The following is a 57,671-nucleotide window of genomic DNA, read 5'->3' as shown; positions in this document are numbered from 1 at the left end:
TTAAAGTTCAAAGAGTAGCCAACTCCTGGTTGATTGACGAGTATCTGTTTTTTTGAATCACCGATTGCTTGTCGAGTGCGAATGATCAATTGCGGCAAACTTTCCGGCGAAGTAAATGTACTACTCCAAACCTCTTCAACAATCTCTTCTTTCTTTAGTACATTTGGGCAAGCGTCGTATAGACACTTTAACAATTGATACTGCTTTGGTGTCAAAATGACAGAGGCATCACTAGCCGTGTCATCTGCTTTTTTAAGCTCTTTGGACTCCACTTCCCATATAAAATCACCAAGAATTATAGTGTTATCTTTACTTACCATCGGATAATTACTCTATGGAATACTGTATATAGAAAGGCAAATATTATACACAAATGCAGACTAGTGTGAAGCACATCACAATTTATGGCGATTTATATGGAGCACGTTGAAACTAAATTTGCGGCTTAAAAAGCTTGTTTTGTGTATTGGATACGATTAACTGGTGTTGCTGAAATTTGACCATTTGAAATAATTCAATAGCAATTGATTGTGCTGCTCTTTAGTGAAGCTTTAGGGCAAAGGTGTGTTTGTCTAAATCAGCTTGAGCAAACGCTATAACAAAAATGAGTTTAATGGGGTCATGCATGAGCACTTTTGAATTACTTCAGGTATGGATAACTCAGACAGGCAAAAGGCAAGACTTGACCCCATTTGTTCTATTAGTTCGGAGCATCATTCACCAACGCGAACGGGCGACGCATGTACCCGTAACGTTTACATCAAATCGTTTAATCAATCATACATAGGATGATCGATATTATTCAGCCCTGTCAGCTTCAAAACTGTTGAGCCTAAGGGGTAAATTATTGGCTGCGTATTCACAATCCATATATAGGTCAAGGCTTCTGGTTTATTGATTTTGTCATAAGTATGGATATCCTTCACCGCTCGCATTGGTTGTTCATTTAAGCTGAAACCAAAGAGTGGGATAAATAATAGAGCCAACAAGGTGACAAACCCAACTGTCACTCGCTGACCTACCGTACTAGACGATCTTGAGTTACAAATCCTATATAGATCAAACATCCTTATACAAATACGAGAAATCGAAAGCACACTAAATATAATGCTGAGCGCGATTGCGATCGGAGGGACAACTACTGATTTAACATAGTTCTTGCCGTCTTCAACACGTGCTCCTTTGGTAAAATCATGCTTAGCGTCAGCAATCAACGACATTTGGGTTCGCACTTCTTGCTGATAAGTTGGTTTAATATAACGAGCAAAAAATTGCTCTTTGCTTAGACCAAGTGGCACACCCTTTTTGTACGATTCCCCCATAACAGATTTGAATACTTTCTGAATCATTGAGAGCTGGATGAACTCACTTTTTGGCATGCCTTGGCGCAACTTTTGGATATCACCACCCGTCATAGCTTGAGAGTAAGCTCTCGTAAAATTGGCACGACTCATGTACTCAATTGAATCGAGATTAATACCCTCAGCTTTGAATTTTTTCTTTATTCTTTTCGCAACGCTGACTTCAGCAAGAAAGTCTTCCGCGCTATGGTGATAACCGTAGTTCATCTCGGTTAGTACAAAGAAACGAAACTCTTGCTCTAATGCAATTTTTGCAACGATATCACTTCGACTAGCAGGACAAGTATTGCCTGAGCACCAGTCTCGCCAAGTTTGATTTTCATCGGTCGAAACCTTAGCCATCATCTTCGTAATCGCGTTGAGGTTAGCTTGTTTACACCTTTGAGTTTTACATCGATCACTTCTAAATGCACCTTCAAAGTAATCATCTAACTTGCGAAAAACCTTTTTCTCATTGAGAAGACGGTAAATTCCATTTTCGAATTTATTGACTGCCTGTACATACTGTTCAAACTCTGGTTGAGTTGACTTAATCAAATCATTCCATACATAGTCTGGCGTTGATTTGAGCAACTCCATGTTGCCTGTTTGCAGTTGTTTCCACTGCTGGTCAATTTCTCTCGACGCTTCTAGATAAGCATCATACATGCCCTCTTTTTTTAGCTGTTGCTGCGTCATTGCAAAGGTTTTAGCCACATTCGCGCGATTATTGTATTGACTGTTGTAGTAGGATTCAGAATCTAGCAAAAACAACGGCAAAACTGCGTTTACGGTCAACGTTTCTGAATTAGTTCTTTGGTGACCAGTTGACGCACCACCGGAAAATAGATCTGTCTCTCCAGTAACTAACGCAACTCGGTGGTTCACTAATATCTGTGCTCTAGCGCGATCGGAAATAGTCGAGTTGCCAACAATTAGTCCGTCAATAATAATCGTTTGGAGAATAAACATGATTGGAATACAGATGCCCACTGACCCGGCAAGAGCGACTAAGTTTTTCTTAGGGTCGGTCGTTTTCTTATTTTTTGAATCCCGAATTGCAAAGACGACTAAGCCAAGACCTACCCCACTAAGAATGCGACCAAAGACTTCTAACTGATCAATCTTTGCTTTATCGAGAACTAAGCCTCCACCCGCGTTTAATAACGCCGCGTTTAAGGCAAACTCGTTTAGTATATAGATAACTTCAATGACTATCAGAAAACCTAGCCACTGTATCTTTTTTTTCCTATCATACTCACGCATAATCACTATAAGTTGGTTTATAAGATCACTCATAGCATTTCATCTCGTCATCTACTGCGATGCGCTCTACGGAGTGCCATTCTCCGTATTGCCATCTATCTTTGAACTCAGAGACTTTTCTCAAGCCTAATTCACTTAGAATAGATTCGTTATGTTCAATCCATCCAGAAAATACATAGCTTCGTTGACAATGAAAGTCTCGAGAAATCAATTCAATAAACTGGGATTTGCCATCACTTGCAAGAATTTCGTCGTACAACTCTTCCATTGACAGCCAAATCGTAGTGCGGATAGTTTGAAATAGGTCTTTTGTCGCGCACGAAAGGTGGAAAAAGTCACCAAAATCATCGGAAAGTTGATGAACTAAATCTGGTTGAGAAATTGTAGAGAAATTGTAGAGAAATGGTACCTGGCATCCGGCGGATTACTAGGACGTCCACCATCTAGCAAAATGCACAATCCAGAGTCAATGTGTAGTTGAGTTTCATCGTTGTTAGCACTATTGATGCATAACGCATCAAGAAGAATTGCCAACCTTTTCGTTTGTAAGTTTGTCATTATTATTTTTACCTATGTGACAGTAGGATACGTCCGTCTTGGCTAGAGATTTGAGTCATCAAATTTGAGGTCAAACTCGTGCTAGCCATTCTCAAGCACAAAAAGCAAGGTACAGTTAGGCTGTCCCAAGAACACTAAGGAAAATAGAATCTTTGAAAAACTTTGAGGATTTGGAGCGTACTGCGGGAATCGAACCCGCATCATCAGCTTGGAAGGCTGAGGTAATAGCCATTATACGAAGTACGCTTTATCGTGAAGGCACAGTTAATATGCCACAGATGACTGAAAAGAAAAGTCTTTTTTATTCAAAAGCCTGCTGTTTGCTCACTATGCAACCATTTGGTTCTTTTTCTAGCAACATTAGAGTTTTAGCCGTGGTTGGATAAAATCGATGAACACCGATATGCGTCTGGCTACATTGGATGTTCGGTAGAAAACCGCGTTGATCTGTTCTCTTCCCGTGTTGGTAAGTTTCTCACTTTGCATCAAAGAGACTAAACGCCCTGATTCGATATCATCGTTAACCATAAACCCCGATAACACTCCAATACCATTGCCTGCTAAGATCAGTTGCCTAACCGTTTCGCCATTGCTTGCGCTGATATTAGGCGTGATCGTTGGCAGGTTCGGAAGTGGCCACTGGTTGAGGATTTTAGGCGAGGTAAAGCCCACAACCTGATGATTTGCTAAATCTGCAGTGTGTTTAGGCATCCCCTTTTGAGCAAGGTATTGCGGTGATGCGACTATATGTAATTGGCTTTGCCCTAAAGCGCGCGCATGTAGGGTCGAGTCTTCAAGTTTACCAATTCGAATTACAACATCTGTGCGCTTTTCTATCAAATCAACAAACCCTTCATTTGAAGTTAGCTCCAATTCAATATCTGGATAGGTTTGATGAAACTCAGCCATCAAAGGAACAAGTTGATGGAAGATAAATGGGCTTGCGGCATCCACTCTTAAGTGTCCTTTCGGAGACTCTCCTTGGGATTGCAGTTCCATTTCTGCTTGAGAAATCATCTGCAAACCCTGCCTCACACTTTCAACAAACTTAACCCCTTCGTTGGTTAATTCTATACGGCGAGTGGTTCGGTTGAGGATAGTGACGCCTAGCTGTTGCTCAACTTTATTGACTGCGCGCGAAACCTTAGCCACCTGCATACCAAGCGCTTCTGCGGCGGCAGAAAACCCACCATTATCAATAACGGCAAGTAGTAGAACCAAATCCTCCGAGCGACTTTTCATCTTAATCCCCAGCTCAAAATACAGATCACAGCCTAACAATTGACATCATTTTCTACAAAAGTATTTTGTAAATACCTCTATTTTTCGCAATTAAAAGCTCACTGATATTAGCGCTACTTATTTATATGTAGAGATTCATTCATGCCTATCGCATTACTTGCATTAACCCTCAGTGCCTTTGCTATTGGAACCACTGAGTTTGTCATTGTTGGGCTAATCCCAACCATGGCGACCGACCTCGGCGTATCGATTCCATCGGCAGGTCTACTTGTCAGCCTTTACGCTTTGGGTGTCGCTGTTGGCGCTCCTGTACTTACCGCTCTTACAGGTAACTGGCCGCGTAAGAAAGTCCTTCTCGCCGTTATGTCGTTATTTGTACTGGGTAATATTCTTGCTTGGCAGGCTCCCGGCTATAACACTTTGATCCTTGCTCGCATCCTTACAGGTTTGGCTCATGGCGTGTTCTTCTCTATAGGCTCCACCATTGCGACAGGGCTTGTAACTAAAGACAAAGCAGCAAGCGCTATTGCAATCATGTTTACCGGTTTAACCGTCGCACTTGTTACCGGCGTACCTTTAGGGACTTATATCGGTCAGCAATTTGGCTGGGAAACCACTTTCTTAATTGTTTCTATCCTCGGTCTAATTGCTCTAATTGGCAGTGCACTACTTGTGCCAAATAACCTCGCTCAGCCAGCTGCGAGTAAACTGTCAACTCAACTAAAAGTGCTGACGAATCCGCGTCTGTTATTGGTATTTGCAATTACAGCTTTAGGCTATGGTGGTACGTTTACTGCGTTTACCTTCTTAGCACCGCTGCTACAAGATGTTGCTGGGTTTAGTGCCAACTCTGTCGGTATTATCATGTTAGTTTATGGTGTTTCTGTCGCTGTTGGTAACATTTGGGGTGGCAAACTCGCCGACACTATGGGTCCAATTAAAGCACTTACTGTCATCTTTACTGGTTTAGCTTTAGTGCTCTTTGTCTTTGGTTTCACTGTGTATAACCCTATCAGCGCAGTACTTACAATTTTAGTATGGGGAGCATTTGCGTTCGGTAACGTCCCTGGGTTACAGGTTTATGTAGTAAAGTTGGCAGAAAAATACACACCGGGCGCAGTCGATGTTGCCTCAGGCTTAAATATCGCGGCCTTTAACGTGGGTATCGCACTTGGTTCGTGGGGAGGCGGTCTTATCGTGACTAGATCTGATGTTACTGCGACGCCTTGGTACGGCGCAGCCATTGTTGTCGTTGCTCTACTTCTAACAAGGTTAAGTGGTCTGTTGGAAAGTAAAACAACCTCTCAACGTATTAATGTCGCGGGTTAACTGCCGAGATCATGAAATAGCATCAAAGAGGTGTCAGCATCAAGGTTGGCACCTCGGCATATTCTCGGCATATTACGCAATCTTTACCTTTCGCTTTGGCTTGGTACATAAGATTGTCTGCTTCAGAAAGAGAAATCGACAACGATGATTTGTGGTAATAAGCGCAACCTAAACTGATCGTGACTCGGCGCTGATCTTCGAAGATGACTTGTTGACGCACTGCCTCACGAATCTGCTCTGCTAGCTCTTCGGCTTCTGCCAGCGAAATTTTCTTGCATACCACGGCAAACTCTTCACCGCCAATCCTACCTACTAAATGACGTTTATCGACCACCGAATTGACGGCTTGTCCAACAGACTTGATCACTTCATCACCCACTTGATGGCCAAAAGTGTCATTAATCGACTTAAAATCATCAATATCGAATAACATGACGCAAGTATGACCGCCCGTAGAGACACGATGTGAAAACTGTGAATAGAAATGCCGACGGTTACTTAAACCCGTTAACTGGTCAACTTGAGACAATATTTTCAACTCTCTATTGGCTGTCTTAAGCTCCAAGGTTTTTGAGCGCACTGCCATGCGTAAAATGACAATATAGCTAAGCACCGCGATAACAGATAATGCGATTACGACCGGGATTAAGTAGCTTGGATATACGGTTTCAATATACATCCAACGGCTGAAGATTTTATGTTTGGTTTCGCTGCTGATTTTTGTCATGCCTTGAGCAAGAAAGCCTAGCAGATCATTATTTCCCTCAGCCACGGCCGGTCGAAGAATACCGGTATAGAGGTGCTGAATACCGGAGAACTGCTGGCCTTTCTCCAAACTATGAAAATAGAAGTTAGCCACCTGTAGATCGGCAACAAAAGCATCTATATCGCCGTCAAAGGCGGCTTCGAGCATCTGCGCATTGTTGGCAAAGGCAACAAAATTCAAATTAGGATAACGTTGCTCTGAATGAGATTGTTCAAAGCCCCCATCAACAACGCCAAAACGATAAGAATGTTCTCCAGAAAACAGTGTTGTCGTATCAACTTCTAGCAACTCGCGACTTACGAATAGCTGCGTATCTATGGTAATGATCGGTTGGCTGAACTCTAAGAAACCATCACGCTCAACAGAAAACAGTAGCCCTGCGTGAATATCTGCTCTTCCCTCTTTCACTGCCACGAGTGAATCGTTCCAATCAAGTAAGAGAAACTCTATCGGCTGACCTGTAACACGAGAAAATTCACGCCAGTAGTCAATCAAGATACCATCTGGTTCTCCCTTTGAGTTGATAAACGAGAACGGTTTCCACGCTTTAGAGTTGGCAATAATTAGAGGATCTTTACTAGGGAGATTTGATGCAAATAGGTGAAACGAACTAAGCAGCAATGACAGCAAGAGTAAACAACGCACAATAGACCTCTGTAGTTACCACTTATATTTAGTCGGCGACCGGACAATACTATTGGTATAGAACACGTTGTTAAATAAATGTATTTTTGAAGTTCTTTATTTAGAGGCACAGCACATATATGTGAAACTATATGTGTATTTTAGGGGGGATTTAGTCGAACAATAGAACCATACCGCTCGCTTGTGTATACGCAAAATGCGAGTGGTAAATAGGAACGGTATGGCACACAGAATTTAGATGTTAGCTGACGTGATGTAATCGTTCAGCTCACGATTAGAAACGGTTGTTACTAGCTCGTCATCTAGGTAGAAATCAACTGAGTCCACACCCTTTTCGCCGCGCAGTACTTTTTGCTCGCCGTTTAGGTAAGTGATTTCCATTTGTAGCGTGTTCTCATCAATTTGCTGCATCACCGCTTTTTCAATATCACTGTTGTTTGATAGCGGCACTGTGGTTAGTGAAGGATCTAGTTGACCGTTTACTTTGATGTAGTTCTTCGTTGGAGTGTCTACCACTGCCGGTGATTTACCAGAAATTGGGTTAGTACCGGTCCAGAATTCGATGGCATTAAAAATAAATAGGTCTACCGTACCCGCAAGACCATATACAGGTGATAGCAGTAAGAACATACCTTCTCGACCGTAACGGTTATCAACAATCTCTAGGTTGAATTTAGACACTAGACCAGTGGTTGCCATTTGCCCCATACAACCTGTTAGAGAAGACGCACCAAGCGCTGCGACTACAGCAATTTTTGCAGCTTTGAATTTCATTTTGTTACTACCTTAGAAAAAATTGCGCGCATGCTAACGCCACTCGCCGAAATTGGGAATCCACCACGCAATTAATTGACAAAAAACTTACTCTGCTTGGGCAGTAAATCTCAGTTTTCGATATTAATAACTACGCGCTAGCCTCCTGCTAGCTTAAAAATTGGTTAATTTACAATCAAAAGCCTGCTTTGTGGGATGTTTGTTGGTTTGATGCGCAGAGCAATCGTTTAAAAAATAAGTTTATTTTTATAATTCGAGGAAAAAGAGATTCCAATCACAGTTTATTTGGTTATAATTCGCGCCCATTGCGCTTTATGTTGATAAACGCAAACAAATTTTGAATAAATCGTGTGTTAAACCATCCTCTTCTATAGAGGAAAACTGAGAAATAAAATGAGCAAGATTGATAAAGCTATGCGCATTCTGCTAGCAGGATTCTGTATCAACCTTTGTCTTGGCATCCTGTATGCTTGGAGTGTATTTAACAAAGCGCTTGTGACTGAGTCAGGCTGGAGTGCAGCTGAAGCATCTGCACCTTACGCAACTGCAACAATCACTTTCTCTATCTGTCTTTTAGTTGCAGGTATCCTTCAAGACCGCATGGGTCCACGTATGATCCTGATCCTAGGTACTATCCTAACGGGTCTTGGCATGATCGCTTCTGGCTTTGTTAACTCACCAATGATGCTAAACATCACTTTTGGTGTGATCACAGGTGCTGGTATCGGTTTTGGTTACGCGTGTCTTGCGCCATCTGCAATGAAGTGGTTCCACTCTTCTAAGAAAGGTATGGTTAACGGCATCATCGCAGCAGGTTTCGGTCTTGCAGCTATCTACCTAGCGCCAGTAACTTCTGCGCTAATCGAAAGCATGGGCATCCAAACAAGCTTTATGATCCTTGGTGTTGGTATTCTTGCTATCGCTGTTCCACTAGCAGCAACAATCAACAACCCACCAGCAGGTTACTCTCCAGCTGAGCCAGCAGTGAAAGAAGGTGCAGCACCAAAAGCGGCAAGCAAGTCTGAAGACCTAACTTGGAAAGCGATGCTTAAAACGCCTCAGTTCTACTCTCTATGGATCATGTACGCTTTCGCAGCTTCTGTTGGTCTTATGATCATCGGTAACATCACAACTATCGCAAGCGTACAAGCTAACCTGCCAAATGCAGTTTACCTAGCGTCTATCCTAGCGGTATTTAACTCAGGCGGTCGTGTTGCTGCTGGTATGCTTGCAGACAAAATTGGTGGTGTTCGCACTCTACTAATCGCATTCGTACTGCAAGGCATTAACATGGTGCTATTTGCAACGTTCAAGTCAGAAGTAACACTAATCATCGGTACAGCAATTGCTGCGATTGGTTACGGTACTCTACTAGCAGTATTCCCTACTCTAACTGCTGAGTTCTACGGTCTGAAAAACTACGGTACAAACTACGGTGTACTTTACACTGCATGGGGTATCGGTGGTGCAATCGGCGCAGCAGTTGTTGGTTTCTCAATGACTAACGGTGAAGGCTACACTCTAGCGTACACAATCTCTGCAGTAATGATGGCAGTGTGTATTGTTCTGGCATTCATCACTAAGCCACTTTCAGAAGCTAAAGTTGCTGAACTGAAAAACGCTTAATAGCTTGAATTGAAAGTGAAAAGGCTTACCCTTGTGGTAAGCCTTTTTTGTATGTGTGCGTTATGGAATCTCAAGTACAACTCGCGAAAGACTATTACCTAGCTAATTTCAATCGCCTGATTGAACACGCTCAAGTTTGGTATAACGATATACTCCAACGTTCAGAACTGGAGTGGATATCTGCCTATCGCTCACTCGATAAAGCCAGTCAATGTCTGCTGGTGCGCTTATATAGCCGCAAAGGATCGTTGTTTCGCAGTGACAAACTCAACTACGATGAAATTCCATCCATTCCACTCGCTTTAGAGCAATTAGCCGCTAAAGGCTTTATTTCGCTAAACCCGGCGATTAGCGAGCAGCAGTTAGCCCAAACTCTGCTGACGAAATCCGAGTTAACTCCCCTATTTCCAAAGCGATTTTTAGGTCAAACTCGCTCACTAAAAAAGCCGCAAATGGTTGAACTACTCAGGGATGCGCCTTTTGAGCAATTCGACGAGCTCAATTTTGTTGTGATTGAGCTGCACTTCGCTGAGATGATTGACCTGCTATTAGCGCTATTTTTTGCCAACACGCATCAAGACTTAACTCAATTTGTTCTCGATGATCTGGGTTTAAATCAGTTTGAGAATTATCAACTCAGTATCGAACGCCGATTTTTCAACCATCGCGACGAAGTCGAACAACTGCTGGCGCTGAGTAAGTTAGCGGATAGCTATTGGAATGCCGATAGAAAACAACTAGAAGTAGTGAAACAGCTTGTCGATGCAATTCCCGCCGTCCTTGATCACCCATATATAGAAAGAAAGCGCCAACACCTTATCAATGATATCGCGCGTGACTTTGAACGCCTCGGCGAGTTTGAAGCGGCATTAAACCTGTTTAAGCAAACTTCACTGCCACCAAGCAGAGAGCGACAAGCAAGAATTTATGACAAGCTTGAGCAAAACGACGAATTTAGTGACATTGTCACATTAATTTTAAACCAACCCAGCGACATATCTGAGCTTGAAATCGGTCAAAAGCTTGAGCAACGCCTGCTACGTAAACAAGGAGTCAAAATTCCTCGCGTGGCAAAACCAACATATAAGGAGCATCACTTAGCGTTAGACTTGTCTCAGCAACGAGTGGAACTTGCGGTGAAACAGCATTTTGAAAATCAAGGTTGGCAAGTATTCTACACTGAAAACGCATTGCTCAATGGCGTAATGGGCTTAGCACTTTGGGACGCAATATTTGCCCCAGTTGAAGGTGCATTCATCAATGCCTATCAGTTCAAACCGTTGGATCTATATCATAAGGATTTTTACGCCAAACGCTCTAAGCAAATTAGCCGAGCGCTTGAGAAAATCGCGCAAGGCAATCATCAATTTATTCTCGGCAACTACCACAACAAATTAGGGATAAGCAATCCATGCGTCGTTTGGAGCCATTTAACAGAGGAGCTGCTTAGCTTGACGTTAAGCACCGTAAAGCCTGAGCTTCTGGTCAATTTAATCAAAGTGCAACTCAGCGATTTAAAGCTGTATCGAAATGGTATGCCCGATCTTATCGCATTTAAAGATGGGCAATTTGAGTGGATTGAAGTCAAAGGCCCTGGCGACAAACTGCAAGATAACCAAATTCGCTGGTTCAAACAGTTTAGCCGCCTAGGCGTGCCTTTTTCTGTTTGCTATGTAGACCACAAGCCCGATAGCTAATAAGACTTACGAAGTGGTTGAAGTAATACAACACAAAACCAAAATGTTGCCGCGATGAGAGTCGCCATATCAAGTGACAGCCAACCAAAGCCGTTTGAAAGAGTGAGAAAGAGTGGTGGTAACATCACACCGGCGCAATAGATATACGTCGATATCTGCCACTTTGTTTTGCACTCGCGACAACGATACGCTTTTCTCGCTCTAGCGCGTAGTTTCTCAAGTAAAGAGATGGATTTAGCCTGACAACTTGGACAACGAAACACAGTAAAGATCCCTATTAAAATGTGTTTAATCAACCACAAATAGTTTTGCACCAATACGCGTTGAAGAGCGGTGCGCTTCAGCATTATCTGCAACTTGATAGCTCATTCCCGGCTTTAATACGAACACGCGACCGTCATCCAATTCGGTGGTTAGCTCTCCTGACAAGCAAAACAATATATGCCCCTTTGAGCACCAGTGATCCGCTAAGTAGTTCTCTGAATACTCCACCATACGTACTCGTAGCTCGCCAAAATGTTTGGTTCGCCACAATGCTACCCCCGTCTCGCCGGAATGTTGTGTAACCTCAACATTTTCCCATTCAGTGATACCAAAAGGTAAGTTGTTGATCTCCATCTACCGCTGCTCCTTTCATCATTTCATTGGCGTTCTAACAACGAATATGACTAAAGTAACAAAACTCTGCTGATGGTGAACAGCCGATAAATGTGTTCTTAACCGCATAAATTTATGTAATGCAAACGAGTTTATAGGCACCTCAAGATTCACTGCGACTTGTTTTGAGCTTCTCAATCACATAAGGCGGCGCAATCTTCTCTAGCTCAGCCAAACACTGAGTGCCTTTTGCGTTATCGTAGCGAAGGTAGATATCACATAAGGCATACAACTGCTCAGGGGCACCTGAAATTAAGTAAGCTTTTTCAAACGAACTGGTCGCAGTTTTCACGTTAATCGGCTCTTGCAACACGCCATTTAAATACCAGTAGTAACTATTGTCTTTTGCCAAACTTGCTGCGGTCGCCATTTCCTGCGCCGCTTCTTCTGTGCGCTCTAAACGTACAAGCGTTAATGCTTTTGAATAATGCAGAGGGGCATTTTCCAAGGCATTTGCAGGGACTCTATGAATTGCGCTATTAAGCGTTTCGAGCGCCGCCTTATCGAGCTCTTGCGCTCGATAGTTATCGGCTAAACTTAACCATATTTGTCTGTTATCCGGCTGTGTAGCTAATAATGCTTGATAGATAACGTCCGCTTGTTGCCACTCGCCTTGCCAACGATAGACATCAGCCAGCAATACCCGTGATGAACTCTCCTGCTGAGGCTTTAGGTAATCAATCAACTCCGCAATAGGACGGCTCAGCTGTTGCTGCTGAACGGGCTCTAACCGTTGATAATCACGCACTAAATTCGCCCCACTGGTAACTCTTACTGAATGATCGGCGTCATTAAGCAGTGGTGACAACAAACGCCAACGATATTCAATGCCGTAGGGCTCTGCAGCAATCACCGCCGCCTCTCTAATCTCTGCATCTTGGTCTTTCAACCCTCGCGCCACCGCAACCAAGGCATTTTGGTTCGGGTACTGAGCTAGCTCTCGTAACGCTTTCGCGCGTTGGGCAGAGTCGAGTGTTTTGTCCTGCGCCTGATAAGACAAATCGGCAATATGCTGACTTAACGACTGGCTAGTGCTTGTGTCGGGCGCTTGTGTAACAAAACTACCAGCTTGGGTACTGGATAATGACCCATTGTTCGCTTGAGCGTTTATTTGGGTACCTGTTTCGGCACTTGTTTGAGCAAAAGTCGGTGCTGCAAACACAAGCGTCAACATCAACGCGACTTTTCTTATCGTGAATCGCTTCATATCAAACCTCATTTAGAATCGCGTTACAAAGCCAGCGGTCGAAACTTGGCGCTGCTGTAAATGCTGCTTTAACTGCTCATCGCTATATTTGCCAAAAGCGACCGGATTCCCCGTCGCGCGGAGAATATAAGCCAGTGATTTATCTGCGTGAGCAAAGAACTTATGCCAACCCGCACACAGATAATTCAGCCCTGGTTCGCCAGCTTGTGTACGAATAAAACGATTTTTCGGACACTCTCCATTGCAGGCAAACTGATAGTCACACGCTTTGCATTGCTCAGTAAGATTGCGCGTCTTGGCGTAACCAAATTTCTGCTGCTGCGCGCTGTAAGCCAAACTCTCAAGATTTTGGCTATGGATGTTACCTGTCTGAAACTCGGGATAGACGTAATGGTCGCATGTGTAGACGTCACCATTGGGCTCCATAGCTAACCCTTTACCGCAGATTTCACCCAATGTGCAAAGCGGGTTCGCACGTCCCATCCAACGCTCGACACTCGCTTCAAAATACTGAACGAAGACCTTACCGATGTCGTTTGCAATCCATTCATCAAATATCGTGATAAGGAAATTACCCCACGCTTGATCGGACACGCACCAAGGCTCCATGATTGAGTCTTTATTGCCAGGAATTAAACGCTTGTCGCCCTGCTTTAATTGTTCAGTTGCAGACCATGTTTGTGGCGCAGTGCTACGAAAACTCTTTTGTTCCACAATGGGAATAAACTGCATTTGCGGTGAGCGCACTTCATCACGTAAGAATCGGTACACTTCTAAAGGATTACAACTGGTTAAATTGTTCACGCAAGTCAAGGTCGCGAAGTTCACTTGATACTTATGCAGCAACTCGACCGCCTTCATCACTTGCTTAAATGTGCCGCGTCCTGCCTTATTGGTTCGGTAGGCATTGTGCAGCATCTCTGGTCCATCAATACTTAACCCAACCAGAAAGTTATGCTGCTTTAAAAATTGGCACCATTCGTCGGTCAGCAAAGTACCATTGGTTTGTAAATCATTGGCAATACTCACCCCTTCAGGGCAGTACTTTTGTTGTAACTCGACAATGCGACGAAAGTAATCCACACCCAACATGGTCGGTTCACCACCTTGCCATGAAAAGATGATCTCCGGGGTATTTTGTCCTTCAATGTACTGACGAATGTAGGTCTCTAAGGTGTCGTCATTCATCACTGGAGAACACCCTTTTTTGTACTCAAGTAGCTCCTGTTTACTTAGGTAGTAGCAATAGGTGCAGTCAATGTTGCATGCAGCCCCTATTGGCTTAGCCATGACATGTAAACGCTTGGAAGCTTTACCGTTAAACTGTGGACCTTGAGTAATATGCATAAGTCACCTAATCGTTGAGCGAATTGATGGTTGAGCTGAGTTATCTATCAACCTGAGCTAGCCATCGACCGGGCTAACTATGTAATAACCACATAATAAATCCTCGCCTTAACCGGTGCTTGTTATAGCGTATATAACCTTTTTTCATGGCGTTTATTGCTAGTGTTGATGGTGAACTTACTAGCGAGAGCCACCCTATGACCCCAGTTAACCGTTCGCCGATAAAGATTATCTCAATCTTTAGCTTATTAGCCCTGCTCAATGGTTGCAGTGCCGATACACCTCATCCTATTGCATTGCAAATCAATCAAGAGATGGTGCTCGTTGAAGGCGGTCACTTTGTTATGGGCTCAGAGCAAAACGGTGCCAGCAAAGCCGAGACGCCAGCAAGAGAAGTGCGTGTAGATAGTTTCTACTTAGCCAAGTTTGAGGTCACACAAGCGCTATTTGAAAGCGTGATGGGTTCTTCTCTCAGTTACTTCCCGGGCGATGATATTCCGGTCAACAACTTAAGCTGGCAGCAAGCGAACTACTTCGTCGAACAACTCAATCAATTAACTGGCGAAACCTATCGCTTACCGACCGAAGCCGAGTGGGAATTTGCCGCCCAAGGAGGCAATAAAAGCCAAGGTTTCACCTACTCGGGTTCAAACAACATTGATGATGTCGCTTGGTATGCCGGTAACGCACAAAACCGCGCTCATCCCGTCGGACAGAAACAGCCCAACGAGCTCGGGCTATATGACATGACGGGCAACGTAGGTGAGTTCGTCTCGGATGCGTTTGACGACACATTCTATCGCTGGGGTGGCAATGATAATCCAACCAATCAACAAAACAGCGATTCTGGCTTAGCACACAAGTCAGTACGAGGTGGGAGCTTCGCCTATGATGCTGAACAGTCGGAAAATTTTCGTCGTGATTTTGCTAGCCAATCTATAATTATGTCTGACATGGGACTACGTCTCGCCAAAGACCGATGACCACGTTCTCTTTAACGTCATAAAGATGAGCAAGGTTAGCCCCCTAGCAGTACATGATTGAATCCACTCTTACTTTAATATGGGTAACAACAACTATGAAAACAAACCTCTGTGCTCTAGCAATCTTATCAACCCTCTCATTCTCCGCGATGGCGATTGATTGTGACCCTAACCTGCTACCCTCATGGAAAGATGGTAGTAGTAAAACCGCGCTTTTAAACTATGTCGACAACTCGACTGATGAGCGCAAGGATTCATTTATTCCCGTTGCTGAACGCATCGCGGTGTTCGATAACGACGGCACACTTTGGTCAGAAAAACCTTATTACTTTCAACTCGCTTACACATTTGACCAAGTAAAGAATATGGCGGAGCAACATCCTGAATGGAAAACTCAAGAACCGTTTAAGTTTGTGCTCGAAGATGATGTAAAAAGCGTTCTCGCGGGTGGTGAAAAAGCACTACTTGAGATAGTCACCGCAACCCACAGTGGTATGACGGTAGAAGAATACCAAACTACCGTCGCAAATTGGATTGCCGCAGCAAAAGATCCTCGCTTTGAAAAAGCCTACACCGAGCTAACTTACCAACCGATGAAAGAAATGCTTGCTTATTTACAGGCGAACGACTTCAAAACCTACATCGTCTCAGGTGGTGGTGTCGACTTTATGCGCGCATGGGCACCTGAGGTGTATAACATCCCTGCGGAGCAAATTATTGGCAGCGCGCTAAAATACCAATACGACTACAACGATGGTCAACCGCAAGTGATTAAACTCGGCGAGATCCTGACCATTGACGACAAAGCCGGCAAAGTTGAAAACATTCAACACATCATCGGTAAGAAGCCGGTTCTCGCGGTCGGTAACTCGGATGGCGACCACGCAATGATGCAATGGGCAACGAGCCAACCCAACTCAATGGCAATGATTGTTCACCACACTGACGCCGAGCGAGAGTGGCAGTACGATAGAAAATCCAGTGTTGGTCATCTTGATAAAGCGATGGATGAAGCAAACCAACTTGACAATTGGCATCTTATCGACATGAAAAACGAATGGTGCACTGTCTACTGATGTCCAGAAAAACTTACAGGCGGGCTTACTGTTAAATTAGGTAGCTCCGCCTTGTTTCTTTGATGACTATCACACTTTGGCAGTACAATAAGTTTCATTGCTTAAAGTGGAAACAACAAAATGAAAAAAACAATCCTAACTCTTTTAGTAGCTTGCTCAATGATTACTCCAGCTTTTGCGGCTTTCAATGGTCCTGCGACTGCTGCTGTTAACACAGTAAAACAAGCAAATGATGCGGCTGATGATAGCGCAGTACTTCTGACTGGTAATATTATCGAATCTATTGGTAATGAAACTTACCTGTTTAAAGATGAGACTGGTCAAATTCAAATTGAAATCGATGATGAAGATTGGATGGGTGTGGATGTGACACCAAACGATCGCGTCGTGATCCGTGGTGAAGTTGATTCAGAGTGGAACACGCCTAAAATCGACGTCGATTCAGTGCAAAAAATCTAATTGCTGCCCTGCGAATTTTCAAAGCCACTCAAATCGAGTGGCTTTTCTATATCACGTCTAGTTTAAATTTGACCTTTGCAGCGTTACGCAATTGCCTTCCCTGCCATATTAAGCTGATTTCTCAACCAAATATGCGCACTCTCATTACTTCTGCTTGGATGCCATATCGCACACAAATCATGGATTTTGTCGCTAAATGGTAATGGTACGCCTTTGATCTGGTAAGCATCAGAAAAGGCTTTGATGGTCGATTCTGGTAACATGCCGATCAGTTCGCTATCGTGAATGACGGGCAGCATTTCCAACGCACCAGACGCGCGATAAACAATGTCTCGCTTGTTAAGTTCGGCAATATCGTCTTCATCCATCAGACTTTGTCTGCTTTGCCAGCGTGATACCACCACATGTTGCTCTGCGAGAAATTGCTCCACCGTAATTGAGCCCTTAATTCTTGGATGGTGCTCACTGCACACCACCATCAAACGCTCAGAAAATACCGTTTCAAACTTGAGCATCGTTCGCCCTCTTGGCGCCATATCAACAATAAGATCGTAACGTTGCAGACGAAGATCACTTTCATGGTCTTCAGTAAAAAGTGGATGGATTTCTAAACTGATGTGCGGTGCAATCTGACGGATTTGCTTGAACAGTTGCGGCATAAGTTCATAACTCGCCACCGAAACACAGGCAATTGAAAAAGTTTTATTGGCGATACTAGGATCAAAGTCTCGTGATGCTGAGAGTGTAGAAGTAAAGTTCTTTAATGCCGCGCCCATGGCGGGATAGATATCCATCGCAAAAGCGGTCGGTTCCACGCCATTAGGTGAGCGATGAAAAAGGGGTTCGTCGTATATATCTCTTAATCGCGCTAACGCTTTACTCACCGCAGGCTGACTGATCTCCAGCCGCACAGCCGCTTTAGAGAGGTTTTGTTCCTCATAGATAGCGACAAAAATTGGGACCAAGTTGAGATCAGTATTTTTCATAACGCTCCACAGCACTTATTACCAAAGTACTTACAACTACAGTAACAATGACCAAAGTTACTGATAGTATAGGAACTTATTTGATAATTAGGTTAGTGGTGCGTTAAATAATCGCGATTTTCATCCGGTCTCTGCGTGGTTTATTTCTCCGCTTTATTTGTGCTGCTGATAGTATTTAGCAAGCGTTCAAGTTCGGGTAACGCCGGTGGTATTGAACCTCGAAATCCACGCTTAGATTGATTGGTTTTTCGCTTATTACTAATCGTTCGCCACAATTTTCGCGTTAAATGACTATCTTTCTCCCCCGCTAGAAATCGTTGACTACTCTCACGCCATTGGTCATCGGGTTTAAATTTAGCCAACTCCAAATCGCCATTGGTCATTCTCAACTGACGGTAGATAAATAATCGGATTTTCCCCCACTCTCTTTGCTTAATTAGTTGATGTAATACAAGCCAAGCTGGCTTTGCGCGATGTTTAAAATAACGTTTAATCGCATACACACTTAAAACGATCAGCAAGAGTAGCGTCGCGGCTATCGACAAACCTTTTGCATACATAGTGACAAACGATTTCACGGTATGTTGAACCTCAAATCGACGCCCTTCAATTGTCACCGTTTCTAAACGGTTTTTGTGTGTATTCCACCACTGAAATGTTAACTCGGGAAAAGCAATCTCTCCTCCTTGTTGCAATACATAGACCGATTGCTCTTCACGGCTCGATTGATAGTCTCCTCGGCTTTGAGAGTCCGCAAGACGATTTGGCGTCGGATAGGCTTGATATGAACGTGTCGATGGTTGCCCTTCAGAATTTTGCTTAGCTTCTGCTGAGGACTCTACAGGGGCTTGTAGTAAATCCGGTAACAGTATCGATAAGCTATCTTGTGCTTGGATAGTAATCGCGCGCGTAACCGAATCGCCGACTTGCAGATCGTCATTGGAGGTTAACCACTGCTGTTCAACCGTTACGTTCGTTGCCGCAAACCAATTCGCTTTATCGCTAAGCAAGCCCGACGGTAATTGAGCAGTAAAACGTACAGGCTCTGTATAGAGTATGCCCGATACATTGCTACCATCAGGGGCGGATACCTGAACCCTTACCGCAATTGGCGGAACGACAAACTCGCCTGACTCTTGCGGATATAGGGTGACTTCCCAACGCTGCCTCGACCACGTTTTGCCATCTTTGCGCTCGGTATAGTTGGTCGCCAATTGATTGCGCTGCTTAGCGATCACATTAGGGATTTCGACACTGCCAATACGCGTCCCGCCGGTAAACCAGCGCGGCGTGGCGACCTCAATATTAAGAATGACTTGTTGGTTAACGCTAAACGTAGCGCTCGACGCCGGATTGGATTTATCACCTACCCAAGCAGAAATCTCCACATCTTGGCTTGCTTGCAGATCATAGATGGATAATCCCTGATTCTCTTGCGCTACACTCACTGCGCTAAAAAACAGTGAACTAAAAAACAGTGAGCCAATCAACGCCAGCCAAACAACGGTGGGAACGCGGTTTACTATCATTGTTTATCCTCACTCTCAGCGGTTGGTTCTGACACGACATTTGATGCTTCACGCAGTTGAATTTGAAACTTGGCGCGCAAAAAGTATTTAGGGTCAGCTTCAACACGCTTAAGCCACTTATCGGCTAACTCTTCGCTACCGAGAATTTCATTGGCGTTTAACGTTTCTTTGAGCATAAGCTCCGCCACTGTTTCTTCGTCAGCCCCATCCGCTGTGCGCGGTTTATCATCATCAAGCTCAAAGGACTCTTCTGGTCCATCTGTTGTGCCCGCTTGGCTTTCACTGGTTCGGTTTATCTCTTCGACAATACCGGCAATCACTGCCAGGTTGTGCTCAACGTCTGTTCTTAACGCTGAATTAAGCTGCTTGTCGTCAGCAAGATTTTGCAATAGTTCTCGCGCAGCTAAGTACTCTCGCTGTCTGGCTAAGGCACTTGCAGCGTTATACAAACCATAATTAACCACATCAGGATCTGGGTCGTTGAGCATCTCAAGAAAGGCACTATGAGCAAGTTTGTATTCGCCGGCATAGTAGTAAGCGGTGCCTTTTCTCAGTGGATCAACAAAATGTTTCGCCGCTTGTAAATACTCTTGTTGGTTGAACCAGCGCTGACCTTGCTGATTCGGAGTTAACCATAAATCCCACCACCACTGGGCAAACTTGTCCCAGTTTGAGCGCGTTTCTAATACCTTTACTTGCTCTGCCTTAATCGCCACCGTCTCTGCTTGTACTGGCGGCACAAACGCGAACTGAGCAACCAACAACGCCGAAACACACCATTGCACCAGCCAACCTTTTCTAAACCAGACTAACATCACCAATACCATGGGTATCAGCAAGTAATAGCCCATATCTTTCCATGGCATGGACGATTCACCATTAAGCTGCATATTTCTCTCAATCATACGATTGAGTTGTTGAATATCGCTATTGTCAATACTGATCTCCACCACCTTGCCTCCGGTCGCAGACGCCAAATTTTGTAGTGAGTTGATATCGATAGGATTGTTACTGACTACGTTACGATTGCCTGCCGCGAGTATCAAAAGCTGATGTTCGCTTTGCGTAAAAAAGCGTTGATAGGCTTCAATAGTGGTTGGATTAACACCATCGCTGACTAACAACACGCTCGCACCTATTTGGTCAGACAATTGTTGTTTAATCAGCGGCAACGCTTGTTCTGCTTGTTTGCCTGCAATGGGCATTATTTGTGGCTCAATTGCCGCTAAAAAGGGCTCAAACACTTTACTGTCTTGTGTAATAGGCATCGCGACATGCGCGGAACCCGCGTAAACAACCAACCCTGTGCGCCCTCCTTTTCTCGCTTTCAGCAAATCGCGTATCTTATGTTTAGAACGCTCCAAACGACTTGGTGCAATGTCGGTCGCCAACATGGAATCACTGTTGTCCAAAACCACCAGCAATGACGCTTGGTCTTCACCAAATGGTGAGGCTTCTCGTTGCCAACTAGGACCCGCACAAATCACAATCGCGACAGACACAATCACCATAAGCAATTTAAGGGGTAATTGCTTGCGCCAACCGCGCTCGCCAATGGTGAGTGCCTCGCGCAGATGCGCTGGCAGTACATCTTTCCAACTCGGTTTATTGTCTTCTCGCCATCTCAACCATATCAACAACGCCATCGGCAAGAACGCGAGTAACCATAGCGGGCGAATAAAGTGAAATTGGCTCAGCTCCGCTAGCCAACCTTCTGTTAGCCAACCACCTGTTAGCCACGTAAGAGAATCAAACATCATGTTCTCCTTGTGATTGGTTGGGTTGAGTGCGCGCTTTCGTGGTGCTTATTTTCATTGTCGAGGCAAGCATCCGACGTTTCAGCGTCGCCAAACTAAATGCCGCCAAATAGATCACCACCACAATTGCGATCAGATAATGATGTAAACTCTGTTTGGGGCGATAGGTGGTGCTTTCATATAACTGAGGCTCAAGCTCACCGATCGCTTGATATGCCTGTGCCAACTCATCACGGTTCAGTGCTTGAAAAGACTCGCCGCCAGATTCTTTTGCAATTCGATCCATCGTTTCTGTATCCAACGCCCCCTCACCAACCGTGAGCGGATCGCCCATCGCAATCACGTGGATGCGCACATCTTTCGCTTTGGCTACTTTTGCCGCATCGATTGGCTCGACAAAACTCCCGGTATCATTGCCATCGGTTAGCACAATTGCCACTTGCTGCGGTGAGTTAACATCACCAGCGTCATTACGGCTTTGCTTGCTTTGCTCAAATACTTTTATGGCTAAACCTATCGCGTCGCCAAGGTGCGTACTTTGCCCTGCCATCGCCACATCTGTTTGTTGTAGGAGCTCCATCCAGACTTTCTGATCGGCAGTAAACGGCGTTTGCACAAAGGCAGCATCGCCAAACAAAATCAGCCCTAACCTGTCACCCTTACGGGTTTGGACAAATTCACCTAACACTTCTTTCGCCGCCTCTAAACGAGAAACTTTGTCGCCGTTTTTCGAGGTAAAATCCTGCTCAGCCATAGAGCCAGACAAGTCGACCAACACCATCACATCACGACCTAAACTTTCACGCACTTGTGGTTCACCCAACACGGTAGGTTTTGCCAGCGCCAACACCACCAACAGCCATGAAACCACTAGAGTTGCTCGCTGCCACCAACTTGGACTTAGTTGACTTGCACCATGAGTTGGCGACTCACCAATGGCTGCGACAAGTTGACCAAAAAATGGCACTTTTATCGCCGTCTGTTTCGTGCGATAAGCGGGAACAAGCCAATAAACGACCAGTGGTAACGGTAAAATAACCAGCCACATCGGATGTGCTAATTCAACGCTACTCCAGTGGATAGATGATAAAACGCTATTCATGCTCACCTCTTATCCCCTGACTTCTCAAAACGGCTTTTCAACCCGACTCTCTGCACCAAACTCCTCCAATTAGATTGATGAATTAAATCATCGTTGCTGTGCTGTAAAACCCAGCGTTTGGCTTGGGTAACTAAGATCTCCCTCTCAGCTGCATCCAAATTGCTATTGGGATCATTGAGGCTCGCTAACCAGTTGGCAGGGAAGTTAGCAGAAAAGTCCCGTTCACTTGGCGTCAAATCATCAAGCACCTGTAAAAAAGCGGTATCATGAAGTGAACGGTGGCGCGCATTGAGATGCACCAACACAATCTTGAGAATAGAAAACACCTGATAAGGCTGTGTGGCGTGATTAATATCTAACTGCCCGAGCGCATTGATGGCTTCGCTGCGATATCGATTTACCCACCAATGACGTGCTCGTTTTACCAACAACATAAGCAATAGTAATAACACCAGCAGCGCTAGCAGTTGCCAACCGATGGTTTGCGGCATCCAACTGATGCTCTCAGGTACAGCCACATCATGCAATTCACGTAATATATAAGTGCTTGGCGGTGTATGTTCGACTGACATTAACGCCCCCCAACCATTTTTTGCAGCTGACTAATATGTTGCCCTGCGGTATCCAACTCGATGTGCGGCAAATGCTTCATTGCCATTAACTTCACCAGAGCATGACGTTGCATTTGGCTTTGCTGCCACAACTCATTACTCGCGAGATCGACTTTGCTGTGTGTATCTAGATTAAGCTGATATTGACCATCGCCTACTACCCAATTGGCGTTAGCCAAATGCTGCGGCAAAGAGTGTTCAAACGCATCATTGACCGTTATCGCCAATACATCATTATGTTGCTGCAATTGCTTGAGCTGATCTAAATCCTTAGCTTGGCAATCTCGCCAATCACTAATGAAGATCAGTGTTGATTGCTTGGGGCGCATGCGTTTAATTAACTCAATCCAAGACTTAAAATTCACCTGTTCACTGTCTCGCGAGTTAACACTTAACGCTTGATTAAACTGCGCTAACTGCTTTAACTGCGCAAGTAAATAGTGTTGTGAGCGTTGTGGTTTGCTATGCAATATGCGCTGTGGCGTCGCAACAACAAAACCAACGCGGTCGCCGTCTTTCAGTACTCGCCAAGCACACACAGCGGCACTCTCCGCCGCCACTACTGATTTCATTACCTTGTCAGAGGCAAAGAACATCGCGCTGCGTTGGTCAATACATATGATGACATTGCGATCTTTTTCTTCGGTATAGCTGCGCACATGTGGTTTACCCGTGCGCAGTGTCACCTTCCAGTCTAGATTACGAATATCATCACCCAGTTGGTAATGGCGTAACTCTTCAAAATTCAGACCACGCCCACGAAAAAGTGAGTTGTGTCGACCAGATAAAACACTGCCAGCTTTTAAATGCGGTAGGAGTGAAAACGACTCAGCTTGCGCTTGTAACCTCACCAAGCGCGCATAGTCACAATAAAGCCTCGAGTCGAGTTGTTGAGATTGAGGAACCAGTGTTGGCTTTGCCATAGCGCCTCCACTTATGCGATTTCTACATGATCAAGTAACTCATTGACGACACCAAGATGATTAACACCATCGGCAAGCGCATCATAAGAGAGCGAAAAGCGATGCCCCAAGACAAAAGGCACCATAGCTCTTACATCATCAGGCGTGACATGGTCACGTCCTTGTAGCCAAGCATAGGCGCGAGAACATTTATCCAACGCGATAGAAGCGCGTGGGCTGGCGCCAATTTCTATCCATGCATGTAACTGACTCTCTGGGTATCGCTCAGGTTGTCGCGTCGCCATGACTAATGCCACGATGTATTTTTCGACCAAGTCAGAGACGCTGATATGCGGGAGTTGTCGCCTTGCTTCAAGCACCAGTTCCGGCTCAATAAATTGTTTTTCAGCATGACTAGCTTCGCTTAGCGCGCCTAACTCCTCACTGCGTACTAAACGAATAATATCGCGCTCAGCTTCGTCGTGCGGATAGTCCACCGTCACTTTCATAATAAAGCGATCCATCTGCGCTTCAGGAAGTGGATAAGTCCCCTCTTGCTCTACGGGGTTTTGCGTCGCAAGCACCATAAAGAGATCGGGCAGTTGATGGGTTTTATCGCCAACCGTAATCGTGCCTTCTGCCATCGCCTCAAGCAAAGCGGCTTGAACTTTGGCTGGTGCGCGGTTTACCTCATCCGCCAATACAATACTGTTGAAAATAGGACCTGGCTGAAAATGCAATTGTGGCTTGCCCTCAACTTCCTGATACACTTCTGTACCAGTGACATCAGAAGGCAGCAGATCGGGCGTAAACTGAATACGACCGAAACTGGTGTTGAGTAAATTTGCCAATGACTTGACCGAGCGTGTTTTCGCCGTACCCGGTAAGCCTTCTAGCAGAATATGCCCGTTGGTTAACAGCCCTATCACCAAAGCTTGCACCACATGACTTTGACCGATGACACTCTGCTCTGTTTGTGCAATAAGTTGGTTAATGGCTTGCTGTGCAGTGTTCATATTCTGCCCTCAGTAGGTTGATTTACTTTGAAATACTACTGACTTCCCCAATAACTATTGGTTATACCGCCTATAGCTTTACTTATTCAGGCGTCAGCGTATTTTGCTTTTCAGCTGTTCGATAACTTGCGGCGGTGCGACTTGGCTTAATTCAGCCAGACACTGTTGAAATGGCGCTTGTACCTGTCCGGTACTTAGGTTTCTTGCTAACACTTCGCACTGCGCATAAAGATGTTGTGGATTACCACCGACTCGATAGGCTTGGTAAAGCGCGTTACTTGCTGCCAACAAATCTCGACGCTCTAATGCCAATCCATAGACATACCAATATTGTGCGTTGCTCTCAGCGGTTTGCGCCGCTTGTCGTAAGTAATTCACCGCTTGATCACCTTGATCTGTCCTTAGTAAGGCGAGCCCCATGCTATAAGGTAGTGCACTGGACTTAGGCTGTGCCTGCATGCCTTGTTGCAAAACGGCTAATGCAGACGCTTCCTTACCTTGAGAGCGATACAAATCGGCGAGATTGGCGTAACTGTTTTCAAAATAGGGCTCGATTTCGATCGCGCTTAAGTAAAGCTGTTCCGCCTCGGCTAAATCGCCCATATCACGGTGAACATTGGCTAAATTAACCAAACCAAAGCCGCGATCAGAATTAAAGCGCTGAATCTCGAGATATTCATTTAATGGATCATTAATTAGCATCCTTTGAGCATCACTCATTTCCCTATAACGGCTAACCAAAGCGGCTGCGGTTTCAGCGCGAATCGATAACACAGAGTCACTCAGTAATGGCGCCAAAATCTGCCATCGATCATTCAATTCATAACCGGCACTGCCTTCTATCGCACCTAAGCGAATCAGCTCAGACTCATGTTTGACCGCCCGTGCAAGCGCGACCAAAGTATTCTTGCCAGTATTGCCCCCCATTCGCTCCAACGCAGAGCCGCGAATGATGTCGCTTAAAGATGAATCTTGCGCCGAATAAGCCAACGCATCTGCCGCACCACTATGACCAATCGAATCGGCATAAAACGCGACCGAAAAGTGCTGCTGATTACGATATTTTGAATTAGGGAACCATTTCGCCACTTGCTTATCCGCCCACTGCGCAGTTTCATCCTCATGGCAAGAAGTGCACACATTCGGGGTGTTAATATGCTGGCTTATGTCGGCGCGTGGCACATGCCAGCTGTGGTCACGCCTTGGATCCACCTGCATATAAGTGGTTTGCGGCATATGACAGGTCGTACATTGCGACGCTTCAGTGTCAGGCTCGTGGAAAGTATGTTTCTCAGGGGTATATTCGCTGGCTAAATGGCATTGGCTGCAAATGGCTTCTTCAGCCACTTTGAGTTTTGCACTGTGAGGATCATGACAGTTGGTGCAAGTTACGCCTTTTTCTGCCATTGCCGATTGTAAAAATGAACCATAGACATAGTTTTCATCATAAATTTGACCATCATGATGATAAAGCTCTGGCGTGATCAGGCTCAAACGGTACTTATCAAGAAATGAACCTTTAACATGATCTGCTGTTTCATTAAGTTGTGTTCGTCGGCTGTGACATTGAGCGCACGTCTGCAGTTGATCAGTTGGATGAATCGCTTTGGGCTGCATGGTTGTGCTGCCTTGCTTAAATACCCACTCATTCACCGCTTGAGCAAGATCGCGGGTTAAACCGGAGTGCGCTTGTTTTTTGTCAGTTAATTGCGCGCTTTTTGCTAGCTCAACGTGCTGACTTGCTGGTCCATGGCAGGCTTCACACCCGACGTTGATCTCTGACCACTGGGTATTATATGTATTGGTCGTGGCATCATACTTCTTGGCTAAATTGGTCGAGTGACAATCCGCGCACATAAAATTCCAGTTCTGGCCGCTGTTGGTCCAATAAAACTCATCTGTCGGCGTAGTATCGGGATATAGATGGAACCATCGCTGCCCGCCTTTTAATTTCTCTCTAGTGTCCCATGCAAACGGTATTAGTTGCACTCGCCCATCCTCAAACTGGACCATGTATTGCTGCAGCGGCTCCCAGCCAAAGGTATAGAGAATTTGATAATCACGATATTGACCATCAGGACCTTGAATATTGACCCAATACTCGTCACCGCGCATGAAAAAGCGGTTGTCTTGGTTATTGAACTTAACCGTCGCGTCAGCAAAATCGCCCCGTACCGATAGAGGGTCTGCATGCTTCATCGCCATATCATGGTGTGACCCTTGCCAAGCCTCTGCTTGCTCTTGATGGCAATCACGACACACTTCAGATCCAACATATTGATTAGCTTGTGGCTGAGCATTCACGCTCTCAGCATTTGCATGCCCGGTAGCGAGTAGCCAAAAGAGTAAACCAATCCATCTGACTGCCAACGTCCATTGCATAACATTCCTTGTTATTTTTATCGTTGCGGTATGTAAAAAGATAGGCAGCTTTGCCTTTTTATACAAACAATTAGCAAAAAGGGCTCCGTAGAGCCCTTGGTCAGATTCCGATTACTTGTTTGGATTTTCTTGCAACTTCTCCATCACTTGCTCGAGTGAGAAACTGGCGGGTTTTTGCCTAGGTGGATACTCTTGGAATGTCTCTAAGAATTTGCCCACGTAGGCTTGTGCAGGTACCAACATATAGGCGCGGTCAATCATCCAGTCGTAGTAAGTATTGGAAGTAATATCCGCTACTTCGTATGGATCCATACGTAAGTTAAAGATTTTCGGCAAGCGCAGTTCAGTAAACGGTTCTGCCCAAATACGCAAGGTCCCCTCTGCGCGCTGCTCCATAAAGACAATTTTCCAATTGTTGTAACGAAGTGCGGTGAGGTCACCATCATCAGAGAAGTAGAAAATCTCCTCTCGTGGCGCGGCTTCCGACTCACCCGTTAGATAAGGTAAGAAGTTATAGCCATCAAGATGCAGTTTGTAGTTGGTATCACCCACTTGGAAACCTTCCAATAGCTTCTCTTTCACATCAGCATCACCCGCGGCTGCAACGAAAGTCGGCATCCAATCCATATGGTGCATGATTTCATTGGAAACCGTACCGGCCTCGATTTTACCCGGCCAACGTACCATAGCTGGCACTCGATATGCCCCTTCCCAGTTGGTATTTTTCTCACCACGGAAAGGCGTTAAGCCAGCATCTGGCCAGGTGTTCATATGTGGACCATTATCGGTTGAGTAGAAAACAATCGTGTTGTCTTTAATGCCTAAATCGTCGACTTTTTTCAGCAGCTGTCCGACATGGTTATCATGCTCAACCATGGCATCGGCATAAAAACTGATACCGGTTTTGCCGAGGTTTTCTTCCTTCACGTGAGTGCGGAAGTGCATGCGAGTAGAGTTCCACCAAACAAAAAATGGCTTGTCTGCTTTGACTGCGCGATCCATAAAATCGAGCGCCGCATCGAGCGTCTCTGCATCAACCGTTTCCATACGCTTGCGGGTGAGCGGGCCGGTATCTTCAATCTTACCGTCGGCATAAGACTTAATCACACCACGCGGACCAAACTTCTTACGAAACTCTGGATCGCTTGGGTAGTCTACATTTTCAGGTTCTTCCTCGGCGTTCAAATGATAAAGGTTGCCAAAAAATTCGTCGAAGCCGTGGTTAGTTGGTAAGTGTTCGTCCTTATCACCAAGGTGATTCTTACCAAATTGCCCTGTCATGTAGCCCATTGGTTTGAGAAGTTCAGCAATGGTGACGTCTTCTTCTTTCAAGCCAAGGTCTGCTCCCGGCAAGCCGACTTTACTCAAGCCGGTTCGAAGTACGGTTTGACCCGTGATGAAAGTAGATCGCCCTGCTGTACAAGACTGTTCACCATAATAATCGGTAAACATCATGCCTTCTTTGGCGATAGAGTCGATGTTTGGTGTTTGGTATCCCATTAAGCCAAAAGTGTATGCACTCACGTTTGATTGGCCAATGTCGTCACCCCATATGACTAAAATGTTTGGTTTTTCTGCTGCGATACTGCTACTTGCAAAGCCCATCAGAGCTGCTGCAAGAATCGCTAATCGGCGCTTAGCACCATGATTCGCTTTCATAGAAACCTCTTGTTGTGATACCGATCAATACGGACGATTGCTTAACTCTTGCCCACAAAAACCGATATGAGAACTTTTGCATCCTGCAGACAAACATATAGTTCACAAAATAAATGAATGCGAATTGTTAGCCATATTTTCACGACTCTCGTTTTGCCTACAAAACATCGGGTTATTACTCATTGAGCACCCGATAAAATGTGATACGCATCACTCTCACAGATCGATTACTTAACCGAGAGTAAAGATAATTATTGTCAAAAAATCATGGCGATACGCCATCAACATAACTAAGGGTTATATTCACTATAAAGCGACACTCAGCTTCAGGTTAGTTAAGTTAATTGCACAATAAATTTGTCCATCAAACCAGACTGTTAACTAACTTTGGAGCTTTTATGGCTAATCAATTAACCAAACTGGCTATTGGCGTTGGTGTGCTTGCCACATCATCCGTCGCCGTTGCTGCCGACAAACCCAATATCCTCGCTATTTTTGGCGACGATGTCGGTTACTGGAATATCAGTGCGTATAACCAAGGCATGATGGGATACGAAACCCCGAATATCGACCGCATCGCCAATGAAGGTGCACTATTTACTGACCACTATGGTCAGCAATCGTGTACGGCAGGACGTGCGTCCTTTATCACGGGTCAAGAACCATTTCGTACTGGTTTGTTGACGATTGGCATGCCGGGATCAACCCATGGAATACCGGACTGGGCACCTACCATTGCCGATTTGCTTAAAGACCAAGGCTACGTAACAGCGCAGTTCGGTAAAAACCACTTAGGCGACCAAGATCAACACCTGCCGACCAACCACGGTTTTGATGAATTCTTTGGCAACCTTTATCACTTGAACGCCGAGGAAGAACCTGAAACTTACTACTATCCGAAAGATCCTGAGTTTCGCCAGAAATACGGTCCGCGCGGTGTTATCAAATCCTACGCAGATGGCAAAATCGAAGATACCGGTCCAATGACGCGCAAACGTATGGAAACCGCTGACGAAGAGTTTTTAGAATCCTCACTCGCCTTTATGGAAAAAGCGGTTAAAGACGACAAGCCTTTCTTTATCTGGCATAACACGACGCGTATGCACGTATGGACTCGTTTACAAGAGAAATACCAAGGTCAGTCTGGCGTCAGCATCTATGCCGACGGTATGTTAGAGCATGACGACCATGTCGGCGTATTACTAGACAAGCTTGATGAGCTTGGTGTGGCTGATAATACCATCGTGATTTACTCGACCGACAATGGGGCTGAAACGGTGTCATGGCCAGATGGTGGCGCAACACCATTCCATGGTGAAAAAGGCACAACTTGGGAAGGCGGTATGCGCGTTCCTCAATTAGTTCGTTGGCCGGGTGTGATTGAACCAGGTACAAAGGTCAATGAGATGATGGCACACCAAGATTGGTTGCCAACACTTATGGCCGCCGCGGGCGTTCCTGATGTGAAAGAAAAACTGGCTGAAGGCTACCAAGCCAATGGCAAAGAATGGCGCGTGCATATTGATGGTTACAACTTCAAACCTTATTTTGAAGGCAAGCAAGAGCAAGGTCCAAGAGAGTCGCTGCTCTATTTCACGGCGAATGGTGAACTAAACGCGGTACGCTGGCATGATTGGAAACTCAACTTCGCCACGCTAGAAGGCAACATCTCTGACGCGGTTCGCTTCTCACCAAACTGGCCGCAAATCATCCATCTACGTGCTGACCCGTTTGAGCGAGCACCGCATGAGTCTGGCATGTACCTGCGCTGGATGGCTGACAACATGTGGCTATTTGTACCAATCCAAGATGTACTGGGGGATTTCTTCCAAACATTGCCTGACTATCCAATGCAGCAAGGTCAAACCATGAATCCTGCATCAATCAATTACCAGTCTCTTGGTTTGCAAGGTAAGATGCAACAACTTGAGCAGTTGAAACAACAAGTGAATTCAATGCAATGAGCACTGCTTAAGTAAGCATTAAAATCACCTCTTCAGACAATTCAGATTCAGTTGGGGTGATTTTTGTTTTTCTTGCGCGTTAGCGCGATAAATTCGCTTGGGTTGATAAACTGATAAAAAACGGGATGCTTGTCTGTATACCCAGTCATCCAGTTACCCTCACCGCCTGATGGATAACCTTTTGGATGCCCAAGTCGCATTGCAAAGTGTAAATGTGAAACAGTGCCAATTCCCCAACCTTCATTCGTATCCGCAACATACCCGATTAGCTCACCTTTTGACACATGGACACCAGACTTAATCATCCAGCGTTTCGCCGAGGTATGTCCATAGAGCGAGTAAAATTGATTACTGTGGGTAATCACCACTACCCCTCCATATGCATCATGTTGAGAAGCAAAGTACACTTGACCATCTGCAATGGCATAGACCGCTGTACCAGAAGTGGCGTAATAATCAGTAGCCGCGTGGAATTTATTGGCAAATTTCTGCACACGCCCAAACGCTGCGTAGGGTTGTAGCTCACCAACCTGCTGCATCGGCCACGCAAGTGCTTGGTACTTGTCACTGATCTGACTCAACTGTTGCGCTTGTAGCTCACTTTGCTGCTTTATTTGCGCTTGTTGATTGATGCTGTTCCATTTTGCCCAGCCAAGCGTAATGCTTAGGATAATGGCAAAAATACCCCACCTAAGTGTCCTAATTTTCATCACAAACTCCCTTAAAACAAAGCTTTCGGTCAAGGTACCCGAATATCCTTCTGATCTCACCGACCCACACCACACAAGCCAGATAATTAATCAAACCTTAATCTAGTCCTCTCAAGCTTTTTTCTCGTTGAAACATATTGTTATAAATAATGCAGATTGAACAATTGCAACAATTTATTAATTTATTGATAATGATACTTCTTATCAATCGCAAATGGATTAGTGATGTTTGACTCTGGTGGTATTAGTAGTAGTTATTCCGGTGAAATTGAAAACGTAAGCAGCCACAGATCAACTTCGATCCTTTTGGTCGAAGATGACATCACGCTCAATCACCAACTTACCATCCTGCTTGAAAATAAAGGCTATATCGTCCGAAGTTTCCACTGCGGCGCAGAAGCGCTAAGCGAACTTAAACACACTACATTTGATCTCGTGGTACTGGATATTAATCTACCCAACGTCGATGGTTTTGGCCTGCTGAACTATATTCGCTCACACTCGAAAATACCCGCCATCATGCTCACCGCCTATGGTGCAGAGGAGCACCGTATACAAGGATTGCGTTTCGGCGCTGATGACTACATCAGCAAACCATGCAATTTCGAAGAGGTCAGTTTGCGAATTGAAGCCGTATTGCGCCGCACACAAAATCAAACTTTACCGTCTTCATCTCGCTACCTTACTTATCAAGAGCTATCGCTCGATAAACAAAAATACCAAGTGACCGTCGATTCAGAAATAGGCAGCCACGCGGTTACCCTCACTCCGATTCAATTTAAATTGCTTTGGGTGTTAGTACAAAACAGCGATCAAGTGCAGAGCAAACCCTATTTATATCAAGCCGTTCTCGAGCGAGAGTTTAGTCAATATGACCGCTCATTAGATATGCATTTAAGTCGCGTTCGTAAACTGTTAACTCAGCATGGCATGGACAAGGACAGAATTAAAACTATTCACGGCAAGGGATATTTGCTCAAATGAAAAAAATACTTTTCTGGCGACTGTTTGTTGTTTTGGCGCTAGGTGGCGTCATTTTCTTTTCTCTACTTCACAGCGCCGCGATACTCTCCAACGAAAAAATGAGTTATCTGAAACAAGAACACCAGCAAGAAATTATTGATTGGGGAGATCAAGCACAGCGCCTGCTTGCCGAGGGCGACAAAACCGAATTAAACAATTGGTTAAACCAGTTGTCGGAAAGAGAAAATACTTGGGTAACCTTGGTAAAGTCGAGTATCGATGTGGTGGGTGGGAACGAGCTTAATCAACGTTTTTGGTCCGGCTATGGCATTGGTAGAAATGTAGAATGGAAAATACACCTCGATTTCCCCGACAACCCCATTATGGAAGTAGCACTAGCGCCAACTAACTACCACTTTTTAATAAAGCTGCCGCAAAGAATGCGACCCGGCACCTATATGTCCCACGCATTTTGGATCTTTCGCGTCGTCATTCCCTTCACCGCTCTATTTGCTTTAACCATATTTATGTATCGCTATGTTATGAAACCGATGCGTTATTTCTCAATCGCGGCGAGAGAGTTTAGCCAAGGTAATTATCAAGCGAGGATTAGTGAGCACTTGAAGCTTGGTCAGGATGAGTTAAGCCAGGTGGCGAGAACGTTCGATGATATGGCAGAACGAACCGCGACAGTGATCGAGCATAACCGCAACCTGATCGCAGAAATGTCTCATGAAATACGTACCCCACTTGCTCGTGTAGAGATGGCGACAGATTGTGCCGAAAATGGACTAGACAGCCAAATCATGATTGAACGTATACGCAGCGAAGTGAAAAACATGCGTCAAATGGCAGAAGACACACTTACACTCGCTTGGCTTGAAAACGAACGCCCTAATCTATGTAGTGAATCGTTTGATTTAAGTGAGCTACTAGAGTCGATCATCGAAGATGCCCGGTTTGAGTTTACCGACCGAGTCATTTTCAGTGATATTCCTTCCTCATTGCCAATTACACATTCAAGCCAAAGGGCGTTATCACAAGCACTCGAGAACATCATTCGTAACGGATTGCGATACACGCCAACTGGTGAAGCATTGATTGTAAAAGTCGTTTCTCAGCCAACTTGCTGGTTACTGACAGTGTCAGACTCTGGTCCGGGCATCGACCCAAGTCTAAGTAAAAAGATCTTTAAGCCCTTCTTTAAAGCCAACAATCAAACCTCTGCACGGAAAGGATTTGGCGTTGGTCTAGCGCTAGCGAAAAGACATATTGAGGCGGTTAATGGCTCAATTGAAGCGAGAAACCGCAAGCACAATGGCTTAGACATGATCGTAACTTTACCAAGATAATCATTTTTATTCATGATGTTACGGTGAACTCATTCACCCGACGTATGGAATGTAACAGTTGTAAAAGTCGTTTACTGCCTGATGGTAAATCTAGAGAATTTAACTCGATAATAATTCTCATTACCAAAGGAGTTACGGTAAATGGACACCGTATTTAAATTAAGCCCACTGGCGTTAGCTGTTATCGCCTTTTCATCAAACGCACAAGAGCCTGAAGTTGTTGAAGTAACTGGTCATCAACTACAAGGCGTTGATGCTGTTATCACTGCTGATGATCTCGCGAAACGTCAGGCAATTGACCTAGATGATATCTTTCGTGACACCCCCGAAGTAACTATTGGCGGTTCTGCAGGGATCACACAGAAAATTTATGTTCGTGGTTTAGAAGACACCATGCTCAACGTTTCTATCGACGGAGCAGCGCAGACGAGTAACTTATTCCACCACCAAGGACGTCTATCTATTGAGCCTGAACTTATCAAGCAGGTTGACCTTAGCGCGGGAGCTGGCCGTGCAACAAATGGTCCTGGAGCACTCGGTGGCGCTATCCAGTTTAAAACCAAAGACGCTCATGATCTGCTGCAAGCAAACGAGAAATTTGGCGCTCAAGTGAAAAGCGGATATTACACTAACAATGACGGTCAAAAATATTCTGCCAGTGTTTACGGCGAGTTGATCGGTAACCTTGGCTTATTAGCAACTTACGGTTATATCGATAGTGACAATATCAAAGATGGCAAAGGTATAAAACAGCCTTACACTGGCGTTGAACAGCAAGTCGGATTAATTAAACTATCAGGTGATATCAATCCTAATCATTATCTATCCCTCGCCTATGATTTCCGTGAAGATGATGAGACTCGCTTACATAAACCTCACTTCCAAGCCTCAGATCGCAATATTCCCCTCGACCAAGAAACAGATAGGAACACCATTACCGGCAACTACGTCTTCACCAACGGTGATTACGTTAAACTAGATTTAACCGCTTACAATACTCGTAGCCGTATCGCGCATAACAATCACCCTAGCTGGGGAACCAGTGACGGTAACATTGAGACGTTCGGCGGAAAAATCTTTAACACCGCACAAATTGCTGGACACACACTGATTCTCGGCACTGAATATCGTGATGATAAGTCGACATTTGATACTGAATACGATGGAAAAGTACATACTGAAGAGGGCGAAGTTTACGGCATATTTGTACAAGATGATTGGCAAGTGACCGACACGGTACTTCTATCAGCTGGTGCTCGATACGACTGGTATGAACTAAAAGACAATATTGATCAAGAGTTCGAATCATCAGGCTTTAGCCCAAATGTCTCGGTAAACTATGAGGTGGCTCCTGGAGTGAGTTTGTTTACTGGGTATGCAGAAGCATTTCGTGGGCAAACCGCTAAAGAGCTCTTCATTATTGACTGGACACCTAACGATCCAACGCGAGGTCCTGAGCGCGCGAAAAACTTTGAATTTGGTGTAAAAGTGGAACGCGACACCTTTAACGCTGGTATCACCGTGTTTGACACCAAAATTAAGAACGTAGTTGATAAAAACGATGATGGCGCATTCGACAACGTCGGTGACCTAACTACCAAAGGGGTAACGGCTTATGTGGGACAATCATTCGGAGATCTATCGACTCGCTTGAGCTACAACCAATCAAATCCTGAACTCGATGGCGTACCACTTAGCGATGGTGATATGACTCTTGGTACCTCTATTGGTGACACTTGGGTGCTAAGCTTAGATTATGCACTGTCGCAAGATCTCGAGTTTGGCTGGACCTCAACCTTTGTCGAGCGCTTAGATATTGTCGCGGAAGGCTATCAAGAAAAGGCAGGTTATGGTGTGCATGATTTGTACGCTCAATGGTTACCTATCAGCAATGAAGCGCTGGTGTTGACGCTTTCAGTTAAAAACGTATTGGATAAACAATATGTCGCTCATGGCACATACCATGGTTCCCAAGGTAATGAGCTAGGTGGATATGCCGCTGCTGGTCGCGATTTCCGCTTTAATGTGAGCTACGCATTCTAACAAGGAGCCATGATGACATTTAATCTAAATGCATGGCTAACGACCGCCTTAATGGCGGTCTCTTTTATAGCCAACAGCAAAACAATTTCTGTGGAACATCCTCTCGGTGTAACCACGCTTGAAAGTAAACCAGAGCGTGTGATTGTATTGGGTATGGATACGCTCGATATTGTCGATTATCTTAATATAGTTCCAATTGGTGTAGTCAAAGCGCCTATTCCGGACTACCTAACCAAATACCAAAGTGACCAGTTTGCTAGTGTCGGAACTTTGCATGAACCTGACTTCGAGACTATTTTTTCGCTCAAGCCAGATCTCATCATCGCCAGTAATCGCAGCTCACCTGCCTACGAAGAACTCTCTGAAATTGCCCCTACCGTCGTGCTCATGGCTGATACTCAGCAATTTTGGCAAACTACCCAAAATGGCTGGAGAATGTTTGGTGAGATCTTTGAGGTGGAAGACAAAATCGAGCAACTTATTGCAGAGACTTCGTTAGAAATAGATCAAGTAAAACGTCAAGCTCAAGCCAGTAACGCGAAAGCACTCATGGTCATGACCAACGGCGGCAACGTATCAACTTTCGGCGCAGGCTCGCGATACGATGCTATCTTTGATGAATTCGGTTTTGAGCAACTTGTGCACAACGACAAAGTCCTCGCCCATGGAGATCTAATAAGCTTCGAGTTTATTGCGCAAGCCAACCCTGATTATTTGTTAGTCATGGACCGTGACAAAGCCATAGGTCGCGATTCAGGTGAAGCGAAACAAGGGTTCTACAATGCACTAATCGCCCAAACCAATGCCGCTAAAAACAACCGCATTACTGAACTTAACCCTCAAGTTTGGTACATCTCCGCCAGCGGAATTACCGCGACTAAAATGATGATTGAAGATATGCATAACGCACTCCAGTAGCGACCTCACAAGGCTTGTTAGCTTTACGTCAGCAAGCCTTCTTACTTCTGCGATCCACCTCTCGCCTTTGATGCTGCCAATACTCGTTTAATCTTTGTTTGCACACAATAAATCGTTCTACACTAAGCGATTGATTAAATACTCAGGTTCAACTCACCATGACTCAAAGGTTTCCATTACTTCAAGGACAAAATGGCGTGCTGTTTGCGATTAATAGCACCACTGCGCTTGCTTTTGCTTTTATCCTGCCAGTAATGAGCCTTTTTTTGATCTCTGAGCTTGGTATGCCTCCCGTTTATTTGGGCGTGTACTCGACATTAAGCTCTCTAATGACTATCTTGGTCAGTCAGAAAATGACAGAAGCCATTGATCATGGCTATTCAAGCAAGAAGCTGTTTATCTTTGCCCTAGGTGGGATTATCGCATCTGCTGTTGGCTTCTCCTTTGCGACTGAGTTTTGGCATGCTTTGATTTTAGGTTGTACAACCATGCCGATTGCCTCATCGTCTATCCCGCTGATTTTAACTATTATCCGCAACTACGCTGATGCAAGTGGTCAAAATAGCGCGAAACTCAACTCGCAAATGCGCTCTTCTGTATCCCTATTGTGGATTTTTGGTCCACCACTCGCCTTTTTATCGGTCGATAAATTGGGGTTTAGCGCCAACTACTATCTTGCTATCGGTTTTGCGCTAACCGTCATAGCCATCGTTACGTTGTTTATGCGAGATGTCGAGAAAGTCGAAAGCGCCAAAAAGATTGAGTCAAACTCTAAGTTGCCCAAAGCGGTTTGGTTGCTAGCCGGGATCACTTTGTTGGCTAACATAGGTAACAGCACTTACATCAATGCAATGCCGCTTTTGATCACTGAAGAAATGGGATTAGCTCGATCTTACCCTGGCTGGTTATTTGGTTTAACAGCAGCTGTTGAAATCCCAGTGATGCTGCTTGCCGTTTCTTGGGCAGAAAAGTGGGGGAAAGCCAACGTAATCAGAGTAGGTTTTGTTAGCGCAGCGATATTCTATATTGGCATGTTCAATGCGGAATCTTTCTCGCACCTGCTTATTTTACAAGTGTTAAACGGCATCTTCTTTGGTATTTTTGTTGGGCTCGGCGTCACCATCCTGCAAGACTACGCTCCCCACTGCATTGGTAAAGCTTCAGCTTGTTACACCAATGCTATGCTTGTCGGTACCATGATTGGTACCTCAAGTATGGGGATCGTTTCTCAATACTTCGGCTTTAAAGCAACCTTGCTCTCTTCATTAACTGCCATCACTATCGCTATTGTCGCGATAAGCCTATTTATTTACCAAACCGAATCATCAAAGCCAGCGGCACTCGAATGTGACTAACTTGTGCACGAACACCTGCTATCTCCCAAGATAACTACACAAAACAAGCGCCAAAACCTATAAATTTCAAGAGAAAACCTTTGGTGAATGGTTATTAATTCTGTAGCCGTTATACTTACGCCAAATACAAAAAAATATTGAAGCAATGACTTTAAAAAAACTTTTGATACTTGGTTTTGTAACCATCTTTGCTGGCTGCGCAACTTATGCAGGCTTAAATTACGATCAGATGTTTGGCGAACAACAAGTTCGTGAGCGTCGTGTCGATATCGGAACACCGCCTAGCAATCACTTTTTAGATGACGTCAAGCCTATCATTGATAATCGCTGCGTTGTTTGTCACGCCTGTTATGATGCTCCTTGCCAGCTAAAAATGACATCAGTAGAAGGCATCGAGCGAGGTGCAAGCAAAGAGTTGGTATACGAGGGCACCCGTCTTACAGCAGCAGCGCCAACTCGTTTATTTGAAGATGCCGACACCACAGAGCAGTGGCGAGCGCTGGGCTTTCATCCGGTGCTAAATGAGCGAGACCAAACGCCTACAGCCAATATGGAAGCGGGGCTTGTCGCGCGTTTATTGATGCAAAAGGATCAGCACCCACTGCCAGACGAAGTTCAGTTGGAAGGTTTTGACTTTGCGATTGACCGCGAACAAGTGTGTCCGACAATCGAAGAACTGGATCAATACCAACAAGACTACCCAACTTGGGGAATGCCTTATGGGATGCCAAATCTGAATAACCAAGAGTACAACACGCTGCTAAGTTGGCTAGAAGATGGCGCAGTGATGAACAAGCAGATCCCTCTGACGATTGAACAGCAAGCCATGGTCAATGAATATGAGGCTTTGTTTAATGGTGAGAGCTTTAAACACCAATTGGTGGCGCGTTATGTCTATGAGCATCTATTCCTGTCTCATCTCTATTTCTCAGACTTGAATGCGACAACGCCCCGCTTTTTCACTTTAGTACGCTCAGCAACGCCACCCGGTCAACCTGTTAAACGCATTGCTACGCGTCGTCCTTATGATGCTCCAATGGTTAAGCGTGTTTACTATCGAATCATCCCTGAGCAAGGCACAATTGTTGATAAAACTCACATGCCCTTTGCGCTCAACAAAAAACGTATGAGCGATTGGCAACAGTGGTTCTTTAATGACGACTACCAAGTCACTCAATTGCCAAGCTACGCACCCGAAGTGGCAGCAAATCCAATGACAGCATTCATTGATTTGCCTGTAAAATCTCGCTTTAAGTTCATGCTTGATAACGCACAGAACACAGTTGCCGCATACATCAAAGGACCAGTTTGTCGCGGTCAATTGGCTTTGAACGTAATTAATGACCGTTTTTGGGTGTTCTTTTTAGACCCAGATAAAAGCGACATTCCGGAGGTTAATGACTTCTACCGTAGCCAAGCAGACAACTTGAAACTGCCGGGAGAGCTTGAAAGTAACACTTTGCCGGTAACCAATTGGGTCAAGTATTCACGTCAACAAGCTCGTTATTTAGAGGCTAAATCTGAATTCATTAATGAGTGGTTTAAAGATGGTAAGCATCTCGACACTAACGTGATTTGGACAGGTAATGGTACCAACCCAAATGCAGCCTTAACTATCTTCCGCCACTTTGATAGTGCATCAGTAGTGCAAGGCATGATTGGTACGCCACCAAAAACCGCTTGGGTGCTAGACTATGCACTGCTTGAACGTATCCACTACTTACTGGTCGCAGGTTTTGATGTTTATGGCAACTTTGGTCATCAGCTCATTACCCGTATGTTTATGGACTTCTTACGCCTTGAAGGTGAAAGCAACTTCGTTGCCCTACTTCCGCGAGATGTGCGCCACAAAGAACAATCTAGTTGGTATCAAAACCAAAGCACTCAGTTGAGTGATTTTTTACAGCGCAATGTAAAACCATTTGATCAACCAACCCAAGTTCCATACAAAACAGACAATCCGAAAGCGGAACTGTACGGCATCCTCCATGACAAACTAGAGCCTGTCTTGAACGATCGCTATGAAATTGTTGATACCGGTTTTAGTAGCACTAACGAAGCGCTGCTGCGTGAACTAAGCAGCGTAAAAGGTTCTGGTTTACGCCCAATACCACAAATTGTGATGCTGATGATTGAGTCTAAGCAAGGTAAGCAACAGCTTTTCACTCTGCTGCACAACAATGCACACACTAATATCTCGAGTCTGTTTGATGAAGAAAGTAACCGCGATTACGCTCACGACGATCTCACTTTGGTTCGCGGAGTGATCGGTAGTTACCCTGCCGCGTATCTATCCCTCAAAGAGGATCAGATCCCGACCTTGGTCAATATGATCAAAAATATGCAAAGCGAAGAAGATTACGTCAAGTTATTGGATGCATTCGCGATTCGTCGCAGCAACTCGGAGTTTTGGTCCTTTAGTGATTCAGTTCACCATTGGTACAAGCAAGATCAACCTATCGAATTTGGATTGCTTGACTACAATAGATTTGAGAATAGGTAGAAATCTTTCATCCTTCTTTCCTATTTCAGGAGGTGTGTATGAACAGCAAAGAGACAATGCGCAACCTAGAGCAGCAGATTTATGTTGCTTGTTCAGAAGGTGATTACGACACGGTCAACATGCTCGAGCATCAGTTAGAAATGTTACGCCGTAAAGCGGAGCACCCTTTTGACGATGACCCTTACGCGCCAGAGGGAAAACTCTTCCCCGACGATGAGTGGTAAACTCGTCTTACCTCGCACTCTAATGAAAAGCCCCAGATGGGGCTTTTTTATTTTCGCTGCCGTTTTTGCTTGTATAAACGCCCTTTCCCGAGCATAGTAACCGACCTGAGTGGACACTGTGCTACAAACTATTCCTTTACAAAGCACTTTTTGGCGCTATTATTCTTGCGCAAACGTTTTCGTGTCCATTTTCTTCGCATAATTGAGGGTTTTATGCTGTCGGATATAGATATTTGCCGTACTACATCATTGTCATCAATTCATGACATTGCCTCTCGTGCAGGTCTTCTGCCAGAAGAGTTTCACAGTCAAGGTAAACACAAAGCTAAAGTTTCGCTCAACTGCTTAAAACGTATAAATAATCGAGCAAGTGGTAAGCTAATTGTCGTTACCGCAATCACACCTACTCCACTTGGCGAGGGTAAAACGGTTACAACCGTTGGGCTTGCCCAGGGAATAGCTAAGCTTAATCACTCTGTGATGGCGTGTATTCGCCAACCATCAATGGGACCGGTATTTGGTGTTAAAGGTGGCGCAGCTGGTGGTGGCTACTCACAAGTTGCCCCAATGGAAGAGTTAAATCTCCATCTCACTGGCGATATTCATGCGGTAACGGCTGCACACAACCTAGCCGCCGCAGCCATTGATGCGCGTATCTACCATGAACAACGTAATGGTTACGATGACTTCGAAACTCGCAGCGGACTAAAAGCACTAAAAATCGATCCAAAGCGTGTGGTTTGGAAACGCGTAATGGATCATAACGACCGCGCTTTACGCATGGTAACTGTGGGTAAAAACGAGTTGGGTAAAGACATCAACGGTTTTGAGCGTGAAGATGGATTCGATATCTCTGCCGCCTCTGAGTTGATGGCGATACTTGCCCTCTCTTCCGATCTTAAAGATCTACGTCAACGAATTGGTCGTGTTGTGGTCGCTTACTCGCTTGATGGCAACCCTATCACAACCGAAGATCTGCAAGTTGCTGGCGCAATGGCAGTTAGTATGCGCGATGCGATAGAACCAACCTTGATGCAAACGCTTGAAGGTGTGCCAACGCTAATTCATGCAGGCCCATTTGCCAATATCGCCCACGGAAATTCCTCAATCATTGCTGACAATATCGCTACGCGTCTTGCTGACTATACGGTGACCGAAGGTGGCTTTGGTTCGGATATGGGCTTTGAGAAAGCCTGTAACATCAAGGCACAAGTAGCAGGCAAAGCGCCTGATTGTGCAGTCATCGTTGCGACACTGCGCGGTTTAAAAGCCAACTCAGGTCTCTATGACTTAAAACCAGGGCAAGCGATTCCTGATTCTCTGTTTGCCGATGATGCCGCTGCACTTGAAGCCGGATTCGCCAATCTAAAATGGCATATTGAGAACGTAGCAAAATATGGCGTTCCAGCGGTAGTAGCAATCAACCGCTTCCCACAAGACAGTGAAACAGAACTAAGCCAACTTCGTAATATGATTGAAGCATTGCCTCACAATGTTGAAGTAGCACTTAGCGAAGGCTTTGCTAAAGGCGGTGAAGGAACACTGGAACTGGCTAGCAAAGTACTCAAACAATGTGAACAAGAGTGTCAATTCACACCTCTTTATCAGTTTACGCAAACTACAGAAGAGAAGTTGATGGCGGTCGCTGAAGTTGGCTATGGCGCTTCAAGCGTAACACTGAGTTACCAAGCGCGACATCAATTGGAAGAGTATCAAAAGCAAGGCTTTGATAATCTTGCCGTCTGCTTAGCGAAAACGCCGCTCTCGATCTCGACTGACGGCAGTATTAAAGGAGCACCTAGCAAGTTCTACGTGCCAATTCGCGAGCTGAAACTCTGCGCCGGTGCTGGCTTTATCTACGCCCTATGCGGCAATGTGATGACCATGCCAGGGCTACCAGAAAAGCCTGCGTTTATGAACTTAGATCTAGATGATGACGGGAATATTATCGGTCTTAGTTAAGTACAAACATCTATCAGCAGAAACGAGCTTTAGGGCTCGTTTTTTATCTTTACTACTTTCTCTGCCACAACCTTGAGCCGACTTACCACTCACTCTGTTTATTGATAACCTCACTTCTATTCAGAAGAGATCGAAACCTAGCCTTTATCCCTATAAACAATAAATTAACAAAACTGCGGAATTTTTTCGCTGCGAAACCGTTCTGTTGTATCAAGTAGGAACAAATTTAGAGGTTAGTATGAGAACCAAGCTATCGTTATTACTCCCGCTGCTGGCAATATTTTTACTTGCTGCATCGTTTTTTGGTCAAGCGGACAGTGAAATGTCTAAAACCAAAACTAGCGGAAAAACAGAAATCGCAACTTTGGCTGGCGGCTGCTTTTGGTGTACGGAAGCTGATCTAGAGAAGTTGCCTGGCGTTATAGATGTAGTGTCTGGCTACTCAGGCGGAACGATTGAAAACCCTAGTTACAAACAGGTTGCGTCGGGAAAAACCAATCACATTGAAGTTATCCAAGTCACCTTCGATCCTGCTCAAGTTAGCTATGAACAAGTATTGGATCAGTTTTTCCGCCATATCGATCCCTCCGATGACAAAGGTTCTTTTGTTGACCGAGGCCCCCAATACCGCCCTGCAATCTTCTATCATAGCGCGCAGCAGCAACAAGTTGCGCAAAACTTCATGCAAGAGATAGAAGCGCTTGGAGTGTATAAAAAACCACTCAAAACTGAACTAAGACCGTTTGAAACGTTTTGGATCGCCGAAGATTACCACCAAGATTATTACAAACGTAACTCTGTACGTTACAAATACTACCGCTACTCCTCTGGGCGCGACTCTTACCTAGACGAGATTTTTGGTGATGACCGAACGTCGAATCCTGTCACTCTGCGTGAGATGATTGATGAAAATAAGCTCCTCACACAAGGAAAACGCTATTTAAAACCAAGTGATGCAGAGCTGCGTAAATCACTAACCGAATTACAATATTACGTTACGCAGGAAGATGGCACTGAACGTGCGTTTGATAACAAATATTGGGACAATAAAGCGGAAGGGATCTATGTCGATATTGTAACGGGTGAGCCATTGTTTTCATCGACCGATAAATATCGCTCCGGCACTGGCTGGCCAAGTTTTACCAAGCCAATCAAGGATGCATTTGTTGTCACGCAAACCGATTACAAATTAGTTTACCCACGAACTGAAGTGCGCAGCCGCTTCGGTGATTCACACCTAGGGCATGTGTTTAAGGATGGTCCGAAGCCTACAGGCTTGCGTTACTGTATGAACTCTGCAGCAATGCGTTTTATCGCCAAGGAAGACCTCCAAAAAGAGGGATACGAAGAGTACCTTTATCTTTTTGAAGGATAAGTACCCAAGTGAGAAAATAGCCCAACCATAGGTTGGGCTTTAACCTAATGCAACTTAGAGCACAATCACACCCAGTTGTTCAAGGAGCTGGGACTGCTGCCAACTGGCAATCTTAACCCCTGTCAAATTGACCTCTTTTGGATTTAAACCCGAAAGATCACAATCAGTTAAATCACATTCTTGAATAATGAAGTCGCCCCATATGTCACTTGAGAACTCACTATTACTCAAGTCAGATCCACGTAGCGACGCCCCCTGTAAGTTGGTATCAATCCAGCGATTTTCAAACAAGTCGCATTTTTCAAGCACTGCTCGCTCAAAGTTGGCATATGAAAGGTTGCAGCCAGTAATGTAGGCGGAACAAAAGTAGACGTTGTGACTGATTTGGTTAGCAAACTGCGCTTGAGCAAAATTAGCACCTTTCAAATCACATTGGCGAAACTCAATACCAAAACAGTTGCTGCCAACAAACTCGCTCATCGCCAATTGGCAGTTCTTAAAACTTGCCTCTTGCAGATTCGCGTAACGAAAATTACACCCTTGTACGTCGCCCGACTCAATAAAGCTGCATTGTTCAAACTCGGTTTCAACCAACTGCGCTCGGCTAAAATCACAGTTAAAAAACTTGCACTTCACAAACTGATACTGTGTAAGGTCTTGTTTCGAAAAGCTATGATTTTCGAATACTTTATCTTGAACATTCATTATCATTCTCTCTGACTAGAGCCGATTATTTACTTAGCTCGACTGCGCGCGACCAGTGTTCTAATACCACATCATCAACAGTATCAAACTGCTTCGACGCCCCCACGATGGCATAATAAAAAGACAACGCCACTTCTTGATTCCCAAGCAAATATAAACTGCGTAGGATGCGGGTAATACGTAATTGGTTATGGTTTTTCGGTTTTGGCCATTCATGACGAGCTAACGTTAACTCATCGCGCACTCGAACTTCCAAGCCTGTTCGCTCAAAACCATAATAATCCAGCATCATGTCCAATGAGGTTAAGTGCGCCTCTCGCGCTGACTTACTGCGAGAAAATTCCTCGCTATCGATTGCCGTTACTATCGGAGCATGACGATTGAACTTGTGCCCTTGATCGATCGGAAATAAGACCTGAATAAACTTATGGTCATGTTCTAGCCAGAAATAGTTATAACTTTGCAGATCGTGGATTGAACGCCCTAAGCTGTCTTTCTGTTGCCCTAACATAAATGCCGCAATTTGGCTCACAACTTAACCCAATAAAAAAGAGAACATCGTGCGATATTCTCTTTAATTTGACTAAAGATCAATTGGATAAAACTTACCTGTTAGCTTGGATCAACCAAATAACTTGCTCCAGATGCTTGGATTGCGTTTATCATGATACTCTTCACGTAGTGTATCTATCACTTTAAGCTGCTGTTTTGCGCCTTCCAAATCACCCTGCTGTAAATCTTGGTTGATCGCATCGATAGACGTGGAAAGTTTATTGAACCCCTCGACAAACAGTTCCTGCTTCTCTTGTGGGTAGCTAGCCTGCTTAGATTGCTTAACCAGCTGCGAAAAACTGTCGATGGCGGTTTGCATCTCAGCGACCGTTTGCGCTTCTGCTGCTTGTTTGAAATCGAGCTTCATCTGTTTCATGGCTGACTTAAGATCAAAATCGCTTGCCATGCTATGACTGGCAAACACCATTGCAGCAACCAAAATTACTTTTTTCACCTTTACACTCCTTAGGCGACAACAAATACATTATCCTCGCGCTAGTCTAATTCATACGAAGTCTGCTTCGAAACTACTCGCACTAGCTTAATTGTTTCAAAATTGGTCTAACATCCCTTCTATACTGAACAACATAGCTATCTAGCTGCCTAACCCAAACAGGTTGGAGGTGTGCTAAACGAATGATAGTTAAGGCTTATATTGAAAGCTCGACAATTTGCCATAAAAAAAGCAGTTATATATTAATCAATTAGACTTTAGGTAGTTGATGTAAATCAAATTGTCGTAGACAATACTGCGCCGTATTGAGTTTTTTCTTAATGCGTTTCGATTTTACCTATCAATCATATAGGTATCATCGATTGTCAATTTTGAGGTGTCGTTGATAGGGTTGCTTTCCTAGAAATTTGAATTAAGAAAGCCATCTTAGGCACGCAGTTACTACCTCGTTTTAAGGGAAAGATGATGGTAATTCCAGAAAACAGTAGCATCGTTATTTTTGGTGCTTCGGGCGACTTAACATACCGTAAGTTGATCCCAGCCTTATACCACCTCTACGCGAACAAGCAGCTTCCTGACAACTTCGCTATTTTGGGCGTAAGCCGCACTGAATACAGCGACGAGTCTTACCGTGAAAAACTAAAGCATTCTCTGCAGGAAATGGAAAAAACCGAACCTGCGACGCTAGACGCTTTTATTAATCACCTGCACTACCAAGCAATTAATACTTCAGATACCGCTGATTACAGCAAGCTAACCGCTCGCCTAGACGAAATTGCTAGCGAATACGCATTCGAACAACGCAATACTCTATTCTACCTAGCGACGCCACCAAGCCTGTACAGTGTGATCCCAGCAAGCCTAGCCGCTCATGGTCTAAACAGCGAAGAAGATGGTTGGAAACGCATCATCATCGAGAAGCCATTCGGCTATGACTTAGAGTCGGCACGTCAGTTGGATAAAGATATCCATGAACACTTCCAAGAGCACCAAATTTACCGCATCGACCATTACCTAGGTAAAGAAACCGTACAAAACCTCCTTGTATTCCGTTTCTCTAACGCGATGTTTGAGCCACTGTGGAACCGTAACTTTATTGATTACGTTGAAATCACTGGCGCTGAATTCTTGGGTGTAGAAGAACGCGGCGGCTACTACGACGGTTCAGGCGCAATGCGCGACATGTTCCAAAACCACCTACTGCAAGTGCTTGCTATGGTCGGTATGGAGCCACCAGCACAAATCAATGCAGACTCAATGCGTGATGAAGTGGTTAAGGTACTTCAGTGCCTAAAACCTCTTGACGAGCATGACCTGCGCAACAACCTTGTACTGGGTCAATACACTGCCTCGGATGTCCGTGGTCAACACCTAGTCGGCTATCGTGAAGAGCCTGGTGTAGCGGAAGATTCTCGTACTGAAACTTACGTTGGTCTAAAAGCATACATCAACAACTGGCGTTGGAACGGTGTTCCTTTCTATGTGCGCACTGGTAAACGCTTACCAACCCGTGTTACTGAAGTTGTTATCCACTTTAAAAACACGCCGCACCCAGTATTTGGTCAAGATGCCCCTGAAAACAAACTCATCATCCGCATTCAGCCTGATGAAGGCATTCAGATGAGCTTTGGTCTAAAAGAGCCAGGTGCTGGCTTTAAAGCGAAGGAAGTGAAAATGAACTTCCACTACGCTGACCTACAAGAGACACAAATGTTGACCGCCTATGAGCGTTTATTGCTTGATGCACTAAACGGTGATGCCACTCTATTCGCCCGTAGTGACGCCGTAGAAGCTTGTTGGCAGTACGTTCAACCTATTCTCGATTTCAAACAAGATCCACAATCGCTATTCGGTTACGCATGTGGAACTTGGGGACCAAAAGAATCAGACGATTTACTACAACGAGATGGACGCGCTTGGCGCTACCCTTGTAAAAACCTTACAGACACGGATTACTGTGAACTATGATCAACCATAAGATCTTTGATACTGCCGAGCAGGTTGTTGAAAGCCTAGCAAACGATATGAAAGCATACAGCGAGCAAAATCGCCCAGTGCATATTTCTCTATCAGGTGGCAGCACGCCAAAAATGCTGTTTAAGCTGCTTGCAAGCCAGACATACGCTGACTCTATTCAATGGCAAAACCTGCACTTTTGGTGGGGTGACGAGCGTTGTGTAGCGCCGGATGATGCTGAAAGCAATTACGGCGAAGCTAATGCACTTCTGTTTAGCCAAGTAGCGATTCCAGCAGAGAACATTCACCGTATTCGTGGTGAAGATGAGCCGCAAGCAGAAGCGGAGCGCTTTGCAAAAGAGATGGCGGACGTGATCCCTTGTGAAAACGGTACACCTGTCTTTGATTGGATTTTACTTGGTGTTGGCGCAGATGGTCATACAGCATCACTGTTCCCTGGCGTAACTAACTACCAAGATGAGAACCTATCAGTACTGGCTTCTCATCCAGAATCAGGTCAAATCCGCGTTTCAAAAACAGCGAAGGTTTTAGAAGCAGCGAAACGTATCAGCTACCTAGTGCTTGGCGCAGGTAAAGTTGACATCGTAAACGAAATTCACACTACTCCGGCGAGTGAGCTGCCTTACCCTGCAGCAAAAATCCAGTCTAACGCTGGCGCAACCGAGTGGTACTTAGATTCAGACGCAGCAGCAAAAATCGCTTAACGCGAGCGTCGTACGACACAATTGGAGAAAGACAATGAAAGGTGATATCGGTGTAATTGGCCTAGCAGTTATGGGTCAAAACCTTATCCTAAACATGAACGACCATGGCTTTAAAGTGGTAGCTCATAACCGTACAGCTGCGAAAGTAGACGAGTTTCTAGAAGGTCCAGCGAAAGATACCAACATCGTTGGCGCATACTCACTAGAAGAATTAGTAGAGAAGCTAGAAACACCACGTAAAGTGATGCTTATGGTTCGCGCTGGTGACGTTGTTGATGCATTTATCGACGCACTAACTCCGCTACTAGACAAAGGTGACATCATCATTGATGGTGGTAACACTAACTACCCTGACACAAACCGTCGCGTTGCAGCTCTGCGCGAGAAAGGTATTCACTTTATCGGTACGGGTGTATCTGGTGGTGAAGAAGGTGCTCGATTTGGTCCTTCTATCATGCCTGGCGGCGCACCTGAAGCTTGGGAAGCGGTTAAGCCTATCTTCCAAGCTATCTCAGCAAAAACTGATGCTGGCGAGCCTTGCTGTGACTGGGTTGGTAACGATGGCGCTGGTCACTTCGTTAAAATGGTACACAACGGTATCGAATACGGCGATATGCAGCTTATCACTGAAGCTTACCAGTTCATGAAAGATGGCCTAGGTATGTCTGCTGATGAAATGCAGGCTGTATTTGCTGAATGGAACCAAACTGAACTAAACAGCTACCTTGTAGAAATCACTGCTGACATCCTTGGCTACAAAGATGAAGACGGTGAAGCGCTAGTTGAGAAAATCCTAGATACCGCGGGCCAAAAAGGTACCGGTAAATGGACAGGTATCAACGCACTTGACCTAGGCATTCCACTGACGCTTATCTCTGAGTCAGTATTCGCACGTTGCCTATCTGCTCTGAAAGACCAGCGTGTTGAAGCTGAGCAACTATTCGGCAAGACTATTGCACCAGTTGAAGGTGATAAGCAAGAGTGGGTTGACGCTCTACGCCAAGCGCTACTTGCGTCTAAGATCATCTCTTACGCTCAAGGCTTTATGCTAATGCGTGAAGCTTCAAACGAAAATGGCTGGGACCTAAACTACGGTAACGTAGCACTAATGTGGCGTGGTGGTTGTATCATCCGCAGTGCATTCCTAGGTAACATCCGTGATGCATACGAAGCGAACCCTGAACTTGCATTCCTAGGTTCAGATGAGTACTTCAAAAACATCCTACAAGGCAGCCTAAGCGCATGGCGTAAAGTAGCAGCTAAGTCACTAGAAAATGGCATCCCAATGCCATGTACGACTTCTGCACTAACCTTCCTAGATGGTTACACTACTGCGCGTCTACCAGCTAACTTGCTACAAGCTCAACGTGACTACTTCGGTGCTCACACTTACGAGCGTACTGACCGTGCACGTGGTGAATTCTTCCACACTAACTGGACAGGTACAGGCGGTAACACAGCATCAACAACTTACGACGTATAATCGCTCGGTTAACGTAATGTAAAGCTTGTTATAGCAAATTCAAGGTCGGCGTATACTGCCGGCCTTTTTATTTCTCCGCTAGCAAAGGCGCACTCAGCCTTGTTCCTCATCCCTCTCATACTGTGATCTACGCCTAAAATATTTTCTAGGTGGAGGATGTGGGGATCATGAGCTTCAATTAAGGTATCCGGCACGAAATTGACGCAAGAATTTTCGTTTTCAGCAGCTAGTAGTGTCAGCACTAACAATAGATTGAGGTCACTTATGCATACGAATAAGTACTTTGTTTTTAATCCTCAAGCAATTGAGGAGCAGATTGAAAAGGAAACTCAATTGATATCAGAAACGGAAGCTGAACGTCAAAATTTAGTTAGACAAGCGCAACAAGCAGGCGAATTGGAAGACTAGATACAACAAGCCCAACACTAAGTTGGGCTTTTTCATTAACGCTAAAATATCTTACTTAAGAAACAGTTGAGAGACTCGCTTACCAATGCGAAAAAAACTGTAAAAGACGGCGACCATCAACACCACTGACAGCCCATAAGCAAGATAGCTTGGTACACCAAGCCCCCAAGCGAAGGTGAATGCAAGTCCCTGCAACGCTTCGATTGGCCATTGCATCAAGGGCACATTGCTCCCGGATGCAAACAAAAATAGAAACGCCGCAAAGCCACTAGTGGCTATGATTGTCCCTGCAACATTTGCTCTATTCATTTAGAAAAGTTACTGCAATTTTAAAAACAGGATTGTATTCCCAAGCCTTATATTGCGCTACAAAAACTTATCCAAATGCATCTAACTGCACACATAATCGCCGTAACTTGACGCTAACATTGATTAAATATACTAAAAATCGATGATTCATAAGCTAAGGATAAACCTTTTCAAATTTCTCCAAAACCAGTTCCGAGTTTTCATTAAAGGTTGCGCCCACTTCATGCGCATACTGAGTGAAAAACTTGATATGTGCCTTGTGCCACCATTGATAACTGCCATCTCCCTCGCCTTCTAACGCAGCAAACTCGGCAGTTACCTGGTTAAATGGACAAATTTGAACGTCTGTATGGCGAGTAATGCAAACTGGCTCTTGCTGCCAATTAAGCACAACCGTTAATCTGCCGACTTTAGGCAGTGGCTCCTGATCAAGATCGTAACCCTGTTTCAAGCTGCACGATGCTCGTTTGATCCCTTGAGCAACCAAGCGGGCGCACTCGTTGGCATTATATTCATCGGCGCAAAAATGTTCTGCATAGACTTGAGGGATTGCCGCCCGTTGATCATCGGTCAGAGTTGATAGATAAGAGTCTAAAAATGCACGCTGGTGCTGATTCATTTTCCTTTCCTTACTGCTTAATAATCACCAAGGATGCTCTTCACCTTACCAAGTAAAAAAGCACCCACTGCCTATCTAATGTAACGTTTGTAAATGTAATTACGTAAATTATCTATTGTGAATAATATATATGCTAGAGGTTGTATTTCATTTTCATTTGATACACAAATTGCTGGAGACAGTTCACATTTAATTACCTAAAGCAAATAACCACAAATTTATCATTGTTATTAATTGACTTGGCAAAGATAAAAGTCGTTATAATGAAAAAACAACATTTCTTTCTAAAATTGGGATTTAGGTTTAGACATGCGTGAGCTATATAATGACAATCAAATTACGTCCGGTTTGCTCAACAAACTAGCCATTTTTTTGATTGTACCGATTTTAGCTTGGGTACCCGTATTTACGCTTGATATCGAAATTGAATCGACTTACGACTATATCCTAGAAGTCACTCGCCTCTATTGTGTATTAGTCTTAGCGTCTATCGCTAAAGGCGTCATCAGCTCCCAAATCATTCGCACTGGCATCATCCTCGCTATCTTGAACGGCATTTATGATGCTTTAACAGAAATCGTCTTTATTGACATTCACATTAGTAGCCGTTTCCCTTTTGCTGATGCTCTGTTAGATGAAGCCCTACTAATTGGCGCTTATGCATGTATTATTATCGGTTCGTACAACTATTTGCGCCAAGTGAACAAATTGGCTCTGACCGACAATTTAACCAACTGCTATACAAGAGCGGCTTTAAAAATTATACCTAAGGGTAATTATCAGCTTTTCTATTTCGATATCGACAATCTCAATGAGTTAAATAATGAAAGAGGGCATAACTTTGGCGATAAGTTACTCTATACCTTTGGTGACCAATTAATAAATTGCTGTAATGACATTGGTTATGCTTATCGTGTAGGTGGAGATGAATTCATCGCGATTATAGACATTGAGAGTGCACGAAAATTTATCGACCAATTTATGCGTGCTTGTGACCGTGAAAGCATTCAGTTTAGCTATGGCACTGCGCCATGGGAGTCTGGCGATATTACGAAAGCTACGATCGAAGCAAAAGAAAACCTGAGCGAAATGCAGGAGTTCAAAGCATCTCCCTATCTGATTTAGTCACAACATTTGATGCGAAAAATCCCGTCGTTCTAAGATAGATGATACATGCTCAGTGCAATCCCCACTTTATTTTGCGCTGGTCTGTCATGTAGAATTATCGCAAGTCCAACTTACAGAGAACACCATGGCAAAACTGACACTCCAAGAGCAAATGCTAAAAGCAGGTCTTGTTAACGAAAAAAAATTAAAGAAGGCAAAAAAAGGCTCAAAGAAATCTCGCGTACAAGCACGTGAAGTAAAAGCCGCGGTCGAAGAAAACAAGCGCCTTCAACAAGAGCGTGACAAAGAGCTAAGTGCTCAACAAAATGAGCAGCGTCTAAACAAAGAGATTCAGTCACAAATCAAGCAATTGATTGAAATGAACAAAATCGATCTAGGCGATGGTGATATCAAATACAACTTTACTGATGGCACTCTCGTCAAGTCTCTTTATGTCGAGCAGCTTGTTCGTGATCAACTGAGCAAAGGTATTTTGGCGATTGCTCGCACAGAAGATAGCTATGTTGTGATCCCAAGTGCCGTGGCAGATAAAATCTCCCAACGTGATGAAACGGCGATTATCGACCAGAAAGAAAAACAAACCGATAGCGTCGATGAAGATGACCCATATGCAGACTTCGTCGTTCCTGACGATCTGATGTGGTAATTAGTCGCTTCAGACCTTCTAACGCCAAAAGCTAAATGAAGCCATCAAAGGAATTTGATGGCTTTTTTTGTGCCCCAATTTCAGCACAATCATTTCAATCGCAACGATTTAAATGCTAACCACTCGTAACAACAGCGTGACAAAGGTGTGTTTTTTAACGCATCTTTGCTCATTTACTATCTGATCTATCAATATTTCCTTGCATCAAAGCCATAATTGTGGATGATACGCAATCTAAATGATAATGGTTATCATACTTATTACTATATTCGTTAAGATTTTAGCAAAGCACCACTATCGTTCATCTTTTCATCAGAAAGCAGTAGGATCTATGGATAGCTACCACAAATTAACCCCAATTTTTATAGGCGTATGTTCCGCACTATACGGCCACACAGCACTCGCCCAAGAAAGCCAAACTAGCACACAGACAGAAAAACCGCATCTTGAGGTAGTGGTTGTCACGGGCTCGCAAATCACCGTTGATCGCGAAGAGCTTGAGCAAGCACCCATTGACAACCCATCCATCTCACAAGCACTAAAACATGAGCCTCGAATCGGTATCGATGATGCGCAAAGTTCAATGCAAGGCGGTGATTTAAAACCGGAAGAGATCTCGATTTCGGGTGCACGCCCACACCAAACCAAATATACCATTGGCGGCGTAGGTGTAAACAACTCCACCACTTTTGGCAACGATAACGAACTGCCGACCGAACTGACCTCCGGTCATACCTCTGGTTATTTTGTCGATACCAATCTTGTCGATAGCATTGAGGTGCTCGATCATAACATTGGCGCTGAACATGGCGGCTTTACTGGCGGTGTAGTCAACGCTGAACTGCGTAAGCCAACCGATGATTTTACTATCGATTACAGTTTCCGCATGAACGATAGCGATTGGAATAGCCCGCAAAAAGTAGGTGAAAACTTTAAAGATTCCTACGGCACTCCCATTGATGGTTCAGGAAAATATCAACCTAATTTCCAAAAACGTATGCATGCCCTGCACCTTGGCGGAGCGATTAGCGATACGCAAAAACTGGCAATAAATGTCAGTCACCAAGTGTCTGAAATTCCACTTGAGCAGAATAAAGACGTTGACCAAACGATGGATAACATCTTTGTGACTCATGTATGGCAACAAGGCGACTGGCAGACGACAACCGACCTGCGCTATGCAAATCATCAAAGCAATAACTTTATGAATGACTCACACAGTGACAATGCACCGCAGAAAAATAGTGAAACAACCAACTCACATACTGGTTTTGGCGGCACCATTAAAGTAGAGCGCAGCTTGCCGTTTGGTCAATGGGAAAATGTTCTCTCTTATGACCAATTAACGGACGAGCGCAATGCCGATAGCGACTATTTCGTTACTTATATGAAACGCACAAGCAGTGGTTTCGAGTTTAGCAACCAAGGTAGCTACGGTAATCTAGAGCAAAAGCAAGATTCTTATCAGTTCAAATCCGCACTGCATGGTGATCCCGTCATGTTCTATGGCATCGAGAGTATCCCTAGCATTGGCGTAGAAGCAAGCCATCAAGTTGGGACTGTCGACAGACCAGAAGATCATGTTGTCTATCAGCATCAAGAAATCGTGCCGGGTAACCCTGTTATCTCAACACTGACTCGTTACGACGGTGCTAACTACCATGCTGATGCGCAGCAATATAGCCTATTTGCCAGTAACCAAATGCAATGGGATCGTTGGGGACTCTATCTAGGTGGTCGTTTAGATCATATGAGTGTTTTCGATGCTACCGTTTTTTCTCCGCGTTTAAACACCAGTTGGGACTTTAATTTGGTTGACACCAACCGACTTACGTTAGGTGCTAACCGCTACTACAGTGCCAACTTATTAGGCTGGGCATTAAAGGCTGAGCAGAAAAAGTACCAATCAAACTCAAGAAGCTGTACTCCTAACGATGGTAACTGGCAAAACCTATCCCCAGATAATCTGACTTGTCAAACCACCACTGAGTATGAAGGCTTAGAACTTAGCCAAGCTGATGTCCCTTATTCTGATGAATACACCGCATCATGGGCTGTTGATGTAAACAACTTTGCACTGAATACCGTCTATATCTATCGTCAGCAAAGAGACGGGCTTTCTTATTCAACCGATTCAGCAGAGGGCACCGCGACTATCCATAACAACGTAAAAAGTGATGATCAAATTGTCAGCTTTGAAGCTGCGACAATCCAGCCTTATGAACTCGCGGGCGGTCACTTTAGCGCCAACTGGAAAGTTTCCTACAACCACCGCCGTGGTCATGGCGATCTAAAAGCGACTTACGATCAAGGTAATGACCTAAATAGCGGTTTCCAAGATGACTGGGTGCTTATTGATGGACAACTGGTTCGCTATGGCGAAATGGATGTCAGTGGCTACCAATCGCCAATCAAAAGTAGCCTTGACCTCAATATGTATTGGCAGGACATCGGCTTAGTGTGGAACAACCGTGTTAACTACCAACAAGGTAAAAAAACCACCGCGTTTCAAGGCATGGCGAGCGTCGAGATCGATGGGCAAATGGAGTCCGTTAACTCTCTGGCAACCACAGAGTTAGATGACCTTGTGACTTGGGATATGGCAGTCAACTGGACTCCGACTCAACTCGATGATCACGTCGTACTGGGCTTAAGCGTCACCAACCTACTTAACACCCAAGAAGTTGTCTCTGTGTCAGGAATTCAGCTTGGTAACAATATTCCAAATGAGCATTACAACTCAGGTCGACAAGTTTGGTTGAACATCAACGTACGAAACTAAGCCGATTCGAAACTAAACCGATTACTTTCCTTAACTTTCTAAACAACAAGGATTTGCGCCAATAGCGCTATTTTCTCTATGAAGTATATTTCAATAATTATCGCGGCATGCGTTGGCCTTTCAGGCTGCAATTACTATACAAGCTCGCTGCCTCAAGATACTGCCTTAACGTTGCGCCAAGATTTGATCCAAGGTCAACTAAGTAATGGCATGCGCTACATTCTGGTTGAAAACGAGCGACCACAAAACCGTGTATCGATGCAACTTGTGGTACATGCAGGCTCTCTTGATGAAGCGGATGACCAAAAAGGCATTGCTCATTTAGTCGAGCACATGGCTTTCAATGGTACTGAGAAGTACCCAGCCAATACGCTGATTGAGCACCAAGAAGCGCTGGGCATGGTCTTTGGTCGTGACGTCAACGCGATGACCGAATACTACACCACGTCGTACTTTCTTCACTTGCCAAACAACTCAGAGCAAATGTTGAACGAAGGCTTTGACATGCTCGCCGAGCAGGCCAGTTCGCTAGTTTTTGCTCAAAACGAACTCGAAAAAGAGCGCCCTGTGGTTGAAGAAGAATGGCGCAGTGGTCTAAATATGATGGCGCGTTTGGGCACAGCAAACCGTGAAATTCTCTTACAGGGGAGTCGATTTGGCGAACGTGAGCCAATAGGCGATATGGAGTTAGTGCGCCACGTTGATGCCAGCCGCATTGAAGCATTTTGGCAAGATTGGTATCACCCAAACAATATGACCCTAATTGTGGTCGGTGCCACCAATCAAACTCAAGTTGAGCAACTGCTTAAGCGTCACTTTGGCTCTTTACCGGCAAAAACACTGCCGCAACGCCCAGATCTAACAATTCCTCTCGATAATCGAGTGCGCTTGGAAGTAATAGCAGATAGTGAAATCACCACTGAAGTACTTTCGTTCAACTTTAGAGCTCATGAAAAAGAACCGCACACTGAAGCGGAACTAAAGGCACAGTTGCTGAACGAAATCACCATGCAAGCGCTGAATAAGCGTTTGCGCGAGCAATACCAAGTGGAAAGTGAACACGTGAGCAAGATGATGATGATGGCTCGCCCTATCGCCACTGGCTATCGCAACAACCGCCTAATGGTTTTGTTAACTGGTGAAGATTATGCAGCGTCAATTGATGAAGCGTTCTCTGAGCTGAGCCGTTATGCTGAACATGGATTTTCAGATTCTGATCTGACAACGGTTAAGCAAAGTATTACCAATCGTTATACCCAAATGGCGGATTCACTGCGAGACACCACCAACCGCCGTGTATTAATGTCGATCTTTAATCGCTTACGAGCACAATCACCGCAACTGGACACTGATGAGTTCGCTCAAACCGTTAAACGCTTGAGTGATGAGATTTCACTGCCAGATGTCAATTTGCATCTAAAGCAGATGGTCAGTGAGCTAAACCCTCTGGTGATTGCACAAATCAAACCAGAAAACCAAGAAAAGTTGCCGTCGGCAACACAGATTAACGTCGCGTGGAAAACCGCTATAGCCAATCCACCAGCATCGATTAAACCTGTTACGGTCAATAAAGAACTAATGGAAAGCGTGCCACCAGCAGCAAAGATCATTTCTCACAA

Annotated in this window: 47 protein-coding genes and 1 tRNA gene (1 of these 48 running past the window's edge); 24 read left to right on the top strand and 24 right to left on the bottom strand. The window is 44.7% G+C overall.

Annotation, left to right across the window (positions count from 1 at the left end):
• The 4 genes from DPF93_RS02295 to DPF93_RS02275 all read right to left on the bottom strand — a co-directional run.
• A protein-coding gene (locus tag DPF93_RS02295; RefSeq protein ID WP_114764608.1) for a winged helix-turn-helix domain-containing protein crosses the window boundary here: on the bottom strand, positions 1-320 show its 5' portion. It extends 316 nt beyond the left edge of the window; 320 of the gene's 636 nt are visible here — the first part of the coding sequence; its start codon is at positions 318-320; the stop codon falls past the left edge of the window.
• Positions 321-773: 453 nt separating this feature from the next.
• Positions 774-2,639 (bottom strand): hypothetical protein, encoded by a 1,866-nt coding sequence (locus tag DPF93_RS02290; RefSeq protein ID WP_114764607.1) that lies wholly within the window; start codon positions 2,637-2,639, stop codon positions 774-776.
• A gap of 696 nt (positions 2,640-3,335) precedes the next feature.
• A tRNA-Gly gene (locus tag DPF93_RS02280) sits at positions 3,336-3,410 on the bottom strand.
• A 114-nt stretch (positions 3,411-3,524) separates the two neighbouring features.
• Positions 3,525-4,406 carry a LysR family transcriptional regulator gene (locus DPF93_RS02275; protein ID WP_114764831.1) on the bottom strand — a complete coding sequence of 294 codons (882 nt, stop codon included), beginning with the start codon at positions 4,404-4,406 and terminating at the stop codon, positions 3,525-3,527.
• 141 nt (positions 4,407-4,547) lie between these two features.
• Between DPF93_RS02275 and DPF93_RS02270 the strand changes: the two genes are divergently transcribed.
• Positions 4,548-5,735 carry an MFS transporter gene (locus DPF93_RS02270; protein WP_114764605.1) on the top strand — a complete coding sequence of 396 codons (1,188 nt, stop codon included), beginning with the start codon at positions 4,548-4,550 and terminating at the stop codon, positions 5,733-5,735.
• A gap of 22 nt (positions 5,736-5,757) precedes the next feature.
• On the opposite strand, the gene DPF93_RS02265 is transcribed toward DPF93_RS02270, so the two are convergent.
• Positions 5,758-7,146, bottom strand: a complete 1,389-nt coding sequence (locus DPF93_RS02265) for a transporter substrate-binding domain-containing diguanylate cyclase (protein WP_244204660.1) — start codon at positions 7,144-7,146, stop codon at positions 5,758-5,760.
• A 234-nt stretch (positions 7,147-7,380) separates the two neighbouring features.
• Complete coding sequence (locus DPF93_RS02260; RefSeq protein WP_114764603.1) at positions 7,381-7,920, bottom strand: DUF3332 domain-containing protein; 540 nt, start codon at positions 7,918-7,920, stop codon at positions 7,381-7,383.
• Between the two features lie 393 nt (positions 7,921-8,313).
• Here DPF93_RS02260 and DPF93_RS02255 point away from each other — a divergent pair, with 393 nt between their 5' ends.
• Positions 8,314-9,546, top strand: coding sequence for an L-lactate MFS transporter (locus tag DPF93_RS02255; RefSeq protein WP_114764602.1), 1,233 nt, complete (start codon positions 8,314-8,316; stop codon positions 9,544-9,546).
• Between the two features lie 62 nt (positions 9,547-9,608).
• Positions 9,609-11,243 carry a VRR-NUC domain-containing protein gene (locus tag DPF93_RS02250; protein ID WP_114764601.1) on the top strand — a complete coding sequence of 545 codons (1,635 nt, stop codon included), beginning with the start codon at positions 9,609-9,611 and terminating at the stop codon, positions 11,241-11,243.
• Between the two features lie 288 nt (positions 11,244-11,531).
• Here DPF93_RS02250 and DPF93_RS02245 read toward each other — a convergent pair whose 3' ends face one another.
• From DPF93_RS02245 to DPF93_RS02235, 3 genes are all read right to left on the bottom strand, one after another.
• The gene (locus tag DPF93_RS02245) at positions 11,532-11,861 is read right to left on the bottom strand and encodes a DHCW motif cupin fold protein (protein ID WP_114764600.1); all 330 of its coding nucleotides are present in this window, start codon (positions 11,859-11,861) and stop codon (positions 11,532-11,534) included.
• Positions 11,862-12,003: 142 nt separating this feature from the next.
• The gene (locus DPF93_RS02240; protein WP_114764599.1) at positions 12,004-13,107 is read right to left on the bottom strand and encodes a tetratricopeptide repeat protein; all 1,104 of its coding nucleotides are present in this window, start codon (positions 13,105-13,107) and stop codon (positions 12,004-12,006) included.
• 12 nt (positions 13,108-13,119) lie between these two features.
• Complete coding sequence (locus DPF93_RS02235; RefSeq protein ID WP_114764598.1) at positions 13,120-14,454, bottom strand: anaerobic sulfatase maturase; 1,335 nt, start codon at positions 14,452-14,454, stop codon at positions 13,120-13,122.
• Positions 14,455-14,768: 314 nt separating this feature from the next.
• Here DPF93_RS02235 and DPF93_RS02230 point away from each other — a divergent pair, with 314 nt between their 5' ends.
• The 3 genes from DPF93_RS02230 (at position 14,769) to DPF93_RS02220 (ending at position 16,972) form a co-directional block, all read left to right on the top strand.
• The gene (locus tag DPF93_RS02230) at positions 14,769-15,437 is read left to right on the top strand and encodes a formylglycine-generating enzyme family protein (protein WP_425275277.1); all 669 of its coding nucleotides are present in this window, start codon (positions 14,769-14,771) and stop codon (positions 15,435-15,437) included.
• A 95-nt stretch (positions 15,438-15,532) separates the two neighbouring features.
• Positions 15,533-16,513, top strand: coding sequence for an HAD family hydrolase (locus tag DPF93_RS02225; protein ID WP_114764597.1), 981 nt, complete (start codon positions 15,533-15,535; stop codon positions 16,511-16,513).
• Between the two features lie 120 nt (positions 16,514-16,633).
• Entirely contained in the window at positions 16,634-16,972 is a 339-nt protein-coding gene (locus tag DPF93_RS02220; RefSeq protein ID WP_114764596.1) for a YgiW/YdeI family stress tolerance OB fold protein, read from the top strand.
• Between the two features lie 83 nt (positions 16,973-17,055).
• On the opposite strand, the gene DPF93_RS02215 is transcribed toward DPF93_RS02220, so the two are convergent.
• From DPF93_RS02215 to DPF93_RS02175, 9 genes are all read right to left on the bottom strand, one after another.
• Positions 17,056-17,958 (bottom strand): LysR family transcriptional regulator, encoded by a 903-nt coding sequence (locus DPF93_RS02215; RefSeq protein ID WP_114764595.1) that lies wholly within the window; start codon positions 17,956-17,958, stop codon positions 17,056-17,058.
• Between the two features lie 140 nt (positions 17,959-18,098).
• Positions 18,099-19,487 (bottom strand): BatD family protein, encoded by a 1,389-nt coding sequence (locus DPF93_RS02210; RefSeq protein ID WP_114764594.1) that lies wholly within the window; start codon positions 19,485-19,487, stop codon positions 18,099-18,101.
• Positions 19,484-21,244: a vWA domain-containing protein gene (locus DPF93_RS02205; RefSeq protein WP_114764593.1), complete on the bottom strand. Its 1,761-nt coding sequence runs from the start codon at positions 21,242-21,244 to the stop codon at positions 19,484-19,486. Before DPF93_RS02205 ends, DPF93_RS02210 begins: the two co-directional genes overlap by 4 nt.
• Complete coding sequence (locus DPF93_RS02200; protein WP_114764592.1) at positions 21,237-22,346, bottom strand: vWA domain-containing protein; 1,110 nt, start codon at positions 22,344-22,346, stop codon at positions 21,237-21,239. Before DPF93_RS02200 ends, DPF93_RS02205 begins: the two co-directional genes overlap by 8 nt.
• Positions 22,347-22,348: 2 nt before the next feature.
• The gene (locus DPF93_RS02195; RefSeq protein WP_114764591.1) at positions 22,349-22,918 is read right to left on the bottom strand and encodes a DUF4381 domain-containing protein; all 570 of its coding nucleotides are present in this window, start codon (positions 22,916-22,918) and stop codon (positions 22,349-22,351) included.
• Positions 22,918-23,880 carry a DUF58 domain-containing protein gene (locus tag DPF93_RS02190; protein ID WP_114764590.1) on the bottom strand — a complete coding sequence of 321 codons (963 nt, stop codon included), beginning with the start codon at positions 23,878-23,880 and terminating at the stop codon, positions 22,918-22,920. Before DPF93_RS02190 ends, DPF93_RS02195 begins: the two co-directional genes overlap by 1 nt.
• 11 nt (positions 23,881-23,891) lie before the next feature.
• A complete protein-coding gene (locus DPF93_RS02185) occupies positions 23,892-24,875 on the bottom strand; it encodes an AAA family ATPase (protein ID WP_114764589.1) in 984 nt (327 codons plus the stop codon).
• A 93-nt stretch (positions 24,876-24,968) separates the two neighbouring features.
• On the bottom strand, positions 24,969-27,257 hold the full coding sequence (locus DPF93_RS02180) for a multiheme c-type cytochrome (RefSeq protein ID WP_114764588.1): 2,289 nt from the start codon (positions 27,255-27,257) through the stop codon (positions 24,969-24,971).
• A 111-nt stretch (positions 27,258-27,368) separates the two neighbouring features.
• A complete protein-coding gene (locus DPF93_RS02175) occupies positions 27,369-28,916 on the bottom strand; it encodes an arylsulfatase (protein ID WP_114764587.1) in 1,548 nt (515 codons plus the stop codon).
• 398 nt (positions 28,917-29,314) lie between these two features.
• Here DPF93_RS02175 and DPF93_RS02170 point away from each other — a divergent pair, with 398 nt between their 5' ends.
• The gene (locus DPF93_RS02170) at positions 29,315-30,880 is read left to right on the top strand and encodes an arylsulfatase (RefSeq protein WP_114764586.1); all 1,566 of its coding nucleotides are present in this window, start codon (positions 29,315-29,317) and stop codon (positions 30,878-30,880) included.
• Positions 30,881-30,927: 47 nt separating this feature from the next.
• Here the strand turns inward: DPF93_RS02170 and DPF93_RS02165 are convergent, their stop codons facing one another.
• Positions 30,928-31,590 carry a M23 family metallopeptidase gene (locus tag DPF93_RS02165; RefSeq protein WP_114764585.1) on the bottom strand — a complete coding sequence of 221 codons (663 nt, stop codon included), beginning with the start codon at positions 31,588-31,590 and terminating at the stop codon, positions 30,928-30,930.
• 225 nt (positions 31,591-31,815) lie between these two features.
• On the opposite strand from DPF93_RS02165, the gene DPF93_RS02160 reads away from it, so the two are divergent.
• From DPF93_RS02160 to msrB, 9 genes are all read left to right on the top strand, one after another.
• Positions 31,816-32,574, top strand: a complete 759-nt coding sequence (locus DPF93_RS02160; protein ID WP_114764584.1) for a response regulator transcription factor — start codon at positions 31,816-31,818, stop codon at positions 32,572-32,574.
• Complete coding sequence (locus DPF93_RS02155) at positions 32,571-33,905, top strand: sensor histidine kinase (RefSeq protein WP_114764583.1); 1,335 nt, start codon at positions 32,571-32,573, stop codon at positions 33,903-33,905. The genes DPF93_RS02160 and DPF93_RS02155 overlap by 4 nt, the downstream gene beginning before the upstream one ends.
• A 141-nt stretch (positions 33,906-34,046) precedes the next feature.
• On the top strand, positions 34,047-35,948 hold the full coding sequence (locus tag DPF93_RS02150; RefSeq protein ID WP_114764582.1) for a TonB-dependent receptor domain-containing protein: 1,902 nt from the start codon (positions 34,047-34,049) through the stop codon (positions 35,946-35,948).
• 12 nt (positions 35,949-35,960) lie between these two features.
• On the top strand, positions 35,961-36,866 hold the full coding sequence (locus DPF93_RS02145; protein WP_114764581.1) for a siderophore ABC transporter substrate-binding protein: 906 nt from the start codon (positions 35,961-35,963) through the stop codon (positions 36,864-36,866).
• Between the two features lie 158 nt (positions 36,867-37,024).
• Complete coding sequence (locus DPF93_RS02140) at positions 37,025-38,221, top strand: sugar efflux transporter (RefSeq protein ID WP_114764580.1); 1,197 nt, start codon at positions 37,025-37,027, stop codon at positions 38,219-38,221.
• A 145-nt stretch (positions 38,222-38,366) separates the two neighbouring features.
• Complete coding sequence (locus DPF93_RS02135) at positions 38,367-40,724, top strand: fatty acid cis/trans isomerase (protein WP_114764579.1); 2,358 nt, start codon at positions 38,367-38,369, stop codon at positions 40,722-40,724.
• A 38-nt stretch (positions 40,725-40,762) separates the two neighbouring features.
• Positions 40,763-40,948 carry a hypothetical protein gene (locus DPF93_RS02130; protein ID WP_114764578.1) on the top strand — a complete coding sequence of 62 codons (186 nt, stop codon included), beginning with the start codon at positions 40,763-40,765 and terminating at the stop codon, positions 40,946-40,948.
• A gap of 213 nt (positions 40,949-41,161) precedes the next feature.
• Positions 41,162-42,910, top strand: a complete 1,749-nt coding sequence (locus DPF93_RS02125; RefSeq protein WP_114764577.1) for a formate--tetrahydrofolate ligase — start codon at positions 41,162-41,164, stop codon at positions 42,908-42,910.
• Between the two features lie 238 nt (positions 42,911-43,148).
• Positions 43,149-44,285, top strand: coding sequence for a peptide-methionine (R)-S-oxide reductase MsrB (msrB, locus tag DPF93_RS02120; RefSeq protein ID WP_114764576.1), 1,137 nt, complete (start codon positions 43,149-43,151; stop codon positions 44,283-44,285).
• Between the two features lie 54 nt (positions 44,286-44,339).
• Here the strand turns inward: msrB and DPF93_RS02115 are convergent, their stop codons facing one another.
• From DPF93_RS02115 to DPF93_RS02105, 3 genes are all read right to left on the bottom strand, one after another.
• The gene (locus tag DPF93_RS02115; RefSeq protein WP_114764575.1) at positions 44,340-44,990 is read right to left on the bottom strand and encodes a Qnr family pentapeptide repeat protein; all 651 of its coding nucleotides are present in this window, start codon (positions 44,988-44,990) and stop codon (positions 44,340-44,342) included.
• 25 nt (positions 44,991-45,015) lie between these two features.
• Positions 45,016-45,522: an opioid growth factor receptor-related protein gene (locus tag DPF93_RS02110; protein WP_114764574.1), complete on the bottom strand. Its 507-nt coding sequence runs from the start codon at positions 45,520-45,522 to the stop codon at positions 45,016-45,018.
• 90 nt (positions 45,523-45,612) lie between these two features.
• Positions 45,613-45,996 carry a cytochrome b562 gene (locus DPF93_RS02105; RefSeq protein WP_114764573.1) on the bottom strand — a complete coding sequence of 128 codons (384 nt, stop codon included), beginning with the start codon at positions 45,994-45,996 and terminating at the stop codon, positions 45,613-45,615.
• A 465-nt stretch (positions 45,997-46,461) separates the two neighbouring features.
• Between DPF93_RS02105 and zwf the strand changes: the two genes are divergently transcribed.
• The 4 genes from zwf to DPF93_RS21240 all read left to right on the top strand — a co-directional run bounded on the left by zwf (position 46,462) and on the right by DPF93_RS21240 (position 50,568).
• Entirely contained in the window at positions 46,462-47,964 is a 1,503-nt protein-coding gene (zwf, locus tag DPF93_RS02100; RefSeq protein ID WP_164675303.1) for a glucose-6-phosphate dehydrogenase, read from the top strand.
• Positions 47,961-48,677 (top strand): 6-phosphogluconolactonase, encoded by a 717-nt coding sequence (gene pgl / locus DPF93_RS02095; RefSeq protein ID WP_114764571.1) that lies wholly within the window; start codon positions 47,961-47,963, stop codon positions 48,675-48,677. The genes zwf and pgl overlap by 4 nt, the downstream gene beginning before the upstream one ends.
• 34 nt (positions 48,678-48,711) lie before the next feature.
• Positions 48,712-50,160 carry a decarboxylating NADP(+)-dependent phosphogluconate dehydrogenase gene (gene gnd, locus DPF93_RS02090; protein WP_114764570.1) on the top strand — a complete coding sequence of 483 codons (1,449 nt, stop codon included), beginning with the start codon at positions 48,712-48,714 and terminating at the stop codon, positions 50,158-50,160.
• Positions 50,161-50,424: 264 nt separating this feature from the next.
• Positions 50,425-50,568 carry a hypothetical protein gene (locus DPF93_RS21240; RefSeq protein WP_164675292.1) on the top strand — a complete coding sequence of 48 codons (144 nt, stop codon included), beginning with the start codon at positions 50,425-50,427 and terminating at the stop codon, positions 50,566-50,568.
• 51 nt (positions 50,569-50,619) lie between these two features.
• Here DPF93_RS21240 and DPF93_RS21235 read toward each other — a convergent pair whose 3' ends face one another.
• On the bottom strand, positions 50,620-50,784 hold the full coding sequence (locus DPF93_RS21235) for a hypothetical protein (protein WP_164675291.1): 165 nt from the start codon (positions 50,782-50,784) through the stop codon (positions 50,620-50,622).
• Positions 50,785-51,031: 247 nt separating this feature from the next.
• Positions 51,032-51,496 (bottom strand): ASCH domain-containing protein, encoded by a 465-nt coding sequence (locus DPF93_RS02085; protein WP_114764569.1) that lies wholly within the window; start codon positions 51,494-51,496, stop codon positions 51,032-51,034.
• Between the two features lie 309 nt (positions 51,497-51,805).
• Here DPF93_RS02085 and DPF93_RS02080 point away from each other — a divergent pair, with 309 nt between their 5' ends.
• The 4 genes from DPF93_RS02080 to DPF93_RS02065 all read left to right on the top strand — a co-directional run.
• Complete coding sequence (locus DPF93_RS02080; protein ID WP_114764568.1) at positions 51,806-52,621, top strand: GGDEF domain-containing protein; 816 nt, start codon at positions 51,806-51,808, stop codon at positions 52,619-52,621.
• Positions 52,622-52,748: 127 nt separating this feature from the next.
• Complete coding sequence (locus DPF93_RS02075) at positions 52,749-53,270, top strand: DUF2058 domain-containing protein (protein ID WP_114764567.1); 522 nt, start codon at positions 52,749-52,751, stop codon at positions 53,268-53,270.
• 331 nt (positions 53,271-53,601) lie between these two features.
• A complete protein-coding gene (locus tag DPF93_RS02070) occupies positions 53,602-56,052 on the top strand; it encodes a TonB-dependent receptor plug domain-containing protein (protein WP_164675290.1) in 2,451 nt (816 codons plus the stop codon).
• 78 nt (positions 56,053-56,130) lie between these two features.
• Positions 56,131-57,671: M16 family metallopeptidase (locus tag DPF93_RS02065; RefSeq protein ID WP_164675289.1), on the top strand; the 1,541-nt coding region annotated here is incomplete at its 3' end.

The organism is Vibrio rhodolitus (assembly GCF_003350325.1).
GTDB lineage: Bacteria > Pseudomonadota > Gammaproteobacteria > Enterobacterales > Vibrionaceae > Vibrio > Vibrio rhodolitus.
The sequence above is the reverse complement of the archived record's forward strand: the minus strand, read 5'-3'. Positions and strand labels throughout refer to the sequence as shown.

Coding starts and splice junctions, on each gene's coding strand:
- DPF93_RS02290 (WP_114764607.1), bottom strand. CDS start 2,639: ATGAGTGATCTTATAAACCAACTTATAGTGATTATGCGTGAGTATGAT.
- DPF93_RS02275 (WP_114764831.1), bottom strand. CDS start 4,406: ATGAAAAGTCGCTCGGAGGATTTGGTTCTACTACTTGCCGTTATTGAT.
- DPF93_RS02270 (WP_114764605.1), top strand. CDS start 4,548: ATGCCTATCGCATTACTTGCATTAACCCTCAGTGCCTTTGCTATTGGA.
- DPF93_RS02260 (WP_114764603.1), bottom strand. CDS start 7,920: ATGAAATTCAAAGCTGCAAAAATTGCTGTAGTCGCAGCGCTTGGTGCG.
- DPF93_RS02255 (WP_114764602.1), top strand. CDS start 8,314: ATGAGCAAGATTGATAAAGCTATGCGCATTCTGCTAGCAGGATTCTGT.
- DPF93_RS02250 (WP_114764601.1), top strand. CDS start 9,609: ATGGAATCTCAAGTACAACTCGCGAAAGACTATTACCTAGCTAATTTC.
- DPF93_RS02245 (WP_114764600.1), bottom strand. CDS start 11,861: ATGGAGATCAACAACTTACCTTTTGGTATCACTGAATGGGAAAATGTT.
- DPF93_RS02240 (WP_114764599.1), bottom strand. CDS start 13,107: ATGAAGCGATTCACGATAAGAAAAGTCGCGTTGATGTTGACGCTTGTG.
- DPF93_RS02235 (WP_114764598.1), bottom strand. CDS start 14,454: ATGCATATTACTCAAGGTCCACAGTTTAACGGTAAAGCTTCCAAGCGT.
- DPF93_RS02230 (WP_425275277.1), top strand. CDS start 14,769: ATGGTGCTCGTTGAAGGCGGTCACTTTGTTATGGGCTCAGAGCAAAAC.
- DPF93_RS02225 (WP_114764597.1), top strand. CDS start 15,533: ATGAAAACAAACCTCTGTGCTCTAGCAATCTTATCAACCCTCTCATTC.
- DPF93_RS02220 (WP_114764596.1), top strand. CDS start 16,634: ATGAAAAAAACAATCCTAACTCTTTTAGTAGCTTGCTCAATGATTACT.
- DPF93_RS02215 (WP_114764595.1), bottom strand. CDS start 17,958: ATGAAAAATACTGATCTCAACTTGGTCCCAATTTTTGTCGCTATCTAT.
- DPF93_RS02210 (WP_114764594.1), bottom strand. CDS start 19,487: ATGATAGTAAACCGCGTTCCCACCGTTGTTTGGCTGGCGTTGATTGGC.
- DPF93_RS02205 (WP_114764593.1), bottom strand. CDS start 21,244: ATGTTTGATTCTCTTACGTGGCTAACAGGTGGTTGGCTAACAGAAGGT.
- DPF93_RS02200 (WP_114764592.1), bottom strand. CDS start 22,346: ATGAATAGCGTTTTATCATCTATCCACTGGAGTAGCGTTGAATTAGCA.
- DPF93_RS02195 (WP_114764591.1), bottom strand. CDS start 22,918: ATGTCAGTCGAACATACACCGCCAAGCACTTATATATTACGTGAATTG.
- DPF93_RS02190 (WP_114764590.1), bottom strand. CDS start 23,880: ATGGCAAAGCCAACACTGGTTCCTCAATCTCAACAACTCGACTCGAGG.
- DPF93_RS02185 (WP_114764589.1), bottom strand. CDS start 24,875: ATGAACACTGCACAGCAAGCCATTAACCAACTTATTGCACAAACAGAG.
- DPF93_RS02180 (WP_114764588.1), bottom strand. CDS start 27,257: ATGCAATGGACGTTGGCAGTCAGATGGATTGGTTTACTCTTTTGGCTA.
- DPF93_RS02175 (WP_114764587.1), bottom strand. CDS start 28,916: ATGAAAGCGAATCATGGTGCTAAGCGCCGATTAGCGATTCTTGCAGCA.
- DPF93_RS02170 (WP_114764586.1), top strand. CDS start 29,315: ATGGCTAATCAATTAACCAAACTGGCTATTGGCGTTGGTGTGCTTGCC.
- DPF93_RS02165 (WP_114764585.1), bottom strand. CDS start 31,590: ATGAAAATTAGGACACTTAGGTGGGGTATTTTTGCCATTATCCTAAGC.
- DPF93_RS02160 (WP_114764584.1), top strand. CDS start 31,816: ATGTTTGACTCTGGTGGTATTAGTAGTAGTTATTCCGGTGAAATTGAA.
- DPF93_RS02155 (WP_114764583.1), top strand. CDS start 32,571: ATGAAAAAAATACTTTTCTGGCGACTGTTTGTTGTTTTGGCGCTAGGT.
- DPF93_RS02150 (WP_114764582.1), top strand. CDS start 34,047: ATGGACACCGTATTTAAATTAAGCCCACTGGCGTTAGCTGTTATCGCC.
- DPF93_RS02145 (WP_114764581.1), top strand. CDS start 35,961: ATGACATTTAATCTAAATGCATGGCTAACGACCGCCTTAATGGCGGTC.
- DPF93_RS02140 (WP_114764580.1), top strand. CDS start 37,025: ATGACTCAAAGGTTTCCATTACTTCAAGGACAAAATGGCGTGCTGTTT.
- DPF93_RS02135 (WP_114764579.1), top strand. CDS start 38,367: ATGACTTTAAAAAAACTTTTGATACTTGGTTTTGTAACCATCTTTGCT.
- DPF93_RS02130 (WP_114764578.1), top strand. CDS start 40,763: ATGAACAGCAAAGAGACAATGCGCAACCTAGAGCAGCAGATTTATGTT.
- DPF93_RS02125 (WP_114764577.1), top strand. CDS start 41,162: ATGCTGTCGGATATAGATATTTGCCGTACTACATCATTGTCATCAATT.
- msrB (WP_114764576.1), top strand. CDS start 43,149: ATGAGAACCAAGCTATCGTTATTACTCCCGCTGCTGGCAATATTTTTA.
- DPF93_RS02115 (WP_114764575.1), bottom strand. CDS start 44,990: ATGAATGTTCAAGATAAAGTATTCGAAAATCATAGCTTTTCGAAACAA.
- zwf (WP_164675303.1), top strand. CDS start 46,462: ATGGTAATTCCAGAAAACAGTAGCATCGTTATTTTTGGTGCTTCGGGC.
- pgl (WP_114764571.1), top strand. CDS start 47,961: ATGATCAACCATAAGATCTTTGATACTGCCGAGCAGGTTGTTGAAAGC.
- gnd (WP_114764570.1), top strand. CDS start 48,712: ATGAAAGGTGATATCGGTGTAATTGGCCTAGCAGTTATGGGTCAAAAC.
- DPF93_RS21240 (WP_164675292.1), top strand. CDS start 50,425: ATGCATACGAATAAGTACTTTGTTTTTAATCCTCAAGCAATTGAGGAG.
- DPF93_RS21235 (WP_164675291.1), bottom strand. CDS start 50,784: ATGCAATGGCCAATCGAAGCGTTGCAGGGACTTGCATTCACCTTCGCT.
- DPF93_RS02085 (WP_114764569.1), bottom strand. CDS start 51,496: ATGAATCAGCACCAGCGTGCATTTTTAGACTCTTATCTATCAACTCTG.
- DPF93_RS02080 (WP_114764568.1), top strand. CDS start 51,806: ATGCGTGAGCTATATAATGACAATCAAATTACGTCCGGTTTGCTCAAC.
- DPF93_RS02075 (WP_114764567.1), top strand. CDS start 52,749: ATGGCAAAACTGACACTCCAAGAGCAAATGCTAAAAGCAGGTCTTGTT.
- DPF93_RS02070 (WP_164675290.1), top strand. CDS start 53,602: ATGGATAGCTACCACAAATTAACCCCAATTTTTATAGGCGTATGTTCC.